Origin of the sequence: Paraburkholderia sp. MM6662-R1 (genome assembly GCF_050436245.1) — a bacterium.
In the GTDB taxonomy this organism is placed as follows: Bacteria; Pseudomonadota; Gammaproteobacteria; order Burkholderiales; family Burkholderiaceae; genus Paraburkholderia; species Paraburkholderia tuberum.
On sequence record NZ_JBNDLV010000004.1, the window covers coordinates 918,767 to 974,572 of the forward strand.

The window sequence follows — 55,806 nt, forward strand, 5'->3', positions numbered from 1 at the left end:
GCCGCCTGCGCAATCCTGACAGACGGTCCGCATTCCACCGCCTTCCTTCCCTGGCGTTCATGGCAACAAGGAGCCCTCCATGTCGAAGCTGATCGAAACGATGTCGAGCGCGATCGACGCGCTGCTGCCTGAACTCGAAGCGATCTACAAAGACCTGCACGCGCACCCCGAACTGTCGATGCAGGAGGTGCGCACCGCGGGCATCGTCGCGGACTACGTGGAAAAGCTCGGTTACGAGGTGACGCGCAAGGTCGGCGTGACGGGCGTCGTTGCGTTGCTGCGCAACGGCGACGGTCCCACCGTGATGCTGCGCGCCGACATGGACGCGCTGCCGATGGCCGAAGCGACCGGCCTGCCCTATGCGAGCACGGTGAGGGCGAAAGACGAAGACGGGCTCGAAGTCGGCGTCGCGCATTCGTGCGGCCACGACATGCACGTCACGTGGCTGCTCGGCGTCGCGCGTCTGATGGCAGGGCATCGCGACGCATGGCGCGGCACGCTGATGGCCGTGTTCCAGCCCGGTGAGGAAGTCGGCCGCGGCGCACGCAGCATGCTCGACGACGGCATGACCACGCGCTTTCCGAAGCCCGACGTGATTCTCGGCCAGCACGTGATGGTCGGCGCGGCGTGCTCGGTCGGCTATCGCAGCGGCACGATCCTGTCGGCCGGCGACAGCATCAAGATCAAGCTGTTCGGGCGCGGCGCGCACGGCTCGCAGCCGCAGACGTCGATCGATCCCGTGATCATGGCAGCGTCGACGACCTTGCGTCTGCAAACCATCGTGTCGCGCGAAATCGCGCCGAGCGACAGCGCCGTGCTGACCATCGGTTCGCTGCAAGCCGGCACGAAAGAGAACATCATCCCCGACGACGCGACGCTGAAGCTCAACATGCGCACTTACGACGATGACGTGCGCGAGTACATGCTCGGCGCGATCCGCCGCATCTGCTGCGCCGAATGCGTGGCGTCGAACGCGCCGCGCGAGCCAGAATTCACGACACTATCGAGCTACCCGCTGACGATCAACGACGCGGCCACGACCGAGCGTGTGCGCAACGCGTTCGAGGCGCAGTTCGGCGAGCGCGCGTACGAATCGCCGCCGGCCGCCGCAAGCGAAGACTTCAGCGTGTTCGGCCGCGAATGGAACGTGCCGTACTCGTTCTGGTTCGTCGGCGGCACCGAGCCCGAAGTGTTCCGCCAGGCGCTCGCCGCGAAAAAACTCAACGAAATTCCGAGCAATCACTCGCCGAAATTCGCACCTGTGCTCGACCCGACCCTGCGCACGGGCCTCGAAGCCATGCTGTGCGCGGCCGGTGCCTGGCTCGATCAACACGAAACCACTCAGTGAATTCACACGCTGTCTACACCATTCTCGACCTGATCGGCACCTTCGTGTTCGCGATCAGCGGCGCGGTGGCCGCGCGTCAACGACGGCTCGACCTGCTCGGCATCGTCGTGATCGCCTTCATGGTCGCGTGCGGCGGCGGCATCGTGCGCGACCTGTGCATCGGCGCGATCCCGCCTGCGGGGCTGTCGAACTGGCGCTATCTGGCGACCGCGCTCGCCGCGTCGGCCGTGACGATTCTCGCGTATCCGCAGGTGCGCCGGCTGCGCCAGCCGGTGCTGTTCTTCGATGCGATCGGGCTCGGTCTGTTCGCGGTGTCGGGCGCGCAGAAAGCGCTCACGTATGGCCACAATGCCGAACTCGCGATTCTGCTCGGCATCGTCAGCGCGGTCGGTGGCGGCGTGATGCGCGACGTCGTGCTCTCGCGCGTACCCGCGATTCTCGAACGCGAGATCTATGCGTCGGCCGCGCTGTTAGGCGCGGCGGTGCAAGTCGGTTTTTCGTACGCGGGTTGGACGGACTGGTGGACGCCGTGGTTCGCGACATTGGCTTGCGTGTTGGCGCGGCTCGCGTCACTGCGCTATGGCTGGCGGCTGCCGATCTTCCAAGGCAGACGCACGGCCGAGACACGCGACAACTCATAACGAGCCCTTCGCGCTTCAGCTCGCGGTTTGCGGAATCAGCACCGCCGCCGCGCCACGTTGTCTCGTGCGTTCCACCGGCTCTCTCCGTTCATTCCCCATGTCGATCCGCTCGCGACGAAGTGCGTGGTCATGTGCCACCCGCCATGCTCGGCGGCAGATCGCGATAGATATGAATCATCGCGGGCCCCATCAGCACGACGAACAGCGCCGGAAAAATGCAGAACATCAACGGAAACAGCAACTTCAGCGCGATCTTCGCGGCCCGCTCCTCGGCGCGCATCCGGCGGCGCGCGCGCAGCGTATCGGACAGCTTGCGGGCGGGCCGCCCGCGCTCGGCATCGCGCTAGTCGTCTGCGTGGTGCCGCCGCTCACGTTCGTCGCGCATCGGTGCTGGACGTATCGCTGAATACGAAGCACGCATAAAGCGACTCACGCCGCGCGCAACGCCTTCTGACACGCCGCGAGTACCGCGCCGGCCGCCAGCAGCAGCGCCGAATACACGAGCCCGCGCGCGAGCCCGGCGCCATCCGACACCCAGCCGATCACGACCGGCCCGACGATCTGCCCGAACGCGAACACAATCGTGAAGGCGCTGATGCCCTTCGCCCAGTGGCTCGCGGGCAGATTGTGGCGCACGAACGCGGTCGTCGACGCGACCGCCGACAGGAACGTCGCGCCGAACAGCGCGCCCGAAACGAACGCGACCCACGGCTGCGTGAAGAGCGCGGGCAGCAGCGTCGCGATCGCCAGCAGCGCGTTGAGCAGGGCGAGCGCCTGGCCCCCGCGCATGCGATCGAGCAGCGTCGACCAGATCCGCGCCGACACCACGGTCGCCGCGCCGAGCAGTAGATAGAAACCGGTGACGACCGCCGCGCTCATGCCGGCGTTGCGCAGCAGCGCGACGATGAACGTCATGTAGCCGATATAGCCGACGCCGAACAGTCCGTAGCCCGCGAGCGCGGCCGCGAAGTGCGGCCAGCCCGGGGCGGGGGTGGCGCCGGCCGCATGCGCCGCAGCCGCCGCGATCGAGTACGCGCGCTCGATCCTGCGCGACGCGCCGATCGCGACCGCGGAGAACAGCGCGCAGGCCGCCGCGAGCGCGAACCACGCGAATTGCCAGCCGTGGGCGGCATCAAGGATCGTCACCGGCACCAGCACCGACGACGCGACGATCCCCCAGCCGGTGCCGCCGTAATACAGACCGAGCACGAGCCCCGCGTCGCGCGGTCGCGCCGACGCGAGCCGCGCCGCAAGCACGCCGCCGCCGATGAAGATCGCCGCGCTGCTCGCACCGGTGATCACGCGCAGCGTCAGCAGCGCATCCGTGCTGGCGGTGAGGCCGCTGCCGGCCATCAGCAGCGCGGTCAGCACGCAACCGGCCGCGAACAGCGCGCCGGCCGACCAGCGGCGCGCGAGGCGCGGAAACACGAGCGCGCCGAGCAGATAGCCGAGCGCGTTGGCGGTGTTCATCGCGCCGGCCTGCGCGAAGCTCCAGCCGAGGTCGAGTTTCATCGACGGCAACAGCAGCGCGTACGCGAAGCGCGCGAAGCCGAGCGCTGACGCGCTGCCGAGCGATAGCGCGGCGGCCAGCAGCAGGGTCGGCACACGTTCGGCGGTGGTCGTTGATGGGGCGTGCGATGCGGTGTCGGCGGAACGGGAGGACATGGGCGGACGGACGTAAACGGGGAACGCTGCGAGCCGATTCTACCTGGAGCGACGACGAAAGTCGCGGAATGTGCGCGGCTTACCCGCCCGCCCCTTCCGGCTCATGCGGCATGAGCCGCGCCTTCGCGTGGCGCATCTTTTCCAGCGTCTCGGGCCCGGCCTTCAGCGCGACGCCGATCGCGAGCGCATCCATGATGCACAGATGCACGAGCCGCGACACGCCCGGCGTGTTCGGATCGATCGGGCTCGCCACGCGCAGCAGCAGCGGAATATCGGCGAGCCATGCGAGTCGCGAGCCGACGTTGGTCAGCGCGATCGTCGTCGCGCCGCGCTCCTTCGCGATCTGGATGCTTTCATTCACTTCGACGCTGCGCCCCGAATGCGAGATCGCAAACGCGACGTCGCCCGGCTCCATCAGACCCGCGTATAGACGCTGCAAATGACCATCGGTAAACGCGGCCGCCGCGATGTCGATGCGCAAAAAACGCAGCGCCGCGTCCTGCGCGACGAGCCCCGAGCCTGAGCCCACGCCGAAGAAAAACACGCGCCGGGCGCTCGAAAGCGCCGCGATCGCGCTTTCGACCACGGCAGGATCGAGCGCGCCGCGCGCATGCGTGATGCCGTCGATCGCCGCTTCGCCGACCTTGTCCATCAAGGTCTGCACGTCGTCGTCGCGCGCGACCGCGGTCGATGCATACGGCAGCCCGCCCGCGACGCTCTGCGCGAGCTGCATCTTGAAGTCGCGCAGACCGTGCGCACCGATCGCGCGGCAAAAACGCGTGACGGAAGGCTCGGACACGTCGGCGCGCTGCGCGAGTTCGGTGATGCTCGCGCGCATCGCGAAGTCGACGTCGGCGAGCACCATGTCGGCGACCTTGCGCTCGGCGGGCCGCAGACTCGCGAGTGCGTTGCGGATGTGGGGAATCAAGTTCGGTGCGGACACCCGGTGTTCCTTAGGGGCTGTTTCATATGGATCCGCGTCGCTCGCAGCTTGTTCGGCTTCAATCGGCCTGATCAAAGTTCAAGCCGCACGCGGTTCAGACCAGCCTGCGTCCACTCTCCGTATCGAACAGATGGATGTGTTCGGCCGGCAGACGCAGCGCGACACGCTGACCGGGCTCGATCTTCGAGCGCTCGCGCGTGGTCACGCACCACGAGGCGCCGCCTATTTTCCCGTACAGGTGCGTTTCGGCGCCAGTTGGCTCGATCACTTCGACGTCGAGCGCGGCATCCGGTATCTGCGTCGTGATCTCGACGTGCTCGGGCCGCACGCCGAGCGTGGCCTTCGCACCGACCACGGCCGACGCAGGCGTGCGTTCGAGCGCGACCTCGCTGCCGTCCGCGAGCTTCAACGCGAGGCCCGCACCCTGCGTGCGATTGACGATCACGCCCTCGGCGAAATTCATCGACGGCGAGCCGAGGAAGCTCGCGACGAACAGATTCGCCGGCCGGTCATAGAGTTCGAGCGGACGGCCGATCTGCTCGATACGTCCCGCGTTCATCACGACGATGCGATCGGCCATCGTCATCGCTTCGATCTGATCGTGGGTGACGTAGATCACGGTGTTCTTCAAGCGCTGATGCAGGGCCTTGATTTCGGTGCGCATCTGCACTCGCAGCTTTGCGTCGAGATTCGACAGCGGTTCGTCGAACAGGAACAGCGACGGCTCGCGCACCACCGCGCGGCCCATCGCCACGCGTTGCCGCTGACCGCCCGACAATGCGCGCGGCAAGCGGTCCAGATAGTCACCGAGGTTCAGCATCTTCGCGGCCGCATCGATGCGCGGCTTGAATTTCTCCGAGGATTCCTTGCGGATTCTCGGACCGAACGCGATGTTTTCATACACCGACAGATGCGGATACAGCGCGTAGCTCTGGAACACCATCGAGATGTTGCGCTGCTGCGGCGCGAGCGTATTCGCGCGCGTGCCGCCGATCATCAGATCGCCGCCGCTGATTTCCTCGAGCCCGGCCACCATCCGCATCAGCGTGCTCTTGCCGCAGCCCGACGGACCGACCAGCACGACGAACTCGCCGTCGTCGATGTCGAGATCGATGCCGTGCACGACCTGGGTGTCGCCATAGCGTTTGAAGATGCCGCTCAGTTGCACTGCTGCCATGCTGTCCTCATTGTCTTGCTGTGTGTTGTATTGCCGATGTTGTATTGCCGGTGCCGTAGTGCACGCGCCGCGCGCGGCTCAGAACGACTCGAGCGTCAGCTCCTGCGCCATCAGGCGGTTGCCCGCCATCAAGCCGCCGTCGACCGGCAACGCGACGCCGGTGATCACGCGCGCTTGCGGCGATGCGAGGAACAGCACCGCATCGGCGATGTCGTCGGGCGTCGCGAAGTCGCGCAACGGGTACCACTTCTTCAGTTCCTCGAACACCTGAGGATTCTTGTCGACACGCGCCTGCCACGCCTGCGTCTTCACAGTGCCCGGACAGACGATGTTCGCGCGAATGCCAAAGCGGCCCAGTTCGATCGCGAGCGCCTTCGTATAGCTGATCAGGCCGGCCTTCGCGGCGCTATATGCCGGATGACCGAGCGCGGCGAGACCGTTCACCGAGCCGATCAGCACGAGCGCGCCGCGCTGCCGTTCGATCATCGACGCGCGCACCGCCTCCACCGTGTGATACGTGCCGTTCAGATTCAGATGGATGTCGCGCTGCCAGCTTGCGGCGTCGGTGCTCGCGAGCGACGCGCCGAGCGCCGCGCCCGCGTTCGCGACCAGCACGTCGACCGGTCCACGCTGCGCGACCGCCGCAGACACCGCGTGCTGCACCGCAGCGGCGTCGCCGAGATCGACCGCGACCGGCACGACCTGGTCCGCGCCCTGTTGCGCGCCCCGTTGCGCGCCGAGTCGCGCGCTCAACGATTGCAGCGCGGTCGCGTCGATGTCGAGCGCGAGCACGGTGTCACCCGCCTCGACGAAGCGCTCGCATAACACGCTGCCAATACCGCCGCATGCGCCCGTTACCAATACGACACGATCCATGTGTTCCTCGCTCGTTGGCCTGGCCGTTTCGGCCGTCTTGCCGGCGCCGTCCGCCACCCGGCTCGCGCTACGCGCAACGCTGTAAATTTCCTACATATCCCACCCGCGACGACTGCCGGCCATCCCGAAGAGTGGGTTTCCATCCCCGTCGCGCCGTGCAGAATACCCCATGCTTTACAGCATCTTATGCACAAAACAGCCCGAGAAAAAATATCGCAGACCCTACGTGACAAGCTATTTTGCGTCATGTAGGATTTTTTCAAACAATTTACCCAAGGCGGCCGGCGACGGCAGCAAACCACCCACAGGAGAGAGAAAAATGTCGTTGCATGCCCGTGCTTCCCTCGCGCTCGGCAAAGTCGCCGTGGCGCTCGCGTTTGCAGGTATCGCCGTCTCGGCCCATGCCGAGACGGTCCGCGTGACGGTCGCTCACTACAGCGACGCGACCGCGCCGTACTTCGAGAAAATGGCCCGCAACTTTGAGAAGGCCAATCCCGGCACGACCATCAAGATCGAAGACGTGAACTGGGACACGCTGCAACAGAAGCTGCAAACGGACATCTCCGGCGGCGCCAACGCGGACCTCGCGATCGTCGGCACGCGCTGGCTCCTCGACTTCGTGAAGGACGACGTTGCCGAGCCGCTCGACGGCTATATGGACGCGAACTTCAAGGCACGCTTCATCGGTCCGTTCCTGGCTCCCGGCCAGATCAACGGCAAGACCTACGGCCTGCCGATCGCCGCTTCCGCGCGCGCGCTGTACTACAACAAGGATCTGCTCGCGAAGGTCGGCTACCCCGACGGCCCGAAGACCTGGAATGAAGTGATCGATGCATCGAAGAAGCTGAAGGCGCAAGGCATCGCCGGCTTCGGTCTGCAAGGCAAGGAAATCGAAACCGACGTCTACTTTTACTACGCGCTGTGGACGATGGGCGGCGACGTGGTCGGCAAGGACGGCAAGGCCGCGTTCAATTCGCCGGCGGGCGTGAAGGCCGCGACGATGTACAAGCAGATGATCGACCAGGGACTCACGCAACCGGGCGTCACCGGCTATAGCCGCGAGGACGTGCAGAACCTGTTCAAGCAGGGCCGCGTCGCGATGGTGATCTCCGCGCCGTTCCTCGCCAAGCAGATCAAGAAGGAAGCGCCGAACCTGAAGTACGGCATCGATCCGGTGCCGATGGGCACGACGCACGCCACCTACGCGGTCACCGACTCGATCGTGATGTTCAAGAACTCGAAGGTGAAGAAGACCGCGTGGAAGTTCCTCGACTATCTGTTCACGAAGGAACCGCGCGTCGAGTTCACGACGACCGAAGGCTTCCTGCCGACCACGAAGGCCGAAGCGGCGGACCCGGCGTTCAACGATCCGGACATCAAGGCATTCGTCGCGCTGCTGCCCACGGCTCACTTCGCGCCGACCGTGACCGGCTGGGAAGACACCGCGAAGGCCGTGACCGACGCGATGCAGGCGATCTACCTGAACAAGGCGCAACCGGCGGAAGCGTTGAATGCGGCCGCTGCGCAGGCGAACAAGTCGCTCGGTCACTGATACGCGGCTTTTGACAGTAACGAGACGAACAGGGGACGCGCGGCGCCGTAGCTAAAGCGCCGCGCGTTGCGCCGCGCCACTCCCACATTCGAGCCTATGCAGCACGATGCACCCTCCGGCCCATTCCGTCGTGCCCGCCGCCAGAGAGCGGGCGCGTCTTACGATCGAGCACGCATGAGCCGTTCCGTTTCTTCGCGCGCGCAGGCGCCCTGGTTGCTGATTGCGCCGAGCCTCGTGCTCGCGCTGTTCATCATCAGCTATCCGATTTTCAACATCGTGTGGCAATCGCTGCATGAGGTATCGCGCTTCGGCGCGATCCGCGACTTCACCGGCGCGCAGAACTTCATCAACGTGTTTCAGGACCCGGTGTTTCTCGATTCGGTACGCCGTACGATCATCTGGACCGTGTGCGTGGTGGGCGGCACGGTGCTGATCTCGGTACCTGTCGCACTGATTCTGAATCAGGACTTTCACGGCCGCGGCGTGGCGCGCACGATCGTGATGCTGCCGTGGTCCGTCTCTTTGACGATGACCGCCGTCGTCTGGCGCTGGGCCTTCAACGACGACTACGGCATGGTCAATGTCACGCTGCAGCGGCTCGGCCTGATCGGCGGGCCGATTCACTGGCTCGCGACGCCCGAGTTCGCGTTCCCCGTCGAAATCGCGGTCGGCATTCTGGTGTCGATTCCGTTTACGGTGACGATTTTTCTTGGCGGCCTGTCTTCGGTGCCAAGCGATATCTACGAAGCCGCGCGTATCGACGGCGCGAGCGCCTGGCAGCAGTTCCGTCAATTGACGATGCCGCTGCTGCGCCCGTTCATCAACATGGCGATCCTGCTGAACGTGATCTACGTGTTCAACTCGTTTCCGATCATCTGGGTGATGACGCAAGGCGGCCCCGACAACAGCACGCACATCCTCGTCACTTACCTGTACGAACTCGGCTTCCGGCTCGGACGTCCCGGCGAAGCGGCCGCCGTTTCGCTGATCATGCTCGTGATGCTGTTCGTGTTCTCGATCGCTTATCTACGTCTGCAACGCGCGAAAGAAGGAGTGCCATCATGACTCTGAGCGCGAAGACGAAACGCTCGCTGTGGTGCTGGATCGCACTGACGCCGCTCGTGATCGTCATACTGTTTCCGTTCGCGGTGATGTTCTTCACCGCGGTCAAACCGGCCTCGGAGATCTTCGTCTATCCGGCGCGCTGGCTGCCGGTGCAGTGGCAGTGGCGCAATTTCATCGACATGTGGGACGCGGCCAACTTCGGCGTCGCGCTGCGCAACAGCACGATCATCAGTTTCCTGTCCACCGCGCTCGCACTCGCGGTGTGCCTGCCCGCCGCTTACGCGCTCGCGCGCTTCCCATTTCGCGGACGCGGCCTGTATCGGCAGTTCCTGCTCGTCACGCAGATGCTGTCGCCGATCCTGCTGGTGGTCGGCCTATTCCGGCTCGCGGCGATGATTCCGTGGGGCGACGGCAACCTGGTCGATTCGAGGATCGGCGTGATCGTGTCGTACGCGGCGTTCAATATCGCGTTCGCGGTGTGGATGCTGTCGTCGTACTTTCAGACCGTGCCGCAGGATCTCGAGGAATCCGCGTGGCTCGAAGGCTGCAGCCGCACGCGCGCGGTGTTCAAGGTGTTTCTGCCGCTCGCGGTGCCGGCGATCGTCGTGACCGCCATCTTCACGTTCATCAATGCGTGGAACGAGTTCGCGGTCGTCTATACGCTGATCCGCTCGCCGGAAAACAAGACGCTGACCGTGCAGGTGACCGATATGGTCGCGGGCAAGTACGTGGTCGAATGGCATCTGGTGATGGCCGCGACCTTGTGCGCGACGTTGCCGGTTTCGATCGTGTTTGCGTGGTTGCAGCGTTATATGGTGAAGGGGCTCGCGCTCGGCGCGGTGAAGTGAGTGACTGCGCGGCGCGTGCCGCGCAGTGTTCGCTTGCGGGTCGCGCGTCAGTCGGTGCCGCGCACGATGCGCAGATCGCGTTCGACGCCATCGCCCAATGCGGCCAGCGCTTTCTTGTACTCCTCGCTTTCGTAAGCGGCGACGGCCGCCTCGTACGTCGGGAACTCGATCACGACCGTGCGCTCCTTGAGGCCCTGCTCGCGCGCCTCGTCCGCCACGCCTCGCACGAGGAACTTGCCGCCCGCCGCCGCCACCGCGGCTGGGGCCAGTTGCGCGTACGCGGCCAGTTTCTGCGGATCGTTCGTCTTGCGGTACGACGATACCCAATAACCTTTGCTCATTCGAATCTCCTTGTGTGATGGACCAACGCGGGACTAAAGCGGACCTAAGCAGTCGCGGTCTTACATAGTAGCAAAGCGGGCTGGCTCGCGACGCCGAGCGGTACCGCGCCGCCGCGCGCCGCGACCTGGACAGCATCTGCCACCACCAGCACGTGATCGCGCATAACGGGAAGTGTCTCTTTCAGCATCGCCAAAACGATTTAGCCATTAAACGTTTTGTGCACTAGGCTTGCCTTTGCACACTTCAAGCGATGGACCAAAGGAGACAACGAATGAGCGAGCGATACGAGTCGTTTTGTGCATGCTGCGGCGGTCCCGACCACCGGGCGATGAGCCGTCGGACTTTCATGAGCCTGCTTGCGGGTAGCGCCGCCGGACTCGCCATGCCGCCGGCGTTCGCCGCGGACACACCCGCCGTGCCCACGATTGCTTATGACTCGATTGCCAACCCCGTACGTTTGCCCAACGACAGGTACTTCGGTGAATGCTCGGGCGTCGCGCTCAATTCGCATGGCCATATCTTCGTGCTGTCGCGCGGCAACACCAGCGGCCCCGCATATGGCGCGGCCGCCGCGCAACTGCTCGAGTTCGCGCCCGATGGACGCTTCGTGCGCGAGATCGGCCACAACCTGTATGCGTGGTCGTTCGCGCACACGGCGAAGGTGGACCGGCACGACAACATCTGGGTCACCGACAAGGGCTCGGACATGGTGATCAAGTTTACGCCGGAAGGACGCGTCGCGATGGTGTTCGGCCGCAAGCAGGAAGCATCGGACGAGGAAACCGCGCCGCTCAAGCATCCGAATCCGCCGCTGCCGTCCGAACCCGGACGCTTTCGCCAGGTGACCGACGTCGCGTGGGACAAGGCGGGCAACACCTATATCAGCGACGGATACATCAACTCGCGCGTCGCGAAGGTCGATCGCGACGGCAACTGGCTGAAGTCATGGGGCGATCGCGGCACGGGACCGGGGCAGTTCCATACGCCGCATAGCATCGCGGTCGATGCGCACGACCACGTTTATGTGGCCGATCGCAGCAACCGGCGCATCCAGGTGTTCGATACCGAGGGCACGTTCCTGCGCCAGTTCACGATCGACGTACCGGTGCCGCCGGACGCGCCCCCCGCGATCGGCAACATGCCGAGTGAAGCGGACCTCGCCGCGGGCACGTTCGCGCCGGGCTCGCCCTGGGCGATCTGCATCTCGCCGGGACCGAATCAGGTGCTCTATAGCGCCGACGCGTTTCCGGGCCGCATCTACAAGATGACGCTCGACGGCAAAGTGCTCGGCGTACTAGGCAAAGCGGGCAAACAGCCGAAGCAGTTCGGCTGGATTCACGAGATGGCGTGTCCTTCGGAAAACATATTATTCGTTGCCGAGTTGCTGAACTGGCGTATTCAGAAACTAGTTTTGCATGCGTGATGGACGAGGGCCACCGCATTCGTCTGTGATGCGGACGCGGACCGGCCCTGTCGATGTCAAGCCGTCTCAGTCGTAACGACGATGCTTGTGATGGTGCTTGCCCGATTGGTGGCCGCGGGAGTAGTCGTTGGCATACGAGTTCGAGCGCGAGATGTTGCCGCCGAGCGCCGAACCCGCGCCGCCGCCGAGCGCGGCGCCGACCAGGCCGCCGGTGCGGCCGCCCATCGCGTTGCCGGCCGCGGTGCCCGCCCCGCCACCGAGCGCGCCGCCAATGATCGCGCCGGTACGTTCACGACGATTCGACGTGACCGCGCCGCCCGCCCCGCCGCCCACCGCGCCGCCGATCACCGCGCCGGTGCTGCCGCCCACCGCGCCGCCGACTGCCGCGCCAGCGACGCCACCGAGCGCGCCACCGAGCATGTTGTTCATATCACCGGCGAGTGCCGGCAACGACGCCGCGGCGCTCAATGCAGCCACGGCAACCATCTGAATGATTTTCTTCGACATATCGGGTCTTTGTTTTAGTGAGACGGCGCCGAGTATAGCGGGGCTTTCGAAAGGCCCTTGTAACCACGACAGTCCGTGGCGGTAAGACGTGTAACAAAATGAATGGGGCATTGTTCTTTGCGGTGACCGTGAAAAAACAATGGCCGCTCGTGATGAGCGGCCCCTGAAAATTGAATGCCGATCAGTCAATCAAATCTATCCTTCTACCCGCGCCGCTTCTTCTTCAATTCGATCGTCTCGAACAGATCGTATTCCGGTGTCGGCGTCTGATCCGCGCCCGGCGCATGGTAGTAGTTCATCGTGATCGTGGTGTCGCCGCCGCGCTGCCCCGGATCGTAATCGAACACCGCGATGCCGTAGCCGGTGCCGGTGTCGCGTTGGGCGGACCAGGTCGCGTCTTCGACCGCGTCGGCGCTCGCGCGCACGAACGTGCCCGAGGTCGTCGACGGCACCGGCCGATTCGGCTTCGTGAAGATGCGCGCCTGCGGCAGGCCTGTGCCAGCATCGACGCCATACACGTCGAGCGGCGCGCTCGTGCCGCCGCCGCCGAGAATCAGGTGGATCGTGCCGTGGCTCGTATCGAACGTCGATGCACCCGCCGATACCGCCGACATGATCGGCTTGGGCTGCAACGTATCGACCGGGTGCCCCGTCGCGATGTCGGTGCCCTTGTTGTGATTGCAACCGCGCACCGGATAGCTGCGCTCGTAGTCGTGATCGTGACCGCACAGCACGAGATCCACACCATAGCGATCGAACAGCGGCAGCCACGCTTCGCGAATGCCCTTGTCGGAACCGTTGCCGGTCTTCGACGAACTGAGCGCGTCCTGATGCATCTGCACGATGATCCAGTCCACGTCGTTATCGTGCGATGCATGCCGCAGCACTTTTTCGAGCCAGCGTGTCTGCTCGCCATTGCTATAGCCGCGCACGTACAGCGACGTGCCCGCCGGAATCGGCGGATTGCCGGTACTCGCGACCGGCGTCAGCGGCGCGGGCCCGGCGACGAAAGCGGCGGCATCCTGATAGACGACGTCGTCCGCATCGAGCGAAATGAACAGCACCGAGCCGACGCGGAAGCTGTACCAATGGCCCGGAAAACGCGTGTGATTATCGGGCAGCACGTAGCGCGACAGATACGACGCAAGGCCCTGCTCGCCGTTGTTGAATTCGAGCTCGTGATTGCCGGGACACGGCATCCACGGCCGGTTCGACGCCGACGTCTGCGCGTTGTTGCCGAAGTCGCGCCACACCTCGGGCTGCTGCGTCGGATTCAGATTCGCATAGCAGAGGTCACCGTTCAGCAGATGGAAGAGCGGCTGAAAGCGCTCGACGGCCGCCACCGCGAAGCGGCTTTGCGGCGACGACAGCACCCAGTTCGTATTCGGCGTCGCGAGATCGCCGTAGCTCGTCCAGCGAAACGGCGCGCGGCCGCGCGGCGCGGTACGAAAACTCGCGGTGAAGGGTTGCGCTGCATTGCCGTCGTTATCGGCCGTCACTTCGTACTGATAGCTCGTGTCGGCCTTCAACTCGCGCACGCGCGCGTGATAGTTGAATACGACCTCGCCGTTGATGCCGTCGGTGTACGTGCTTTGCACCGCGTGCACCGTATGTTTCGCGTGGTCCCCGTTATTGGCGCCGCTTATGCGCACCTGCGGATTGACCGCGGGCGCGAGCGACGACCACGACACGGTAATTTCGCTCGTCGGGTCGCTGCCCCAGGTCAGATGGATCTGCTCGGGCGTGCCATCGGGTGTGCCGCTATTGGCGCCGCGCGCGGTCGATGCGAGCACGCCCGCCGCCGTCGCGAGACTCGATGCGCCGGCGAACTTCAGAAAGCCGCGACGCGAGACGATCGATGCGCCGTGCTCATCGGCAGGCGTTGTCTTGACGATTTTTCTGTTCGACATGTCCGGTATGGTTGTTCAGGTGGAAGAATGCCAGCGCAAAACAACGCCCCGCGGGGCGAGCGCGGACGGAAAGTGACGGACGATCGTAGCCGGACGGCGATGACAGCCCGATGAAAGATCGGGCGAATAGCGGAAGGAGGGTTCGATATCGAAAGGTCTATAAAAACAGATTGCCGGTGCAGCGCGTGATTCGATCGCGCGCATGCAACCGGCAATCCGCTTGACGTCCGTTCAGGTCTGGGAACTTGTATCGTCCGCGGCCTGAGCGTTGTCGGCGTCGTCCTGCTTCTCTTCTTCTTTCTTTTCCACCAGCGATTCCAGCTTTCCAGCGCCTTCGAAACCGGCGATAGCGGCCACGCCTTTGGTCAGCAGACCCGCTTGTGGATCGACTTTCTCCGCGGCTTCAACGGCGGCAACCGCACCGGCAATCTTGCCCACTTCGTCGAGAAGTCCCATGTCGCGCTCCCACAAAAATAAGTGAAGCTGCATCGTCTCACGAACTTTATGGCATGTCGTCAAATGTTACATCGCTTAACGACGAAGCTTTCGGAGTGAAATTTAAACGGCTGCCTCACACGCGCGCGGGCGGCTGCGGATTGTTTCCGGGATTCGTGTCGTACCGTGACACGCGAACAATACCGTTCGCGTCGATCAGCTTCGACAAGCCGGCCTCGAGGGCATCGGCGACGTCCTTGTCATACACTTCGTCGCCATTCACGTGGAGCGTGAACGACTGCAGGTACTTCGCTTTCTTCTCCGGGTTCTCGATGGTTTGCCGTGTCCATTGATAAAGCGGGTAGTTCCCGATGCCCATTTTCTGCGCTTCGCTTACGTAGTCGGCGAATGCATCGAACTGGCATTTGAGCGTTGCGTGATGCGTTTGCAAAATGGCACGTAGCGCTGGATGCGCGGCGCACGAAGGGTCCGCGCGCAGCGAGTTGGCAAGTTCCATCGACGCGGTGATTCGCAGTTGAAATTGCAAGGGAGACGACATCACGACCTCGATCGCATCGGTAACGGATATCAAAAGTCCGCAGGCGCGGCCTTGTCGGCGACACGCGCGTCGAGCACCGCTTCGCACTGCTCGATTTCTTGGTTGCACATCGGCTTGCCGAGCAGATAACCCTGCGCATGCGTGCAACCGCATACGCGCACGAAATTGAGCTGCTCCTGGGTTTCGATGCCCTCGGCCGTGGTCGGCATGCCGATCTCGCGCGCCAGCGCGACGATGCCGCGCACCACGGCCGCCGATTCGCGCCGATGCACGGACTCGCGGACGAACGAACTGTCGATCTTCAGCTTGTCGAACGAGAAGCGCACGAGCGTGGACATCGTCGAAAAGCCGGTGCCGAAGTCGTCGAGCGCCAGCCCGATACCCAATGCGCGCAATCTGGTGATATTGCGGCGAGTCACTTCGTCGTCGTTCAGCAGTGCCGTTTCCGTGACCTCGAGGTTGAGCCGCGTCGGCGGCAGCCTCGTTTTCCGAAGTATTGCCGTCACCGTCGATGCGAACGATTCCTCGCGCAATTGCACCGGCGATACATTGACCGCGACGATCACCTTGTCGCGCCACGCCGACGCCGCCATGCACGATTGCAGCAGCACCCATTCACCCAACGCGAGGACCAGGCCGGTGCGCTCGGCGGTCGGAATGAACGCGGACGGCGACAACTCGCCGCGCGTCGGATGGGCCCAGCGAATCAGCGCCTCGCGGCCCGCTACCGCGCCGGTATGCAGATCGATGATCGGCTGATACTCCATGCGCAAACCATTGAACGACTTCAGCGCGCCTTCGAGGTCGCTGCGCAGCAGGCTCAGGCTTTCGTCGGATACGTGCTTCTCGGCATCGAAAATCGCGAACGCGCTTTTGCCGCTGCGCTTGACGCCGTACAACGCGCGGTCCGCGCAGATCAGCAATTGCGGACCCGTTTTCGCATGTTCGGGATAGAGCGCGATGCCGACGCTCGCGCCGATATGCACGAGCGCTTCGCTCAACACGAACGGCCGCGCCAGCGTTCTGACGATGCGATCGGCCAGCACGCGCACGTCGCGAAGCTGCCCGGCGTCGTCCGAAATCGCGACGAACTCGTCGCCCGCCAGGCGGCCAACGTGGTCGCCGCTCGGCAGCAGATCGCGCAAACGGGAGGCCGCTTCCTGCAGAATCTGGTCGCCGGCGGCATGACCGAGACTGTCGTTGATCGCCTTGAAGCCGTCGAGGTCGATCAGCAGCACCGCGAACGCCTCGCCCTGCCGCGTCGAACTCTCGCCGGTGCGTTCGATCAGCAGCTCGTTGATACGCGCGCGATTCGGCAAACCGGTCAGGCTATCCTGGCGCGCGAGGCGATGACTGTTTTCCCGCGCGAGCAGCAACGCAACGGTGTCGCGATTACTGCGCAGCGCAACCGTGAAGAAGCCGGCCGCGCAAAACGGAGCCTGAAATAGCAGCACGAGCTTGCCATTGCCCGGCGACATCGCCGCGCCGACACTCAGAAAGCCGAGAATAAAAACGATCTGCAATAACGCAAGCCGCGGCGTGCCCGCATTGCGTCCGGACAATCCGCCGATCACACCGACCGCACAGACGTTTCCAAGCAGAAAAAGCGTGGGACTTCCGCTGATATTGCACAGGAATGTGCCAAACCCGAATAACGCGCTCCACAACAGACTCGCGAAAATAAACGCGGAAGTCGGCGTGGGCAGCCCAAGGGCTGCCCGGGTGCGGCATAACCAGATCAGCGTGAGCCGCGCGATCAGCAATGCGACGACCGCAATACCCCACGCGGCATATAGAGGAATCGGATAAAGATAATACGCGGTTGCGCATACGCTGATTTCGCAAATCGACGCGAAAACGATCGATGCGGTTCGCGTGAACAGGTTGGCAAGCAGAATCTGCCGGTTGTCCGGACTCAGGTTCTGGGCCGAGGATACGACCCACCTGGAAAATGGAGACCTTGGTTCGGTAAAAGCCATGACCTGCGCATTCGACGGTGGGTGGGTCCGAATCGGCATGCGAATGGACGGCTCGTGCAGCGATTACATAAACATAAAGTATCAGATTAATGCATGCAATGGCGTGAAATGACCGGCAGCCGTGGATCAAAAGCACTGCATGAGCGCGAATCACGACTTGCTCGACGGAGTACGAGCGTTCGGATTACATGTTGTTGCGGCGCAACGGACCGCTCGATATAGCGCGATTCCGAAGTTGCGGAACGGCAATAAAAAAGAGGAAGATCGTGGCTCTCCCTCTTTGAGGATTGCCGCAGCCTCGGCTTGCCGAGTCGCGATCGCCGGCCTCGCTTAGTCGTACAGCACGGCTGCGATCTTCGGATCGTTCATGTTGGTCTTGTCGTACCAGTAAAAACCGGTGTCGATCTTCTTCGGCAGCTTCTCGCCGTGCAGCGCCTTGACCGCCGAGTCGACCGTGCATTTGCCGATACCGACCGGATTCTGCGTAATCGCGCCGGCCATCAAGCCCGACATGATGTTCTCCTTCTGCTCCTTGCCGGAGTCGAAGCCGATCAGCACGAGTTTCTTGCCCGATTCCTTGACGCCGATCGCCGCGCCTTCCGCGGAACCTTCGTTTGCACCGAAGATACCCTTCAGGTTCGGATTCGCCTGGATCATGGTCTTGGCGATTTCCGCGGACTTCAGGTGATCGCCGGCGCCGTATTGCACGGACACGATCTTGATGTTCGGATGCTTCGACTTGATCTGATTGACGAAACCGTCGCGGCGATCGACACCGGTGCGGCTCGTCTGGTCATGCACGATCACGCCGACTTCGCCGGAATTGCCGATCAGCGCGGCCATCTTGTCGGCGGCGAGCGCGGCGGCGGCGACGTTGTCCGTCGAGCAGGTCGTCAACGGAATATCGCTGTCGACGCCCGAGTCGAATGCAATCACCGGAATCTTTTCGTTCTGGGCGCGCTTGAGCAAGGGGATGGCCGCCTTACTGTCGAGCGCCGCGATGCCGAGCGCCTGCGGCTTCTTCGCGAGCGCGGCCGACAGCATGTCGATCTGCTTATCGACCATCGCTTCCGTTTCCGGTCCCTCGAACGTGATCCTGACGTTGTTCGCTTTCGCGGACTGCTCGGCGCCCGATTTGACGGCTTGCCAGAACTGATGCTGGAAGCCTTTCGAAATAAGCGGAATATACGGCTCGTCCGCGTACGCGAGACTACTTCCGCCGACGAGCGCACCGACACCGACCACGATACCGATCAGTCTTCTCTTCAACATGGGGCCTCCTCCAATGGTTGGGCTATCAAGCCGCTATCGAGCTTTCGAGGGAGCCTTCACGTGCCCTCTCTCTCCTGCTCCTGCGTTCCCTGCTTATTTGCTGCTTCCTTGCTCCTGCGTCAACTTCTCCGGCTGCGCCGCAGGATGTCCGCATACACCGCCAGAATGATGATCAAACCGGTCACGACGATCTGCCACTCCTGCGCGACCGACATGATGCGCAGTCCGTTGGTCAGCACGCTCATGATGAAAGCGCCGATGATGGTGCCGAGTATCGTTCCCGAACCGCCGCTCAACGACGTGCCGCCGATCACGACCGCCGCGATCGCATCGAGCTCGTAGCCTTGACCGAGCGCCGGCTGCGCCGAATTGAGCCGCGACGCGATCAGCAGACCCGCGATGCCGCAGATCGCGCCGCCCACGCCGTAAATCGCGATCTTCCAGCGATCGACATTGACGCCCGAGAGCCGCACCGCTTCCTCATTGCTGCCGAGTGCGAACGTATAGCGGCCGAGCGCGGTGCGATTGAGCGTAATAGAACTGACGATCGCGAGAAAGAACAGGATCAGTACCGCATTCGGAATCGGCACGCCCGGCAGGAAATAGCCGATCAGCGAATCCTGGGAAATACGGTAGAAGTTCTCGGTATCGGTGAAATAGATCGGCTTGTCCGCCGACACGACGAGTGAAAGACCTTTGAGCAGCATCATCATGCCGAGCGTCGCGATGAATGGCGGGATCTTCATTTTGGCGGTCAGCGTACCCGATACCGTGCCGCACACCGCGCCCGTCGCGAGTGCCGCGAGCACGCCCGTCCACATCGGCAGATGCCAGTACGTGAGAAATACTCCGCAAATCACGGCGGTAAATGTCATCAACGTACCGACCGACAGATCGATGCCGCCCGTAATGATCACGAACGTGGCGGCAATCGCCAGCACGCCGTTCACAGCTGTCGCCTGAAAAATGCCGAGAATGTTGTCAATCTGCATGAAGGCCGGCGATGCGAAGCTGAAGAACACCAGCAACAGGATAAGGCTCGCGAACGCGAGCATCTTTTGCACGGCGGTCGGCGCGAAAATTCGGCCTTTCAGCCTGGAAGTGCGCCTTTCGTTGTCCAGCGCCGCGGTATCCGTTCGCAATGTCATGTCGTAGACCTCTTCAGGCTTGTACCGTTTTCAGGGTTTCGCGCAGCGTCGCGAGATGCATGATGCGCTCCTGCGTCGCTTCGCCGGCGGACAGCTCGCCGGTAATGCGGCCTTCGCACATCACGACGATGCGGTCGCTCATGCGCAGAACTTCCGGCAGCTCGGAGGAGATCATCACGATCGCCTTGCCTTGCGCCGCCAGCGAGCGCAGCAGCTTGTAGATTTCGCTTTTCGCGCCGACGTCGATGCCGCGCGTCGGTTCATCGAAGAACAGTACGTCGCAATCGCGCTCGAGCCATTTCGCGATCACGATCTTCTGTTGATTGCCGCCCGACAGGAGCCGCACCTGCTGCGTCGCCGAAGGCGTGCGAATCGCAAGCAGCTTGATGAAGTGCTGCGCTCTTTTGCGAATCTGCCCGCGGCGCAGAAACATATTGATCGACAGGAACTTGCCGAGATCGGCCATCACGATGTTCGATTCGACATCCATTCCCGTAGCGAGACCGAAGCGCTTGCGATCTTCGGACAGGTAGCCGATGCCGCGCTTGACCGCATCACTGGGCCTCTTGATCGACGCCTTCACGCCTTTCACGAGTATCTCGCCCGATTCGACCGGATCGGCACCGAACACCGCGCGCGCGACCTCCGTGCGCCCCGCGCCCATCAAGCCTGCGAAACCGAGTATTTCGCCCTTGCGCAATTCGAAACTGACGTCGCGCACGAGCGGACCTGCGACGAGATTTCTCACTTCGAGCGCGAGTTCGCCTTTCACCGGCGCGCTCTCGACCGGCGTCACGTCGCCCAGCGTGCGTCCGACCATCATGCCGATGATCGTCTCGACGGCGGTGCCCTCGGTCGGCACGGTGGCCACATACTCGCCGTCGCGCATCACGGTCACGCGATCGGTGATCTGCTTCAACTCGTCCATCTTGTGCGAGATATAGACGACGCCGACGCCGCGCTCTCTCAATTGACGGATGATCCGGAACAGCTCGGCGATCTCGGCATCGTTGAGCGCGGACGTGGGTTCGTCCATGATCAGCACGCGCGAATCGAAAGACAGTGCTTTCGCGATCTCGACCATCTGCTGACTCGCGACGGTCAGCGTGCCGACCATCGTGCGCGGATCGAGTTTCACGTGCATGCGGGCGAGGATCTCGCTTGCCTGCGCATTCAGTTTGTCTTCATCGAGGAACAGACCCAGACCCTTGCGCGGCTCACGGCCGATAAAGATGTTCTGCGCGATGCTCAGATGATTCATCAGTTGCAGTTCCTGATGAATGATGCCGATGCCGACAGCTTGCGCGTCGCGCGGACCTTGAAAATCGACGGGCTTGCCGTCGAAGAGAATTTCGCCGGAATCGCGCGTATAGACGCCGGCAAGAATTTTCATCAGCGTCGACTTGCCCGCGCCGTTCTCGCCCATCAGCGCATGGACCTCGCCGGCCATGAGTTCGAACCGGACGTCATGAAGCGCTCTTACGCCCGGAAAGCTCTTGCAAAGATTGTTGACGGAAATGAGTGGGTTCATGTGCGGGTCTGTCGACGGCTGCCTATATCACCAACGTTTTTACGGTGGAGCTTTTTACGGCTTGAACAACGGCTTTCATTCCAGCTTTCATTCAAGGCGCGAACAGGTCGGGCCGCTCTTTTGCGGACCGGTGCAATTCGGCGACGACCTGGTCGAGATGATCGTGCATCGCTTTCGCGGCCGCATCGCCGTCGCCGGCGCAAAGGGCCTTGAAGATGCTCTCGTGCTCTTCCAGCGTATGCGTGAGCCGTTCTGGACTCGCGAGCAATTGTCTCGCGCGGTCCAGCGCATTGCGCGACACCGCGACGATCTCCTTCACGCGCGGCAGCTTCACCGCGTCGAGCAGGATTTCATGGAAAGCAAGATCGAGCGCGTGAAACGCCAGACGTTCGCCACTTCCAGCCAGACTGCGCTGCTGATCGAGATTGCTTGCCAATGCGTCGAGCGTCGCCCTGTCGTGCATCAGCGCGACCCCACGCACCGTCTCGACTTCCAGTGCGCTGCGGATGAACAGATGCTGGCGGATGTCGTCGAGCGCGATCGGTTTGACGCGCGTGCCGCGTTGCGGCAAAACCTCGACGAGACCCGCATGCGCAAGCCTCGCCAACGCGGATGACACCGGAAAGCGCGACACCCCCATGCGTTCGCACACGGCCATCTTGTCGATCATCATGCCGGGTTCCAACGCCAACGTAACAATCGCGTCTCGCAACGCCGCCTCGACCGCGTCGGTCAAGCTGCCGCGCTCGCCGCCGCCGACTTTTTGCAGTGCGACATACGGGTCCCCGGCGGCATTCTCAAGTTCGGTCGAGGAATTCACGAAGGCCTTGATTTCGAGAAGACATGCTAGCATGCTAGAAAGTGAATGCCGCGTTGTCAACGCGTACAAATGCCTGGAAATACCTAGGGATGCCTGGTATCTGGCAACTCCGGGCTTACCCGTACGCGCAGCAGGAACGCGCGCACAGAGAACGTGCGCACGAAACCGATCCGTCTGCGTCCGCGGACGACAAGCCGAGAGCCACAGCCCCGGAGGGTGCGCAGATGACAACGATCACAATGCTGTCCGTTCGGGACATCCGGTTCCCCACCTCACGTTCGCTGGACGGCTCCGACGCGATGAATGCTGCGCCGGACTACTCCGCCACTTACGTCACGCTCGAAACCGACACGCCGAATCTCACCGGCCACGGCCTCACGTTCACGATTGGCCGCGGCAATGAAATCTGCGTGACCGCCGTGAATGCACTCACGCCGTTGATCGTCGGCAAGAAGCTCGAAGATATCGCTGCGAATATGGGCGCTTTCTGGCGCGCATTTACTTCGGATAGCCAACTGCGCTGGATCGGCCCCGACAAAGGTGCGATTCATCTTGCCACTGCGGCGGTCGTCAACGCGGTGTGGGACCTGTGGGCGAAATCCGTCGGCAAGCCGGTCTGGAAGCTGCTGGTCGACATGAGCCCGGAAGAACTCGTGCGCTGCCTCGACTTTCGCTACGTGACGGATGCAATCACGCCGCACGAAGCACTCGCGATGCTGCATCGTCATGCGAAGACCAAGGGCGAGCGTGAAAAGGAAATGCTCGCGCACGGCTATCCGGCCTATACGACATCGGCGGGCTGGCTCGGTTACGACGACGACAAGATTCGCCGTCTCGCGCGCGAAGGCGTCGCGCAGGGATGGACGCATTTCAAGCAGAAGGTCGGCGGCGATCTGGAGGAAGACGTACGGCGCGCGCGCATTCTGCGCGAAGAGATCGGCGAGAACCGGAAGCTGATGATGGACGCGAACCAGGTGTGGGACGTCGATGAGGCGATCGCGAACATGCGCCGTCTCGCCGAGTTCGACCCGTGGTGGATCGAGGAGCCCACGAGTCCCGACGACATCCTCGGTCATGCGGCGATTCGCCGGCGGCTCGGTTCGATTGGCGTCGCAACCGGCGAGCATTGCCACAATCGCGTGATGTTCAAGCAACTGCTGCAGGCGCAAGCCATCGACTTCTGCCAGATCGACAGTTGCCGGCTCGGCGGACTCAACGAAGTGATCGTCGTACTGCTGATGGCCGGGAAGTTCGGTGTGCCGGTGTGCCCGCATGCGGGTGGTGTCGGCTTGTGCGAGTACGTGCAGCATATTTCTCTGTTCGACTATATCTGCGTGTCGGCGTCGCTCGAGAATCGCGTGCTCGAATACGTCGATCATTTGCACGAGCATTTCGTGGATCCCGTCGCGATCCGCAACGGGCACTATATGCCGCCGCAAAGGGCCGGGTATAGCATCGAGATGCTCGAAGGGACGCTGGACAGGTACTGGTATCCGGAAGGAGAAGCGTGGCAGGAGTGATGCTGGAGGGTAAGGGTTGGTGTCGTCGCGCAGATCGTCGCGGCGACGGGCGACCGGCTCGAGCGTGTTCATCGCGAGCACGCCGGCCGTCATGCGCGCAGCGCGGTGGATGTTGCGTCGCTGCCGGCAGGGGTCGCCGTCGAAGTCGAAGCGGTTGTCGCCTTGAAGAACGTCTGAATTCAACTCATACACTCGGAGCCGCCAATGTCTTCTCCGCTGTCGCCCGCTGTCATCGACGCAATACGTGCCCGCACACCCGGTGTGCGCAGTACCACGCACTTCAATCATGCGGGCGCGTCGCTGCCGTCGGCCGCCACGCTCGAAGCGATTCACGCGCATCTGTTGCGCGAAGCCTCGATGGGACCCATGGAAGCGGGCGCGGCTGCCCGCGAACAGACCGAACGGGCGCGCACGCTCGCCGCGCGACTGCTGAACGCTCAGCCCACCGAGATCGCGTTGACGACTGGCAACTCGCCGGGCTGGGGCGCTGCTTTCGCGGCATTGGGTCCGTGGCGCGAGGGGCAACGCATCCTCGTTGCGCGGCACGAATGGGGCGGCAATCTCGCGACGATGCGTCTTCTGGCGCAGCGCGCGGGCGCATCGATAGAGACGATTCCTTCCGATGAGAGCGGCAGGGTCGATCCTCGCGCGCTCGAAGCAATGCTCGACGACCGGGTCCGACTGATTGCGCTGACGTGGCTGCCGGCCAATGGCGGACTGATCAATCCGGCCGCCGCGATTGGGCGGATAGCACGCCGTCACGGCATTCCGTATTTCATCGATGCGGCGCAGGCCGTCGGACAGCTTCCGATCGACGTCGTCGAAGTCGGCTGCGATGTGCTGGCCGGCGCGGGCCGCAAGGCACTGCGTGGACCGCGCGGCACCGGGCTGCTATACGTCCGACGGGATTTTCTGCCCCGCTTGACGCCGGCCTTCGTCGACACGTATTCCGCGCCGCTCGACGTCAATGGCGACCCTGTACTGCGCGACGATGCCGTGCGTTTCGAATCGTCGGAAGCGTCGCTTGCACTGCATTGCGGATTGGCGAATGCATTGGACGAAGCGCTGGAAATCGGCATCGACAACATCCGCGCGCAGATCGATCGGACCGCGCAGACATTGCGCGAGAGGTTGGCCGCGATGGAGGGCGTGCGGGTGCTCGACCAGGGTGTCGAACGATCAGGTCTGGTGTCGTTCAATGTCGCCGGACTCGATGCCATGTCGGTGCGACGCGCGTTGGCGGCACAGGCCATCACGATCGGCTCGAATGGCGTCGCGTACACGCCGTTCGATATGACTAGCAGAGGGCTGACACAGATCGCGCGCGCATCGGTCAGCTATCTGACCACCGACGCCGAAGTTGATAAATTACTGGCTGGGATACGGACGTTGACGCATTGAGCACTCGAGTCAAAGAGAACTTTGCGTCAGTCAAATGAATGGAAACGTCTCTTTCAACTCAATTGACCGCACACGACCATGAACTCCGCCTCATCGCACCGCCTCGATTTATCAAAGTTTCCGCGCCACGCGCTTCTCGAAGGCCCGACGCCAATTCAGCACCTTGCGCGTCTGAGCGCTCGCCTCGGCGGGGCGGACATCTACGTCAAAAGAGAAGATCTGACGGGACTAGGTGGCGGCGGCAACAAGTTGCGCAAGCTCGAATTCCTGATTGGCGAAGCGCTCGCGCGCGGCGCGGACACCATCGTTACCGTCGGCGCGCGGCAATCGAATCATGCGCGCCTCACGGCGGCCGCGGCGGCTCGCGTCGGACTTCGATGCGAGCTGGTGCTGACGAGAACCGTGCCACGTTTCGACCACGACTACATGGAGAACGGCAACGTGCTGCTCGATGCGCTATTCGATGCGCGCGTGCATGATCTTCCCGGCACGGCCAACGCATTGCAATTCGCCGAGGAACGCGCGAACGAGTTGCGAGCGCAGGGCCGTAACGTCTATGTGTGTCCGTTGGGCGGTTCGAGCCCGGTCGGTTGTCTCGGCTACGCGGACTGCGCAGCTGAACTCGTCGCGCAATCGCAAGCGCAAAACGTGGCCTTCGATCGCGTCGTGGTGCCGAATGGAAGCGGCGGCATGCATGCGGGGCTGGTCGCGGGTTTGGTTGCGCTGGGCCTGGATCCGTCGCGTGTTGCCGCATTCACGGTGTATGGGAATGCTGGCCACGCGCGCACGGTTACTTTGGATAAGGCGAATCAGACGGTCCGGCTGATCGACCCGGGCCTAAGCGTGAGTGATGACGCCATCTCGATCGACGAAGCGCAGCTCGGACCCGGCTATGGCATTCCAACCGATAACATGCGCGCGGCTGTTCGGCTGATGGCATCGACGGAAGGTCTGTTGCTCGATCCCGTGTATAGCGGCAAAGCATTTGCGGGTCTTGTGGAAAACGTGAGCAACGGGAAGTACAGTGCCGGACAGAAAATTCTATTCGTGATGAGCGGCGGGCTTCCGGGGCTATTTGCCTATCGGAACGAGTTCTGAGCGCAGAAGCGGAGACAACGCGATGGTCTGATATGGCCGCCGTTGTCTGAAGAAAGCGCGAAGCGCTTGAAGATTCGAATCGACGATTCGAAATGGTGCCCAGGGCGGGATTTGAACCCACACGCCTTTCGGCGCTACCCCCTCAAGATAGTGCGTCTACCAATTTCGCCACCTGGGCAGAGGGGCGCCATTGTATCAGCTCGATTATTTTTTTGAAGCCCCTCGCGCGATATTGTTCTGAAGTTGCAATACCGGTCGAAAAACCGACGAGGCGTTCACCCCGTATTGCTGCCCGGCGAACAATTCGAGCGCGGCCCGGCGCCTCGCAAGAGCTGGTAAGGTCTGACGCTTGTGGGCCGCTAACCCGGGTGAATGCGACAAATGGCGGACCGCTATGCTCGTAAGCTGATGCGCTGAAAGAGCGCCCGCCACGGCACACCTATCATGTCACCACGACACACATCTTCTTCGCGACTTCGGTATCGTCTTTCTCTCGCGTCGCTGCTGACGTCGATAACGCTGCTGCAGGGTTGCGCAACGACGGCGGAGAACCTTGCCGTAGGGTTTGGTCTCGGCGCGGTCGGCGCCGTGTCGGCGTTAGGCTGCCTGCTCGCCTGCGAGATGGCCAATCCGCACTGGTGAAAGGCTGCATGGCGCGCGACGAGCAGCTAGTATTCGAAGCTCAACATCGATGACTAACGAAAACGGAGCCCCTGTGGCACACCCGCCCTTCCACCTCTACACCGACGCCCAATTCGCCAGCCCCTACGCGATGTCCGTCTTCGTCACGCTTCGCGAGAAGCGCTTGCCGTTCGACCTTTCGACCGTCGATCTCGCGAACAAGGCGAATCACGCCACCGACTATGCGGCCCGCTCATTGACGCGGCGCGTGCCGACCCTGATACACGAAGACGGTCGATAGAAGTAACAAAGACCAGCAAAATAGCTGAATACGAAAGTCTTAAAGATGCGGTAAAAGCGAATATTACATTCGCGTTTTATCAGAGCTTCGCTGCTCCGCCATGGCCCGATTCCGCGCCCGCTCCCTTTGTTTCCTCGCGCGTACGATGCTGACAACGATCAGCACGATCGCAAGCAATGTCAATTCGATCATTGCGGGAATTCGGATGGGATCATGAAACATGGCGGGCCTCCGTCACATGATTTCATCATAGTACGCCGGGCAGGTCAGCCTGAAGTATTGCGCCGCACCATTGCAATCTTACCGCCGCCATTACACCGGCTTTTATCCAGCCGGCAAAAGCCTCGAGTGACAAATTGAAAACATTCTGTCACGCAAAAACTTACAGGATTCAGATAGCCGTCCCTAAACAGTTTATTTGCGCTAGAGTACGTGAGCGATCAGTTGGATCGTGAGCCGTCCCGACAATTCGAAGGCGTTATCTGTCACGCGTTTGCTTGCGTGTACTAAGAAGCACCTGGACTCGTTGAAGACATCGCCCATGCCATATTTTCCTGTCGCCTACTGTGGTCCCGCGGCTGTCCCTGAAAGCTTGTGGCTGCGCTGGAATACGGATCCGCCATTGCTCGTCGCGCTCGCGGCGCTCGCATGGCTCGTGGCCAGCAACCGCTCGGCGAATGCACGGGCGGGATGGGGCGCCGTCGCATTGATGGCCCTCGTGTTCGTGTCGCCGCTCTGCGCGTTGTCCTCGGCATTGTTCTCCGCACGCGTCACTCATCACGTCATTTTGATCGCTGCAGTAGCTCCATTGCTCGCCCTCGCGTTTCCGCTGCCGCGCCTCGCGCATCCGCCGCTCGTGCCGGTGGTCGCCGCTCATGCGGTGATCATCTGGCTGTGGCATGCGCCTGGGCCTTATGCGTGGGGACTCGCGACGGTACCCGGCTACTGGCTGATGCAGATTACTTTGCTTGGCAGTGCATGGCTCATGTGGCGCAGCATCTTCTCGCCGTCGCTGCCGACCGGCCCCGCGCTGATGGCGCTCGTCGCGACGATCGGCCATATGGGTTTGCTCGGCGCGTTGATCGTGTTCGCGCCGGTGCCGCTCTACGTCGCGCACTTCGCGACCACCGCCGCGTGGGGGCTCACCCCGCTCGCCGACCAGCAACTCGCCGGACTGTTGATGTGGGTACTGGCGATGATCCCTTATCTCGCGGCAGGACTTTCGCTCGTCTGGTCAAGCCTGCGCGTCAGAGAGCCCGCGCTGTGACGACCCTGCTGAAGTTCATTCATCTGGCCGCGATCGCCGTCTGGTCGGGCGGTTTGATCGTGCTGCCGTATCTGTTCTGGCAGCGCCGCGGGCTCGTGGCGGGCACCGAACTCAACCGGCTGCACCGCATCACGCGTCTCGTGTTCGTGGAGTTGACCTCGCCCGCCGCTTTCGTCGCGATTGCGAGCGGCACCGCGCTGATTTTTCTGCAGGCCACCTTCGTCGAATGGTTCACCGCGAAGATGGTATTCGTCGGCATCATGGCGATGCTGCATGTGCTGGCCGGCCTCGTACTGCACGATCTGTATCTGCCCGACGGCAGGTTCAGCCGTGCCTCGGCGATCGCGCTGACCACCGCTTATCTGATCGTGATCGCCGCGATCATCTGGATCGTGCTGGCCAAGCCTCACATCGACTCGAACCTGCTGGCCCCGCATCTGTTCGAGCCCGGTGGACTTGGCCGCTGGCTGCATCACTCCTTCGGCGAAACGAGAATTCCGACGCCATGATCGAACACGAGCTTGCCCCCATGCCAGCCGGCGAAGCCCGTCATCACGGAGCTGAGCACCGACAGCACGAGCCCATGCGGCAGGATCTCATCGGGGTAATGAAGGCGCACGCCCCAGTTCGCACCCGCGAGCGCGACGAGCGTCATTGCGGCGACCGCATGCGACCAGCTCGCTTCCTTCAGGCGGATACCTCGCACCAGCAGCAGCTCGGCGGTACCGACCCCGCTCGCAGCCACCCCGCTCCAGAACGCGAAGCCGGCGGCCCACAAGCCGGCGCGAATCCAGAACGGGTCGCCCGTCCACCAGTAGATTACGTCGACGCCCAACGTCGCGACGACGAACGCGATCGGGAAATGCACCATCATCACGTGAATCGGATGACCGACGAGCGCCACCACCGACCCCTTGTCGAGCCGCAACAGCTCGAGCATCACTTCGCTTCGCGTCTCGTTTCCAGCATTGCCTTTGTTTGCCATGATGATGTGTCCTCGCATCGGGTGCCTGGTGGTGCAAACCATCATAGCTGCTTGCGCCTGGCCGTCCAAGCCGGATCGCTCGCCGCGTTGTCCGGCTGCACCGGGCCGCTCTCGACGCTCGAGCCATCGGGTCCGGCCGCCGCATCGATCGCCGGGCTGTGGTGGGTGATGCTGGCGGGCGCCGCGATCCTCTTCGCGATGGTGCTCGTACTGTTTCTGATGACGGTCTTCCGGCCCGGCTGGGGCTCGCACGTGTCGCCCGCGCGCTGGATCGTGCTCGGCGGTCTCGTGCTGCCGGCAGTGATCCTGATCCCGTTGATCTGCTACGCGCTGTACGCGGGCGAGCTGCTGCTGCCGCTGCGCGCGCATGCGCCCGCGCGCATCGAGGCGATCGCGCAGCAATGGCGCTGGACCTTCCGCTATCCGGAGCTCGGCAACGTCGAAACCGAGAACGTGCTGCATCTGCCCGCGGGCACGCCGGTCGACATCGTCGTGACCAGCATGGACGTCGTGCACGCATTCTGGATTCCGCGCTTCGCGGGCAAGATCGACGCGGTCCCTGGCCACCACAACCTGCTGCGTATCCAGGCCGATCAGCCCGGCCAGTACGCCGGCCAATGCAACCAGTTTTGCGGCATCGGTCACGCGGGGATGCACTTCACCGTGATCGTCGATCGTCCGGAAGATTTTCCGGCTGCTGTCAAAAACGCCGCCGCCAACGGGGAGGTGAAGAAATGAGTGTGCCCGTCGAGCCGCCATCACAGGGCATCACCGCGCTGCGGCTGCATCGCCAGCTTGCCGCGATCTGGGCCACCGGGCCAGGCGTGCAGAGACTTACCTCGGTCAACCATACCGTCCTCGGCTTGCGCATCATGATCACGTCGTTCGTGTTCTTCGCGATCGCGGGGATTCTCGGCATGCTCACGCGCGTGCAGCTCGCGACGCCGCATGCGGCCTTCATGGATGTTGAGACCTATAACCAGGTCTTCACGATGCATGGATCGATGATGCTGTTCCTGTTTGCGATCCCGATGGTGGAAAGCTTCGCGGTCTACCTGGTGCCGAAGTTTCTCGGCGCGCGCGACCTCGCGTTTCCACGGCTGACCGCTTACGGCTACTGGTGCTATCTGTTCGGCGGCACGATCCTGACCGTGTCGCTGATCCTGCACTCCGCGCCGGACGGCGGCTGGTTCATGTACACGCCGCTCAGCTCGAACGTGTACACGCCCGGACTGAACGCCGACGTGTGGCTGCTTGGTATCACGTTCGTCGAGATTTCAGCGCTTTCGCTCGCGGTGGAACTCACCGTCTCGATCCTCAAGATACGCGCGCCGGGCATGTCGATCGATCGCATGCCGATCTTCGCGTGGTACATCCTCGTCACCGCGATGATGATGATCGTCGCGTTTCCGCCGCTGATTCTCGGCTCGATCCTGCTCGAGGTGGAGCGCGCGTTCAACCTGCCGTTCTTCGATCCGACGCGCGGCGGCGATCCGCTGCTGTGGCAGCATCTGTTCTGGCTGTTCGGCCACCCGGACGTGTACATCATCTTCCTGCCGATGGCCGGCGTGCTCTCGACGATGATCCCCGTGTTCGCGCGCCGCCGCCTGATCGGATATCGCACGATCGTCGTCGCGATCATCGCGCTCGCGTTCCTGAGCTTCGGCATCTGGGTGCACCACATGTTTACGGTGGGCATTCCACATCTGGCGCTCGCGTTCTTCTCGGCGGGCTCGGCGATCGTCGCGGTGCCCACCGCGATCCAGTTCTTCGCGTGGCTCGCCACGCTGTCGCATGGCCGCCCGCGCTGGGACGTGCCGATGCTGTACATCTTCGGCTTCTTCTTCGTGTTCACGTGCGGCGGGCTGACCGGCGTGATGCTCGCGATCGTGCCGTTCGACTGGCAGGCGCACGACACCTACTTCGTCGTCGCGCACCTGCACTACGTGGTGGCCGGCGCGCTCGCGTTTCCGATGCTCGCGGCGTTCTATTACTGGTTGCCGCTGCTGACCGGGCGCACCGCCGTGCATAACCTTTCGGTGCCGGCGTTCTGGCTCGTGTTCATCGGCTTCAACATGACGTTCTTCCTGATGCACCTGACCGGCCTGCTAGGCATGCCGCGGCGCGTCTTCACCTATAGCGGCGACGAAGGCTGGAACTGGCTCAATCTGCTGTCGTCGGTGGGCAGCTTCGTGATGACGATCGGCTTCGCTCTCGTCGTGATCGACATCGTCGTGCAATTGCGTTTCGGCCAACGCGTGCGACGTAACCCGTGGCAATCGACCACGCTCGAATGGGCGATGCCGATTCCGCCCGCGCCGTACGCATTCGCGTCGATCCCGCACATGGACGCCGAAACCGAAAAGGTGCCCCCGGGCCAGCTAGCGACCTCTCTGGCGCGCGGCGAGGGTTACCTCGGTTTCACGCGCAACGGCTGGCAGGAGACGCTAGGCGTGCATATGACGTCGGGCGAGCCCGAACAGCTGATCGTGCTGCCGAACTCGACCTATCTGCCGCTCGTCACCGCGCTCATGACCGCCGCCGCGGTGCTCGCGATGCTGTTCAAGTTCTATCTGCTGTCGGTCGCGTTCGCATTCGTGACGTTTGGCCTCTTCATCTACGCGGGCCAGAGCGCGGGGCACGCGCGCGATTACGGCGCGCTGCCGGTCGGCCGAGGCGTCAGCGTGCCGCCGCATACCGAGGTCGTCGGTTCGCCGTCATGGCTTTCGATGATCTGCGCGCTGATCGCGAACAGCACGCTGTTCACCTCGCTGATCTTCGGCACGTTCTACCTGTGGATTGCCGCGCCGAACTGGCCGGCAGCCGTGACGCCGCATCCGAACCGCGGGCTCGCGCTCGTCGCGGCCGTCGCGCTCGCGGTGGCCGCAGCCGCCACGCGTGGCTCGTTGCGCGCGGCCGCCGCCGAGCGCAAACCGCACGGCACGATCGGGCTGAGCGCGATCGCGCTGATCGTCGCGCTCATCGCCTGCGTGATGCTGATCAACGGCGTGACACCGAATCCGCGCGAGCATGCGCTCGGCGCGACGGCCGCGGCGCTGCTCACGTACATCGCAGTTCACGCGGGCGTCGGGTTGTTGTTCCTCATCAGCAACGTGCTGCGCGTCGGCGCGGGCTTCGTTTCCGCACGACGCCTGACCGATCTGCGTCTCACCCGCCTGTGGGTCGATTACACGCTGGCGACGGGCATCATCGCGCTTGGACTCGTGCTCGCGCTGCCGAGCCTCGTCGCCGTGCTGGGAGCCAGACCATGAATGCGCGTCCGCTTTCGCCGCGGCGGTTGTGGTGGCTCGCCGTCGGCTTCGCGATCTGGTGTCTCGCGTTCGTGATCCTGTATGCGCTGCACGCGATCGGCTGCGCGTTCGCGTGGCCCACCGGCCCGCTGCGCGCGAGTCTCGCGATCATTCTGCTGCTGCATCTGATCGCGATCGGCTGCCTATGGCGCTATCGCGCCGCGACCCGCGACCCTGGTCCCGAACGCATCAGCTCGTTCATGCATACCGTCGTCGTCTGGACCCTGATCGCGGCGCTTGTCGCGACCGTGATCACGTTCGGGCCCGCGCTGCTGCTCACCACCTGCGTTTGAACGCGGACTGAGCGCGAGCGCGACCGCCGCACCCGGCATGGAGAAGCACCGATGCAGTCTCGAGATCTCGTGCACAAGGCCGTCTGGTCGGTCATCTATCTACTGTTCATTCTCGCGCCGCTGTTTGCGCTGCTGACCGGCACGCTCCCGCCCGCGCGCAACTTCGGCACCGAATTCTCGGTGGCGCTCGGCTATTCCGGACTCGCGATGATGGGCCTGCAATTCGGCCTCACCGCGCGCTTTCGTCACGTGACCGAGCCGTGGGGCGAGGACGTTATCTATCATTTCCATCGACGTGTGTCGCTGCTCGCGGTCAGCCTGGTCGTCGCGCATCCGCTGATCCTGTTCGCGATCCGCTCGGACAAGGTCGCGATGCCCGGCTCGCTGCTCGAGGTACCGTGGGGCGCGTGGTTCGCGTTCCTGTCGATCGGCTCGGTGATCGTGCTGGTGATCACCGCGCTATGGCGCAAGCAATTGAAGATTCGTTACGAGCTGTGGCATTTGTCGCATATCGGGCTCGCGTTAGTCGCGATCTTCGGCGGCGTGCTGCATATGATCGGCTGGGGCTTCTATCTGACCGATCCGTTCAAGCGCACGCTGTGGATCTGCATGACAGCATTCTGGGTGGCGTTGCTGCTGTACGTGCGTCTGTTCAAACCGCTCTTCATGATCAGGCGTCCGTACCGGATCGCGGAAGTGCGCGCCGAACGCGGCGACACGACGACGCTCGTGATGCAGCCCGACGGCCACGCTGGCTTTCGCTTCAAGCCCGGCCAGTTCGGCTGGCTCAACGTGTGGGGCAGCCCGTTCAGGATCACCGGGCACCCCTTTTCGTTCTCGTCGAGCGCCGAGGCCGCGAACGGCCGCGTCGAAATGACGATCCGCAATCTCGGCGATTTCACGAGCCAGGTGAAGACGATCGAAACAGGTCGGCGCGTGTATCTGGACGGACCGTATGGCGCGTTCACGATCGGGCATCCGACCGACATGCACGTGCTGATCGCGGGCGGTATCGGCATCACGCCGATGATGAGCATGATCCGCTCGCTTGCCGATCGCGGCGACCAACGTCCGCTCGTGCTACTGTACAGCGGCAAGACCTGGGACTCGCTGACTTTCCGCGAGGAGCTCGATGCGCTGAAAGCGCGGCTCGATCTGCGCATCGTCTATGTGCTGTCGGACCCGCCCGAAGGCTGGAGCGGGGAAGTCGGGCGCATCGACGCCGCGATGTTCCGGCGACATCTCCCGCCCGAGTTCGCCGATCACGAGTATTTCATCTGCGGCCCGGACTCCATGATGGATGCGATCGAAACGGCGCTCGGCGAAATGAAAGTGCCGCGCATCCGCTACCATTCCGAACGCTACAGTTTCGTCTAGGAGACTTGCGATGCGCCGACTGTTGGCCAACCGTCTCGTCGTTGCCACCGGCGTGATCGTCGTGGCGTTGTCGCTTCTATTCGCGTATCTGCGGGTCGGTTCGCTGCATTAGGGCCCGGTTACGCCAAAGACGGGCTCGCGGCGCGCTTTTTCCTCATGCTCGAAGGTTGAATCGATATGCCCTACTTTTTTGGAATTGGTCTTCACGTTTTCATCGCGATCTTTTTCGCCGTCCACGCGATGCGCAATAACCAGGGCATCTACTGGCTATTCATTCTGTTTGCTTTTCCGCTGCTCGGCAGTGTCGTGTACTTCTTCGCAATCTATCTGCCGGGTCTGCGCCACTCGCGCGGCGCGCGCGTGGCCACGCAGGCGATCACCCAATTCGTCGATCCGAATCGCGCGCTGCGTGAAGCGCGCGCCGCTTTCGACCGCGCGCCGACCGTGCAGCATCGGATGCGGCTCGGCGAGGCCTTGCTCGCGGCCGGCAATCCGCGCGAAGCGCTCGAACATTTCCAGACCGCGGCGAACGGCCCATTTGCAAACGATCCCGCGCTGCTGCTCGGTCTCGCGCGCTCGCAGTTCGCGCTCGGCGACTACACGGCCGCGGATGCGACGTTGGCGGATCTGTTCTCGGTCAATCCGCGGGCACGCAACCAGGGCGAGCCGGCGCTGCTGAACGCGCGCACGCTGGCCGCGCGGAATGCGCCGGGCGCACGCGCGGCATTCGAACAGGCGCTGACCTGCGCGACCGACGTCGCGCCGCGCTGCCTGTTCGCCGACTGGCTCGCCGCGCAACCGGAAGATGCGGACCGCCGCCGCGCCGGCGCGCTCTATGCCGAAATCGTGCATGACGCCAAACATTGGCCGCGCCACGCGCGCGAGCACAATCGCGAGTGGCTGCAACGGGCGCAGGCCGCGTTGGCGGCCGGCGCGGCTCGAACGTGAGCAAGCCGAGGAGAACTTCGATGCGACGCACGACCCGGTCTTTTGCTTCGGCGCTGTGCGCCGCGCTTGCGGCGATTGCATTCGGTGCCGCCGGCGCTTCGACTTCCGCGCAGGCTGCTGGCATGGACAAGCAGTTCGAATGGCCCGCGTCGTTCGTCGTGCTCGGCGATGGCTATCCGCACTCGGGCGATGCATGCCGGCGGCTCCGCGAATCGGCCGCGACCGTGAACTATCTCGACCATATGGCGATGCTGGTCGGCTGTCCGGGCTCGCGCGACAGCGCCGCCGTGCGCGCGATCGTCGGGCATCAGCGGCACGCGCGCGTGGTCGGCGAAGCGGAAGGCGTGACGCTGATTTCGATTTCGACTGAAAGCGCTCAGGCCGGCTCGCAGAACGGCCACGGGCCCGTGAAGGAATCGCCTATCAGCGCGAGCGGCACGTTGCCGTGCGAGCGCGGCAACGGACAGACCAAAACGATGTGCAAGTTCGGCGTCGTGCATCACAGCGATCGATCGACTACGGTCGTGGTCTACTGGCCCGACGGCACGACGCGGGCGATTTTCTTCGGCGTCAACGGCCGGGTAGTCGGCACGGCCGCGTCCGCGAGCGATCGGCCGATGCCCGGCGACACGCTGACGCGCAAGCATGCCGGCATCAATCTGATTTCAGTTGGCAATGAGCGCTACGAAGTCGAGGACACGGTTCTGTCCGGCAGTTGAATTGCGTTGAAGCACATCGGCGCAAGCCATCCGCGGTCGAACGCCTGATTCGACGCACGCCACGTTCATTTCTATCCCCAGTAACGATGACGCTGACGGCACCGGCGGGATCGAACAACGCGCAGGTATTCATCGATCCGCCGACCTCGAGCAGCGCAGGCGTGCGCTCGCAGCAGGCCGCGTATCTGAGCGCGACGCACTACTGCCCGAGCCTCGCGATCCTGAGCGGCGCGAAGTCGTAAGCGGTCAGCGCGACGCAGTTATCGATGATTCGTTGACGCGTCGCGCAATCGAAGGCACACTCGCTCACTATGCAAGCCCTCACGTACCGCCCGACTGCAAAGCATCATCATGCGCATGCCCGCGTGGGACTGCCTGTGGGGACTCGCATACGCATACGCCGCTAGACATCATTCGCTGCGACATGCGCCAGAAAGCCCCGCCGGCAACGACGGGGCTTTTTGTTTTCCGCGACCTTATCCGCTCATCGAACGAAGGATTGCCGCCATGACACAGGAAGCACAGACGCCTGCCGTATCGAAGACCTTTGCGGCGCCCATCGATCTATACCGCGTCCTTGCACGCGTATGGGCCGGCGATACGTCGAGCCCCACGCACGCGTGGTCGTCGACGAATCCCGCGCAGAATCATTGCAGCGTTACGTCTCTGATCATGCAGGACTATTTCGGTGGCGAGATTCTGACGACGCGTACGTCGGGGGGCACGCACTTCTACAACCTGATCGACGGCAGCAGATGGGATCTGACGGTCAGCCAGTTTGCCGAGCCGATTCCATTCGACGATACGCGTTCGAGTCGTGAGGCGGCGTTCGCTGATACGTCGCGGGAGAAATACGAACTGCTGAAGTCGAGGCTCGCGCAAAGCCAGCTGAAATAAACGCTCAATCAAACACGCGTGGCCGAACTGCATCGATACGCGGTTGGCCACGCCATGTCACTTCAACCAATCACTTCCTGCTTCCCCGGAATGCCTTGCCCGCGCAACGAACACCCGCGCGTTTCAGGCACGTAGATCAACGCAATCGCCCCCACCACGCACGCGGCCATCATGTAATAAGCGGGCACCAGCGCATTGCCCGTATGCGCGACCAGCCATTCGTTCGCCATCGGCGCCGTGCCGCCGAAAATCGACGTCGACACGTTATACGCAATCGCCATCCCCGCGTAACGGACCTGGGTCGGAAACATCGCGGGGAACATCGCCGAGATGCTGGCCAGTTGCGGCACGTACAACAGCCCGAGCACCGCAAAGCCGATGAACGCGCCCGCCACGCCGAGCTTCATCAGCAGGAACATTGGAATCGCCGCGACGAACAGGCCAATCAGCGAAAACCACCAGACGTTCTTGCGTCCCACGCGATCCGAGAACGTGCCCGCGAACGGCAGAAACACCATCATCGCGAGCATGCCGATCAGCGGCACGAGCAGGGACATGTTGTCGCTCATGCCAAGCTGCTTCTGCATGAAAGTCGGCATATAGGCGAGCAGCACGTAGTTGACGACATTCAAAGCAACCACGAGTCCACCGAGTTGGATCAGCGGTTTCCAATAGTCGCGCAGCAATGCCTTCAGCGTGACGCAGCTATGCTGCTCCTTGTGCATCGTTTGTTCGAGCTCGCGAAAGACCGGCGTGTCTTCGAGCCTGGAGCGCAGATAGAAACCGATCAGGCCGAGCGGCGCTGCAATCAGAAACGGCAGACGCCATCCCCACGCATGCATTGCCGTGTTGCCGAGCACGACGGAGCAACCGAGCATCAGAAACGCGCCGAGCGAGAAGCCCGACAGCGTCGCGAATTCGAGGAAGCTGCCACAAAAGCCGCGCTTATTGTCCGGCGCGTATTCGGCCATGAAAGTCGCCGCGCCGCCATATTCGCCGCCCGTCGAAAAGCCCTGGATCATCCGCAGAACGACGAGGATAACCGGTGCCCACCAGCCGATGCTCGCGTATGTCGGCACGAGTCCGACCAGCAGCGTTGCGACCGACATTAGGATGATCGTCAACGCGAGTACGTGCTTGCGGCCGAGGCGATCGCCCAGCGGCCCCCAGAACAGGCCGCCAAGCGGACGCACCAGAAACGAAATGGCGAACGTCGCGAGCGCGAACAACGTGGCCTGCGCGGTGCTGCCGGGAAACAACGCGGCCGAAATATAGCTCAGGCCGTAGGCGTAAATACCGTAGTCGAACCACTCGGTCGCGTTTCCGAGTGCCGACGCCGCGATTGCGCGTCGCAGCAAGCTGCGCGCCTGCGGTTGCGCGCTCTGCGCGTTCCATGAATGTACGTAGTGCATGTCTTCTCCTGGGGGTGTCTCTATGCGACTCAGGCAACGTCGCCCGAATCCACGATACCGGCGACCCGCGCCTGCAACGATGTTCTAGGACGATGCAGGCATCGGGGTTTTCCATAAAGCCCGCAACGGCTGCGGTAATCCGTACGCGTGCGTCGGCATGCGTCGCACGCGTTCGGGAAAAACAACATGATTGGCGTCGCGCAGTGCTCTCAGCGCATCAGCAACGGCAGCGTCATCAAACGACCCCGCTGTGGCCTCGCCTCGTTCTCGCCGCAAAGGCGCAAACACATCCACGCGGTCGCGAGGTTGCTGCTCCACCTCGTCGAACAGCATGATCCGCGGTGCGAGCGCGAGCGCCCGCGCGATCGCCACGCGCTGTTTCTGCCCGCCCGACAGTTGCGCGGGAAGGCTCTTCGCCTTATCGGCCATGCCGACCATGTCGAGCAGTTCGAGCGCGCTCCTCTGCGCCGACTCACGGCTCTCGCCCTTCGTCAGCCCGATCCCGACGGACCGATCAGCGCGAGCTTCTCGCCGGGCATCACGTCGAGCGACAGTTCGTCGAGAACGGTCAGCGCGCCATATCGTTTCGTGATCCGGTCGAGCCGGATCAATGGCTTGCTCGCCGGGCTTTCGTCTCGGCGCGCCGGTGTGCTTGCGGAGGCGACCGCGCGCTCTTCGGAGAAAAGACTTGCCGGGGCGATGCCTGAAGCGCTCAACAGATCGGTAACTCGCGCGGTGTTCATATCGATTCGATCCCGTTCGTCGTACGTTTAATGCGAACCAGAATACGCAGCCATATTTGCGATCCAGATTGCTCTAGAACAATTCTTTTCTACACGCGGGCAAGGGCGGCGCAGCGTGCACTGCAACGAACACGCAGCGTCCGTCGATAACGTCGTGAACATTGAACTAGCACATTCAGCGGCGTTTTTTCGCGGCATTAGACTGCGGCGAGAGATACCCGTGGACGCCCCGTTCACTTGCACCGGGCGCCACTTTCCGCAACGACGTCACGCTCATAGAGAGGGGAAGATGTTAGATACGACGCAACACGAATCGCGAATCGCGGCGCCCGTCGTGCGCCTGCCGTTCGAACGCGACGAGTACGCCGCGCGTCTTGCCAAGACGCGCAAGGCCATGCAGGCGGCCGGCATCGAACTATTGATCGTGTCGGACCCGACCAATATGGCCTGGCTCACCGGCTATGACGGCTGGTCGTTTTACGTGCATCAGTGCGTGCTGCTCGCGCTGGATGGCGAGCCGGTCTGGTTCGGCCGCGGTCAGGACGCGAACGGTGCCAAGCGCACCGTCTTCATGCAGCACGATCAGATCGTCGGCTATCAGGATCATTACGTGCAATCCACCGCGCGTCATCCGATGGACTACCTCGCGCGCGACGTGATCGCCGCACGCGGCTGGGCCAACGCGAAGATCGGCGTCGAAATGGACAACTACTATTTCAGCGCCGCCGCTTATCGCTCGCTCGTCGCGCATTTGCCGGACGCGAAATGGCAGGACGCAACCGGCCTCGTCAATTGGCAACGCGCGGTCAAATCCGCGCGCGAGATCGAGTACATGCGCGTGGCCGCGCGCATCGTCGAGAAGATGCACGCGCATATCGTCGAGCGAATCGAACCGGGTATGCGCAAGAACGACCTCGTCGCGGAGATCTACTCGGCAGGCATTACCGGCATCGATGGTTATGGAGGCGACTATCCGGCGATCGTGCCGCTGCTGCCGACCGGCGCCGACGCGGCCGCCCCGCATTTGACCTGGGACGACACGCCGTTCGCGAAGGACGCCGGCACGTTCTTCGAAATTGCCGGCTGCTTCAAGCGTTATCACTGCCCGCAGTCGCGCACCGTGTACCTCGGCAAGCCGCCGAAGCATTTCATCGAGGGCGAGCGTGCGGTGGTCGAAGGGATCGAGGCCGGGCTCGCCGCGGCGAAACCCGGCAATACCTGCGAGGACATCGCCAATGCGTTTTTCGCGGTGCTGCATAAATACGGCATCGAGAAGAACAGCCGCTGCGGCTATCCGATCGGCGCGAGCTATCCGCCGGACTGGGGCGAGCGCACGATGAGCCTGCGCCCTGGGGACAAGACGGTCCTCGAACCCGGCATGACGTTTCACTTCATGCCGGGCCTGTGGCTCGACGACTGGGGCCTCGAAATCACCGAGAGCATTCTGATTACGCGGACCGGCGTCGAGACCTTTTGCAGGACGCCACGCAAGCTGTTCGTCAAACCGTGATTGCGCGGGCGTCGTGCCCGCGTGAACTCGCGAAGCACGACGCCCGTTTCAACGAAAGGGGAAACATGCTTCCGAAAACGATGAAGGCCGTCGTGCTGACCGCGCACGGTGGCCTCGACAAACTGGTCTATCGCGACGACGTGCCGGTGCCCTCGTGCGCGACTGGCGAGGTACTGATCGACGTCACCGCATGCGGTCTCAACAATACCGACGTGTGGGTCCGCCAGGGCGCCTACGGCACCGAGGACGATCCGCAAGCGGTGTCGACGTGGCGACGCGGCCGCTCGACGCTGACGTTTCCGCGCATTCAGGGCGCGGATATCGTCGGACGCGTGGTCGCGGTGGGTCGCGGCGTCAGCGACGCGCGTATCGGCGAGCGCGTGATCGTCGACGCGTCGATCTACAACCGCGACGACGACAGCCTCGCCGATATCGACTACATCGGCCACGGCCGCGACGGCGGCTACGCCGAATACACGGCCGTGCCCGCGGAAAACGCGCATCGGGTCGACTCCAGCTATTCCGACGCCGAACTTGCCACGTTTTGGTGCGCTTATCACACCGGCGAGCAAATGATCGAACGCGCGGCCGTCAAGCACGGCGAAACGGTGCTGATTACCGGCGCGTCCGGCGGCGTCGGCTCGGCCATCATCCAGCTGTGCCGCGCGCGCGGCGCGATTCCGTATGCGGTGGTCAGCAAGGGTAAGGAAGAGGCCGTGATAGCGCTCGGCGCGCAAGGGGTGATGCTGCGCGATAGTAGCGATTTCGTCGGGGACGTCGAACGGATGACCGAGGGGCGGGCCGTCGATGTAGTCGCCGATCTTGTCGGCGGGGCGCTGTTCGGCAAGCTGCTGAACGTACTGCGGCCCGAGGGGCGATATACGACCGCGGGCGCGATCGCAGGTCCGGTCGTGCAGCTCGATCTGCGCACGATGTATCTGAAGCAGTTGCAGTTGAATGGATCGTCGCAGGGCACGCGCGGTGCGTTCAAACGCGTGCTCGACTATATTCAGAACGGGACGATCCGGCCGGTTCTCGCGGCGAGTTATCCGTTGTCGAAGTTTCATGATGCGCAGACGCGGTTCATGGAAAAGCGCTTTGTTGGCAATATCGTCGTGATTCCGGATCGGCATTATGGCGACTCGGTCGCACGCTGACGCTCGATGCAATAAAGCCGCCGGCCGCTGCAATTAATCCTCGACGGCGAACCAGGCACACTGCGAGCCCGCCCTTCAAGGCGGGCTTTTTTTCGCGCCTAGCGATCGTTAATTGTTGTCAATTTACATTTTTCTTTGCCTTGAATCACTGTCCGGTCGTCCATCATTAGGGGCAGCGTAGCGAAGGCGCCGCTCAGACACATAGCGTTATACATAAGTCCTTAGCCGAGCCCGTCGCGGAGCGCGCGTAGCGTGTCAGCGGCAGCGAGTACCTGATCGAGCCCTCGCCAGATGGTCTTGGCACCCGGTTCACCGTCGCTCTTTCGGCCGAGGAAACCACCGATTTGCGCAATCAGCCGCACGACCTCATTCACAGTGGGCGGCGGCGTCGGCATCTTCTTTTTGGCCAGCAGGTGGGCGCCACGAATTTCGTCCGGATCGAAGAACAAGGCGGCATCCAGATCCGGACAGGTCCGGCCTTTGCGCATCAGATACGTCACACGCCATGCCACTACCAGGAACAAGGCCAGCGCACGCTCGATCCGGTCGACAGCGGCCAATTGCAGGGTCTCGACTTCGCAGCCGTTCTTGAGCACATGGAAATAGATTTCGATTTCCCATCGGGCCCGGTACCAATTGATCAGTTCGACCGCGTCTTCCTGGGTTGCGACGGCTCGGTTGGTCAGCAAACGCCACTCAATCGGCTTGATGCCAGCGGGCGCCCCCACTTCGCGTGCGATTACGCAGTGAACCTTGAGCTTGCCGCGTTCGCCGTCCACTATCTCGACTTCGCGAGCCCACAGTTGCTGGCGTACGGTGCGGCTCTTCTGAGTCTCGCGGGCGCCGGTCATGAAGGTGATTTCACCCAAGGGCTCAGCGCTGGTTGTACTCGCCCACAGCCTGGCGCCGTCACCGCCGGGCAGGCAGCGGTCATGTTGGGCGCGCACCAGCCAGTCCGCTGGCGTGCCCAGTTCGTGCGCCCGGCGCATCATTTCCACCATGTCCGCCTCGCGGTCGGCCACGTACACCAGTCGCGTGTGCGGCATGTCCGGCGCCATTTCCGCCACGCGCTCGTAGCCTTCGATCCAGCGCGTGCTTTCTTTCGGCCCAGGACGGACACCATCGGCGTCAAGCTCCTCGCGCGCCCACATCCATGCATCGAGCACGCCCAGCGGTTCGCGTTCGGTCGTCACCGCATAGGTCGGGTGCAAGTACAGCCCGCGCCTTGCTTCGTAGTTCAACGGCCCCAGACCGTCGATGTCCTGGCCGTTAAAATCAAGCTCGGTGGTGTCCTGGATGCACAGCACGACCGACTGGCTGCGCATGCGTTCCTGCGTGCTCGCCCAATGCGGCTCCAGGATGGCTTCCCAGGCCACATCCGTATTGCGCAAAAATCGGTACGCCGCGCACGTCTCGCTCCAGCTATCGCACGCCTGGGGGATACTGGCCGTCGGATTGGCCGCAAGTCGTTCCATCAATTTCTTTGCCCTCCTGTCCAGGCGGGCGTCGCCAAGGTCCAGCCCCGCAAATTCCTGCTCGATCCACTGCTGTGCCGCCTTCGTCACCGCGTCCGCCCAAATTACGAGAGTAGACGCGATCCGGCCAAAGTTTACAAGCACGGCTTTCAAGTCATTGAATGTAAACGGCTTGCTGGCGCGGGCGGCTGCCGCAGCGAGATGTGTATAACGCTATGGCTCAGACAAGGTGCGCCTTTCCCGAAAATCAACGCTGCTTTCAATCAAAGAAGCATTTACTCAGCATGGGCATTCCCGCACATATGTGGCTAAAGGATGATGGCGGTGCAGATATCAAGGGTTCGTCAACCGTTCAGGATCGAGAAGGAAGTATTGAACTCATCAGTTTCGGTCACGGCGTTAAACTGCCGGTCGATAACGCCAACGGGAGAATTACCGGCGCACGCACGCACTCCCCGGTTTCGTTTGAAAAAGAGTTTGATGCAACAACGCCCTATCTTTACAAGGCCGTGGCGAAGGGGCAAACGCCTGACGTCTGCGGAGATCAAGTGGTATCGCATCAACGATGCAGGAAAAGAAGAAGTCTATTTTGTGATGACGCTCGAAGGCGGGAAAGTGTGCGGCATCAGCCCCGGCATGGCCAATACCAAGCTGGCGCAGGCGTCCGCACTCAATCACGTTGAGTCGGTCTCCATGATGTATGACCGTATCACGTGGCATTACCTTGATGGCAACATCAAATACACAGACTCGTGGAATGAGCGCGAATAAGGGGCTTGAAAAATGGCTTATATGGGAAAGTTTTTAGTGAATAACGAACCTCTGTCACCGCTAACCATTTTCTGGATTGGAACATTCAACGCCTTTTCTGGTAATGACCAATACCTGAATCGGGGCGGATGCACGGCGGTGCCGAATAACGGCCCGATACCTGCCGGAAAATACTGGATCGTAGACCGGCCCACGGGCGGCATCGGCTCTCGGCTTTACGCGCAGGCGAAAGACAGCCTGAATACAATTGTCGGCCGTCCGTCCCATCACGAAGAGTGGTTCGCGTTGTACCGGGATGATGGCAGCGTTGACGACATAACCTGGGTTAATGGAATTAAGCGCGGGCAGTTCCGGTTGCATCCGGCAGGCGGCCGCGGTATTTCACTTGGCTGCATCACACTGCCGAGCTATAGCGATTTCATGAGAATCCGCAACGCGCTTCTGCATACTGTCACCATCCCCGCGCGCAGTTCGGGCCTGCGGGCATACGGAACTATTGAGGTCATCACGTATGGCAACACTTGTCCGTAGACTTTTCAAGGTCGTGCTGTTTTGCGGCCTGTTCCGTCTTTTCCTGCCTTACGTTCACACGTACCCCATACCGATGCCCAGAAGCCAGGAGCTTGCATGGCTACATGTCGCCAACCGGCTTGGTATCCGCGATCCCGATGACCTATTTTTCGCGGTGACGGTCGCGATGAATCTTATCGCGGCGACTCTAGCTTACGTGGCGATCATGAAGCTATGGCGGCACCATCGACGAACAAGGCGCACAGTGAGAGATAACGAATGACAGTCATCGAGGTCATCACGTATGGCAACACTTGTCCGTAGACTATTCAAGGTCGCGCTGTTCATCGGGTTGTTTTTTATATCAGCTCGTTATCCCACTATCCAATGAGTGGACAGAAGGCGAAGCGCATGCATGGTGGCGTGTTTCGGATTGGCTCGGTACTCGCGATCCCGAGGATTTGTATCTCGTAGTGTGGACGATTATTGAATTGATCGTGGCAGCGCTTGCCTATGTGGCCATCATGAAGCTATGGCGCCACTACCGCACGAAGTAAATGAAAGCCCCGACCATGAACCGCATCGCAGCGGCCGAGGCTCTCGTTCACCTCACTTGATCAAAGCGAAGCAGCCGGCGCAAACACCTGCGACGCCACCTCATCCACCGCCTCGCGCGTCAGCTTCACGATCTCGTCCACGTCGCCGCGCGACGTCACCAGCGGCGGCGCAAAGCCGAGAATGTCGCCGTGCGGCATCGCCCGCGCGATCAGTCCGCGCTGCATCGCGGCAGCCGACACACGCGGCCCGACCTTCAGCGCCGCATCGAACGGCGTGCGGACATCCTTGTCGGCCATGAACTCCAGCGCGGCCAGCATGCCCACGCCGCGCACTTCGCCGACGAGCGGATGCGAGTCGAACGCCGCATGCAATTGCTCCAGCAGATAAGCGCCGATTTGCGCCGCATTCTGCATCAGGTTCTCGCGTTCGAGAATCTCGAGGTTGGCGAGCGCCGCCGCCGCGCAGATCGGATGGCCCGAATAGGTCCAGCCATGCCCCAACGCACCCGATTCCTGCGATGCCTTATCGATCACGTCCCATACGCCTTCGCTGACGATCACGCCGGACAGCGGCGCGTAAGCACTCGTCAAACCCTTGGCGACAGTGATCAGATCGGGTTGAATGCCGTAGTGCTGCGCACCCATCTTCGAGCCAAGCCGGCCGAAACCGCACACCACTTCGTCGCAGATCAACAGGATGTCGTGCTTCTTCAGCACCTGCTGGATCGCGGGCCAGTAACCGGCCGGCGGCGGTACGATGCCGCCCGTGCCCATCACCGGTTCGCCGATGAAGGCCGCGATCGTATCGGCGCCTTCGCGCGCGATCAGTTTTTCGAGTTCGTCGACGCAGTACGCGACGAACTGCGTTTCATTCATACCGGCCGGCGCGCGACGATACCAGTGCGGACACACGGTATGCTTGACGCGCTCGATCGGCAGATCGAAGAACTGGTGGAAGCTCGGCAATCCCGTGAGACTGCCGGTGACGATGCCCGAGCCGTGATAGCCGCGCTCGCGCGAAATGATCTTCTTCTTGTTCGGGCGGCCCTTCACATTGTTGTAGTACCAGACGAGCTTGATCTGCGTTTCGTTCGCGTCCGAACCGGACATGCCGTAGTACACCTTCTTCATGCCCTGCGGCGACCAGTCGATGATGCGCGACGACAGCTCGATGATCGTATCGGTCGAGTGGCCGACATACGTGTGGTAATACGCGAGCTTCTTCGCCTGCTCGTAAATCGCTTCGGCCACTTCGGTGCGGCCGTAGCCGATGTTCACGCAATAAAGGCCGGCAAATGCATCGATAAAAGTCTTGCCTTGATGGTCCTCGATGCGGATACCTTTCGCGCCGGTCACGATCCGGCCCGGCAGCGCGCCGCTCGCGTGATCGTGCGCGTGCGTCGACGGATGCATGAAGTGCGCGCGATCGGCGCTCAGAAGTTGATCGAATTGAGTCATGGGTCGCTCCTTCGTGTGATGTCTGGATGAATGAATCGGTAGGTTCAGGCCATTGCGTCCGTCGCCATCGCATGTGCAGCGGCACGAGCGGGGGCGCTGTCGCTGACCGGCAAGCCAAGCTGGCCAAGGCAGAAATAACGTGTCTCGACAAACGGCTCGAAGCCTTCGACGCCGCCTTCGCGTCCAAGCCCCGACGACTTGATGCCGCCGAACGGAATCGGTGCGCCGGTGAACTTCGCGCCGTTGATGGACACCATCGCGAAGTCGAGTCGGCGGATCAGTTGAAACACGGTGTTCAGATCTTTCGCGCACACGTAGGCGGCGAGTCCGTACTCGGTGTCGTTCGCGCGTTCGACCACTTCGTCGAGCGAATCGAACGGCGTGACCGCCGAGATCGGCGCGAAATTTTCTTCGTCGTAAATGCGCATGCCGGGCGCCGCATCGGCGACCACGGTCGGCTCGAAGAACCAGCCGCCGCGCTCGTGCGCCGCACCGCCTACCGTGACGCGCGCACCCTTCTCACGCGCGTCGGCGACGCGCTGCACGGTCGTATTGAACGCGGCCTGGTGCATCAGCGGGCCGACGTCCACGTTCGGGTCGAATGCGCCGCCCACTTTCAACGCCTTCACGGCATCGCTATATCGCGCGACGAACGCTTCATACAACGAACGCGCGACGAAGATCCGGTTCGCCGCGCAGCAGTCCTGGCCCGAGGTCTGGAACTTCGCCGCGACCGCGACGCGCACGGCCTGCTCGAGGTCCGCATCTTCGGTCACGATGAAAGGCGCGTTGCCGCCCAGTTCGAGCGCGGTCTTCTTGATGCCTGCCCGCGCGGCCGTTTGCATCACTAGCGCGCCGACACGCGTCGAGCCGGTGAAGCTGACCGAGCGCACGCGGCTATCTGAAACCAGCGTTTCCATCGCCATTTGCGGCTCGCCGAGCACGACGTTGAACACGCCGGCCGGAAAACCCGCTTCTTCGGCGAGTTGCGCGAGCGCGAGCGCGGAGAACGGCGTCTCGTGCGCGGGCTTCGCGACCACCGTGCAACCGGCGGCGAGCGCGGCGGCGGCCTTGCGGGTGAGCATCGCGCACGGGAAATTCCACGGCGTGATCAGCGCGGCCACGCCGACCGGCTCGATGATCGTGCCCAGATGAGCGCCATCGATATGGGTCGGAATCGTGCGCCCATTCAGGCGCCGCACCTCATGCGCGAACCATTCGACGAAGCTCGCGCCATACGCAATTTCGCCGCGCGCTTCAGCAAGCGGCTTGCCCTGTTCGAGCGACAGAATCGCGGCGAGATCCTGCTGATGACGCAGAATCAGTTCATGCCAGCGCAACAGCAGCGCCGAACGTTTGGCGACCGGCACCCAGCGCCACGTGTCGAACGCGCGCTGCGCGGCATCGACCGCGGCGGTGATCTGCGCCGCGTCGAGCATTGGCACATGGCCGAGCACTTCCTGATTCGCGGGATTCTGCACCGCGACGCTCGCGGCGCTCGCGCTATGAACCCAGCGTCCATCCACGTAGCACAGCGATTTGAATAAGACCGGATGACCCAGCAACATGACGACCTCCTGTGTGCGATGTCTGCTATCACTGTAGGTCCGGCGACACTGCGGTTTTTTTTGTTGTCGCTTCTCGAAGGCTACGTTTTTTCTGCAATTCGCCGCATGGTTATCGGTTTTTCGGGTGGGGCTTTTCGTCGTACTTCGACCGCAAGTAGCGCGCCACTCAGCCGTTCTCGCCAATCGATTGTTCCGCCCATTCGGGCAAGCCTTCGGCCCCGCTTTTCACCACCTTCGTGACGATATAGGTGAAGTACTTTTCGATGCCCAATTCGTCGGTCAGCAACGTATCGATGAAGCGCTGATAGTGGTCGATATCGCGCGACAGCACCTGCATCACATAGTCGACACCGCCACCCGTCGCGAGGCATTGCACGACTTCGGGCGCGGCCGCGATGCGCTCCTCGAAGCGCCGCATGTCCGGCGCGGTATGACGCGCGAGCGTGACCTCGACCACCACGCGGCTGCCTTTGAACGCGCGCACCCAATCGATATCCGCGCGATACCCGCGAATCACGCCCTCTTCTTCGAGGCGCTTCACGCGCTCCCATGCCGGCGAAATCGACAGATTGATTTCTTCGGCGAGGCGCGACTTCGTGATGCGTCCATCGCTCGCGAGAATGCGCAAAATCGCGAGATCGTAGCGGTCGAATTTCATCGCGCGTTCAGACCGTTACCGGTATGCCTCGTTCGAGCACGTCGGCGACCACCGCAACCGTGTCGCCAATCCGCACGAGCCCCGGAAAATGCCGCGCGGCCAGCATGCCGCCGCGTCGCGCGCGATACTCGATCGGCACGGCGCCGGTGCGCTTCGCGTCGTAAATCCGCGCGATCACCTCGCCGCCGTCGACCATGTCGCCGAGGTCCTTGCACAATTCGAGCAGGCCGTCGTGCTCGCTCGTCGTGTAGCAGGTGCCGTCGGGCATATCGAGCAGCGTCGTCGTGCGCGGCGCGCTCCTGCTCGCGCTCGAGTGACCCATTGCTTCATCTCGCCTGATGATTCCCGCATGCTGCAGAAAGCCGCGCACACCACGCTCCGTAATCGCCACGCTCTGCACGGTCGCCGTGCCACCACCCCCGAGTTCGGTCGACACGAACACCTTGCCCGCTTCCTCGACGGCCGTGTCGTAAAGGCCGACGCTATCGAGTTCTAGCATCCGCATCGAGTACGGCGCGCCGAATGCGCGCATCGCTGCCTCGCAGCGCGCCTGCTGCGTCGTGTCGGGCAGCACGTGAATCGCGGCGAACGGCACGAAGTCGAGCGTGCGGCCACCCGCGTGCAGATCGAGCACATAGTCGGCGAGCGGCAGCAGATAGCGCTGAAAATAATCGGCGATCTTCTCGGTCACGGTGCCGTCCGGCTTGCCCGGAAAGCTGCGATTCAGATTGCCGTGATCGATCGGCGACGTGCGCGTGCCCGCGCGAAACGCCGGAAAATTCATGAACGGCACGATGATCACGCGCCCGCGTACGTCACTCGCCTTCAACGTGGCGGCGAGCTTCGACAGCGCAATCGGCCCTTCGTATTCGTCCCCGTGATTGCCGCCCGTTAGCAGCGCGGTCGGTCCCTCGCCGTTGCTGATCACGGTGATGGGGATCATCTCCGCGCCCCATGCGGAGACGTCGTGCGAATGAGGCAGCTTCAGGAAACCATGCTGTTCGCCGTCGGCATTGAAATCGACCGTCGGTTGAATCGGGGATGCCCGCATCTGTACTACTCCTTCGTGAGCCGCTTGCGCGGCGTATTGCCGTTCATCGCGCGTCATTTAAGCGGCGCGTCGTTGCCGAATGTCGTTCCCGCCTTCGCGGCACGCGCGCGCTGCAATGCGAGCGCGGCGATAGCGGTGTCCTGCGCGCCGGTTCCGGTCAGATCGCAGATCGTCACGTCGGCGTCGCTCGTGCGGCCCGCGGCCTGTTTCGCGATCACCTGGCCCAATTCGACGATCGCCGCATCGTCACGCATCGTGCCCGCGGCGAGCGCGTGATGCAGTTCGCCGAGCACGCGCGTTTGCTGCGCGCGGTCGCACACGTAGCGCGCCGCCGCCAGCGCGGCCGGCGCGATTTCGTTCTTGTGCTCGGCGTCCGAACCCATCGCGGTGACGTGCAGGCCCGGATGCAGATCGGCGGCTTCGATCAGCGGCGTGCGGCTCGGCGTGGTGGTAATCGCGACGTCCGCTTCGGCGAGCGCGTCATGAACGCTGGCCGCGACGTCGCATCGCACGCCGAGCGTGTCGTTCACTTCCGCGGAGAAACGCAGCGCGCTCGCCGCGTCGCGCGCCCATACGCGTACATGTTCGACGCGGCGCACCAGCATCAAGGCCCGCAGTTGCAGACGTGCCTGCTCGCCCGCGCCGATCACTGCGACCTGCGGCGTGTGCGCTTTCGCGAGCCAGCGCGCCGCGACCGCGCCGGCGGCCGCCGTGCGTATCGCGGTCAGATAGCCGTTGTCGAGCAGCACCGCTTCGGTCAGTCCGGTCTTCGCCGACAACACCAGCATCAGACCATTCAGGCTCGGCAGACCGAGCGACGGGTTGTCGAAGAAGCCTGGACTGACCTTGATCGCGAAGCTGTCGAGGCGCGGCAGCCACGCGGTCTTCACGTCGACTTCGCCGTTATGCGCGGGCAGATCGAGCCGCAGGATCGGCGGCATCGCGACCGCCTCGGTCGCGAGCGCGACAAAAGCGGCTTCGATCTGATCGATGGCCGCGAGATCGAGCGGCACGAGTTTGCGAAGCTCGGCTTCGCCAAGGAGCGTGATCGAGGTCATGATGGGGTGTGTTAGTTCGGTGACGGCGCGGCTTGCGAGGATTCGTTGCCGATGATCCGCCGATGCAGATTCATATCGATGTTCGCGCCCGTCACGACGAGCACGAGCGGCCCGCGCGCGATGCGTTCAGTGGGCAGCGCGTGATCGAGCACCGCGGCAATCCCCACCGCCGCCGCGCCTTCGACGACGAGCCGTTCCTGCCGATACGCATGCGCGATGCCGCGCGCGATCGACGCCTCGTCGAGCAGCACCGTCTCGTCGATCAGATCGCGCGTCAGCGCATATGTATAGCGGTTTTCGAGTCCGATGCCACCGCCGAGCGAATCGGCGAGCGTGTCGACTTCCTCGACCAGCACCGGCTGACCGGCGGCGAGACTCGCATGCATCGCGGCGCCGCGCGCCATCGTGACGCCGGTCAAGCCAATCGTGGGATTGGTGCTTTTCGCCGCGAGCGCGATGCCGGCAAACAGCCCGCCGCCCGACAACGGCACGACGATGTTCGCGACATCGGGCAAGCCCTCAACGATTTCGAGCCCGATCGTGCCCTGTCCGGCGATCACGCGCGGATCGTCGAATGGCGGCACGTACGCATAGCCTTCTTCGCGCGCGAGCCGCAATGCTTCGTGCTCGGCCTCGTCCTGACTTTGGCCGGTAATGCGCACGTGCGCGCCGAGCGCCCGTACCGCGTCGACCTTGTTGGCGGGCACGAGGCGCGACAGACACACGGTCGCGTCCATACCGAGCGCGCGCGCCGCATGCGCGAGCGCGCGGCCATGATTACCGGTCGATGCGGTCACCACGCGAGTGCAGCCCTGCTCGGCCAACTGCGCGAGCGCATTGGTCGCGCCGCGCAGCTTGAAGCTGCCGGTCGGCTGCACGGTTTCGAGCTTCAGATAAACCGGCGTGCCCGCGTGCGCCGACAGGCTCGGCGATTCGACGAGCGGCGTACGGCATACGCGACCGTCGATACGGCTGCGCGCGCGGTAAATGTCGGCTAACAAAAGATTGGTTGACGATGGAACGGACATGCACCAGGCCCTGCATCAAAGAGGTCGATTCGCTATTCGATGCGGGCACGGCTATCGCAGATAAACGCAGTGACTCGCGACCGCATCGCTTTCCATGCAGCCCAGTCTAGTGTTCTAAAAAAGGATTTTTATTGTCCTAGTTCATTTCGGTCAGCGCGTTACGCAATTCGCGCACCGGCGCGATCAGGTGAAATCGTGCACCTGCGGGTACTGCTCGAACACGTCGCGCATCGTTTCGAGCGCGGCTTTATAGGCGTCTTCGCTGACCTCGGCGCCGACGCAAACCCGCACCGCGTTGGGCCGGTCGGCGTCGCGCACGAGAAACGGATCGGGCGACGTGACTGCGATGTCGCGGTTGCGCAGTTCGCGCACCAGCCGATCGGTGCGCCAGTGATCGGGCACCCGCAGCCACGCCGAAAGCGCCTGCGGATGCGCGCCCAGGACATATTTACCGAGCGTCTGCTGCAATTGCGACTGACGCCGCCCGAGCCGCTCGCGCTGAATTTCGACGAGCCGCGCGGCCGTGCCGTCGACAACCCAGCGCGTGGCGATCTCGGCCATCGGCGGCGTCGCCATCCAACTGCTCACGCGCAGTACGCTCTCGGCGCGCAGCGCAAGCCGGCGCGGCGTCGTCATATAACCGATGCGCAAGCCGGCCATCACCGACTTCGTAAAACTCGTGCAGTAGAACGAAAGATCTGGAATCAGGCTCGAAATGGGCGTGGAATGTTTGGCCGGCAACGGCCCGTACACGTCGTCCTCGATCACGTATACGCCATAGCGTTCGGCGATTTTCGCAATCGCGCGACGCCGCGAATCGGGCATCAACGCGACGGTCGGATTGTTCAGCGTCGGTGTGCAGACGAGCGCCGAGATGCGCTCGCTGTCGCACATCTCCTCGAAATGCTCGGGGTGAATGCCGTACTCGTCGATCTCGAGGCCCTTCAGCGTGAAGCCGAGCACGTTGGCCGAACCTATCACGCCGTGATCCGTCAGGCTTTCGCACAGCACGGTGTCGCCCGGCCCCACCAGCGAAGCGAGCGCGAGAAAAATGCCGTGGGCGGCGCCGTTCGTGACGAGCAGCGTATCGGCCGAAGCCGGCATGCCGAGCGACGCGAGCCATGCAATACCCGCCTGACGATGATGCTCGAAGCCCGCGATCGGCCGGAACGCGCGAATCCACGGCTGATCGTCGAGCGTCGACAGCGTCGCGCAGACCTTGCGCCACATCGCGTCATGCTCGGACGTGTGAATGATGCGCGCGATCGAAAAGTCGACCACCGAACGCTCGGCCGTATCGAGCATGTAGCTCGACATCGTTTCGGTGACGCGCGCCGCGACGAAGCTGCCGCGCCCGACCTCGCAGCGGATCAGGCCTTGCCGCTCCAGTTCCTTGTACGCGTTGGTCACGGTCTGCACGCTGATCGCGAGTTCGGCGGCGACGTCGCGCTGCGGCGGCAGGCGCGCGCCCGGCGGCAGCGACGTGTTCTCGATGTCGCCGGCAATCGCCTTGACCAGTCGCTTGTATTTCGATTCCACGCCGTGCACCGCGCGCACGGCCTCGCGCCACTGCTCGATCACCGCTGCTCCTCCGTTGTGGCGGGCGCTGGCTCCATATGGAGTCGCGTCGTCTTGCTCGATCTCCATAGTGAGGCCAAAACGAGGCGGAAAAATATTGTCCTAGAGCAATTCGCGGAAGATTCCGCTGATAGGAGTGCTTCGAAGTCATTCCCCGCGTCCCGCGTTGAACGGAGTCGATCCCGCCTGACATGCTTACCGTCGAGACAGCGTTCGCAACACGCCTACTTACATCTCCTGAGCATTTGTGTCGCACTCGGACTGAAAAACAGCACTCTTTTTCTTGTCGAGTGCCCGCAACGGCATTTTGTTCCGATCGGCGTCGCGCATGGGTCCGTTGCAATGCCTGGCGTTTCGATACATCAGGACGGCACTGTAAGGGTGGTGACATGACCGCGTGGACGCGCCGGGAGATGTTGCACGCAACCGCTCTAGCCGTGGCGGCGGCGGTATCGGCGAAAGTTCATGCTCAGCATGGAAACATGGGGCCGGTCAGACCGCCCGTTCGCCTCACCGATGTTTCGGTAGTCGACCAGACTGGCACGACCCGAACGCTCGAAGCGTTGTTGCGTGAAGGCATCACTGCGGTGCAGACGATTTACACGGGTTGCAGTTCGGTTTGCCCCCTACAGGGAGCGCTATTCAGCGCCGTTCAAGACCGGATGCTACAAGCCCGTACACGCTATCCCATCCGCTTGCTCTCGATTGGAATCGACCCATTTGGCGATGTACCGTCCGCGTTGCGCGAATGGCTCCTGCGTTTCAATGCCGGTCCGCGATGGAATGCGGTCACGCTGGCGCCAGATGACGTCGACCGAACACGAACTGAGTTGGCGGGGCGCGCATCGCTGCCACGCAATGTCGCCGATCATTCGACCCATGTCTATTGCTTCGATCACGACGCGTTGTTGCGCTGGCGCAGCGCTGATCTTCCACGAGTCGAAGAAGTTTGTGATGTTCTCGGTGTACTGGGAGTTTGAATACGTTCGAAGTGATTTGCCTGACCAAAGTTGCCGATCACACCAGCCATACATGTAACCCGAAAAAGGGGGCATCGCGATGAAAGGAAATCTGTTTCCAGCAAGTCAAATACCACCGGCAAAGCCGGTGGCTTGAGATTGTGAGCGCCTCAAAGGCGCCCATAAAACCGTGAGCCGCCCGAGGCGGCTTACTCCATGGCCAGCTTCATCTGGTCATACCGCTCGCCCTCTTCTTCCTGATTGCGGATGTACGCTCGCACCATGTGCTCGTCCAACCCCACAGTGGAAACGAAGTAGCCTCGGGCCCAAAAATGCTCGCCCGTGAAATTTCGTTGCCGGGCTCCGTACTTTCGCGCTATCTGAATCGCGCTCTTGCCCTTGATGTAGCCGACCACATTCGATACCGCATACTTCGGCGGAATGCTCAGACACATGTGAACGTGATCCCCCATCAGGTGCCCTTCGACAATCTTCGATTCCTTGTGGGACGCCAGCTCATGAAACATTTCCCCAAGCTGCCGCCGCAACGCCCCGAAAATCCGTTTCTTCCGGCGCTTCGGGATAAACACCACGTGGTACTTGCAGTCCCATCGCGTATGGCTCAGGCTTTGATACTCTTTCATCGTGAATCTCCTTCTCTTGGCAGAGGTAGGAAATTCGCGCTGACCGTCGTAAAGGTCAAACCTTGGTGAGTCCCCCGGCAAAGCCGGGGGCTTACCTCACTGAGTTATCCAAAGTCGTCAGTAACGGACAAAAAAACGTTGACCCTGATAGTCCTCGGGTCGATGTTGATTGCGACGTGCGAGGATGTAGCAGCGCAGACCGCGCCGCCGTCGCAGTGGTCTGCACCGATTTCTTTGCCACTAGTGCCGGTGGCAGCAGCTAATCTGCCGAATGGAAAGGTGCTGGTCTGGTCAACTGCCAGCTCGCGGTGACGAACGCCTGCGGCACGAGCAGCAGCGCGGAGACGGCGAGGCAGCCGACGATCACGTTCCAGTGCCCGACGCGATCGGCGAACTTACCCAGCCATGACGACGAGATCATGCTGCCGAGCGCCGCGCCCGACATCACGAAGCCCGCGACCATCGTCACGCTTTGCGGCTTCGTGAGCTGCGCGACGTAGACGGTGATGATCGGCTCGATCGACATGTTCGCGACCATCAGCAGCAGACCCGTGGCAAGCATCGCGATGGCCGGCCCCTTGTCGTCCACCGAGGCCCACGCGCCCTGCTTCGGCGCGCTGTCCGCGCGCTTGCGAACCGGCATTTCCCGAATCAGGAACGCCGTCGCGAGAAAGGCGACGAAGATCGCCGCGCCCGAGGCCCAAAAGGTCGCGCGGATGCCGATCAACGGCGGCAGGAAGCCGCCGATCAGCGGGCCGACCAGATTGCCCGCCATGATCCCCGACGACAGCACGCCGAGCGCCCAGCCCGAACGCGCCTTCGGCGTCTGCGTCGCGACGAGGATCATCGAGCCCGACGCATAGCCGCCCAGCAGCCCCGCGAGCAGCCGC

General features: G+C 62.8%; 53 protein-coding genes, 1 tRNA gene and 7 pseudogenes (2 of these 61 only partly in view). 31 read left to right on the forward strand and 30 right to left on the reverse strand.

The window, feature by feature from the left end:
- The 3 genes in view from OKW39_RS34070 to OKW39_RS34080 are tightly spaced (at most 60 nt apart) and all read left to right on the forward strand, a layout consistent with a single transcriptional unit that may run on beyond the window.
- Positions 1 to 19, forward strand: partial view of a MarR family winged helix-turn-helix transcriptional regulator gene (locus tag OKW39_RS34070; RefSeq protein WP_184024455.1) — the 3' portion only. The gene continues 437 nt to the left of window position 1, outside the view; 19 of the gene's 456 nt are visible here — the last part of the coding sequence; its start codon lies off the left edge, out of view; the stop codon is at positions 17 to 19.
- A gap of 60 nt (positions 20 to 79) precedes the next feature.
- A complete protein-coding gene (locus tag OKW39_RS34075) occupies positions 80 to 1,348 on the forward strand; it encodes a M20 family metallopeptidase (protein ID WP_429564638.1) in 1,269 nt (422 codons plus the stop codon).
- Positions 1,345 to 1,989: a trimeric intracellular cation channel family protein gene (locus OKW39_RS34080; RefSeq protein ID WP_090807629.1), complete on the forward strand. Its 645-nt coding sequence runs from the start codon at positions 1,345 to 1,347 to the stop codon at positions 1,987 to 1,989. The genes OKW39_RS34075 and OKW39_RS34080 overlap by 4 nt, the downstream gene beginning before the upstream one ends.
- Before the next feature lie 127 nt (positions 1,990 to 2,116).
- Here OKW39_RS34080 and OKW39_RS34085 read toward each other — a convergent pair.
- The 5 genes and pseudogenes from OKW39_RS34085 to OKW39_RS34105 all read right to left on the reverse strand — a co-directional run.
- A pseudogene (locus tag OKW39_RS34085) lies at positions 2,117 to 2,317 on the reverse strand (type II secretion system F family protein); the annotation flags it as partial.
- 101 nt (positions 2,318 to 2,418) lie between these two features.
- Complete coding sequence (locus tag OKW39_RS34090; RefSeq protein ID WP_429564639.1) at positions 2,419 to 3,654, reverse strand: YbfB/YjiJ family MFS transporter; 1,236 nt, start codon at positions 3,652 to 3,654, stop codon at positions 2,419 to 2,421.
- Positions 3,655 to 3,733: 79 nt separating this feature from the next.
- Positions 3,734 to 4,597: a MurR/RpiR family transcriptional regulator gene (locus OKW39_RS34095; RefSeq protein ID WP_429564640.1), complete on the reverse strand. Its 864-nt coding sequence runs from the start codon at positions 4,595 to 4,597 to the stop codon at positions 3,734 to 3,736.
- Positions 4,598 to 4,691: 94 nt separating this feature from the next.
- Positions 4,692 to 5,774 (reverse strand): ABC transporter ATP-binding protein, encoded by a 1,083-nt coding sequence (locus OKW39_RS34100; protein WP_090807635.1) that lies wholly within the window; start codon positions 5,772 to 5,774, stop codon positions 4,692 to 4,694.
- Between the two features lie 78 nt (positions 5,775 to 5,852).
- Positions 5,853 to 6,650: an SDR family oxidoreductase gene (locus OKW39_RS34105; RefSeq protein ID WP_429564641.1), complete on the reverse strand. Its 798-nt coding sequence runs from the start codon at positions 6,648 to 6,650 to the stop codon at positions 5,853 to 5,855.
- A gap of 319 nt (positions 6,651 to 6,969) precedes the next feature.
- Here OKW39_RS34105 and OKW39_RS34110 point away from each other — a divergent pair, with 319 nt between their 5' ends.
- From OKW39_RS34110 to OKW39_RS34120, 3 genes are all read left to right on the forward strand, one after another.
- On the forward strand, positions 6,970 to 8,202 hold the full coding sequence (locus OKW39_RS34110; protein ID WP_090807637.1) for an ABC transporter substrate-binding protein: 1,233 nt from the start codon (positions 6,970 to 6,972) through the stop codon (positions 8,200 to 8,202).
- Between the two features lie 174 nt (positions 8,203 to 8,376).
- Positions 8,377 to 9,267, forward strand: a complete 891-nt coding sequence (locus OKW39_RS34115; RefSeq protein WP_090807639.1) for a carbohydrate ABC transporter permease — start codon at positions 8,377 to 8,379, stop codon at positions 9,265 to 9,267.
- Positions 9,264 to 10,115, forward strand: a complete 852-nt coding sequence (locus tag OKW39_RS34120) for a carbohydrate ABC transporter permease (RefSeq protein ID WP_429564642.1) — start codon at positions 9,264 to 9,266, stop codon at positions 10,113 to 10,115. The genes OKW39_RS34115 and OKW39_RS34120 overlap by 4 nt, the downstream gene beginning before the upstream one ends.
- Before the next feature lie 47 nt (positions 10,116 to 10,162).
- Here the strand turns inward: OKW39_RS34120 and OKW39_RS34125 are convergent, their stop codons facing one another.
- A complete protein-coding gene (locus tag OKW39_RS34125; RefSeq protein WP_018423759.1) occupies positions 10,163 to 10,456 on the reverse strand; it encodes a DUF1330 domain-containing protein in 294 nt (97 codons plus the stop codon).
- A 272-nt stretch (positions 10,457 to 10,728) separates the two neighbouring features.
- Between OKW39_RS34125 and OKW39_RS34130 the strand changes: the two genes are divergently transcribed.
- Positions 10,729 to 11,880: a peptidyl-alpha-hydroxyglycine alpha-amidating lyase family protein gene (locus OKW39_RS34130; RefSeq protein WP_429564643.1), complete on the forward strand. Its 1,152-nt coding sequence runs from the start codon at positions 10,729 to 10,731 to the stop codon at positions 11,878 to 11,880.
- A gap of 66 nt (positions 11,881 to 11,946) precedes the next feature.
- On the opposite strand, the gene OKW39_RS34135 is transcribed toward OKW39_RS34130, so the two are convergent.
- The 9 genes from OKW39_RS34135 to OKW39_RS34175 form a co-directional block, all read right to left on the reverse strand.
- Positions 11,947 to 12,387, reverse strand: a complete 441-nt coding sequence (locus OKW39_RS34135; protein WP_090807646.1) for a hypothetical protein — start codon at positions 12,385 to 12,387, stop codon at positions 11,947 to 11,949.
- A gap of 203 nt (positions 12,388 to 12,590) precedes the next feature.
- Positions 12,591 to 14,297, reverse strand: coding sequence for a purple acid phosphatase family protein (locus OKW39_RS34140; protein ID WP_429564644.1), 1,707 nt, complete (start codon positions 14,295 to 14,297; stop codon positions 12,591 to 12,593).
- Positions 14,298 to 14,528: 231 nt separating this feature from the next.
- Positions 14,529 to 14,753, reverse strand: a complete 225-nt coding sequence (locus OKW39_RS34145) for a hypothetical protein (protein ID WP_090807650.1) — start codon at positions 14,751 to 14,753, stop codon at positions 14,529 to 14,531.
- A gap of 115 nt (positions 14,754 to 14,868) precedes the next feature.
- The gene (locus OKW39_RS34150; RefSeq protein WP_429333327.1) at positions 14,869 to 15,291 is read right to left on the reverse strand and encodes a hypothetical protein; all 423 of its coding nucleotides are present in this window, start codon (positions 15,289 to 15,291) and stop codon (positions 14,869 to 14,871) included.
- Between the two features lie 29 nt (positions 15,292 to 15,320).
- Positions 15,321 to 17,270 carry a putative bifunctional diguanylate cyclase/phosphodiesterase gene (locus OKW39_RS34155; RefSeq protein WP_429564645.1) on the reverse strand — a complete coding sequence of 650 codons (1,950 nt, stop codon included), beginning with the start codon at positions 17,268 to 17,270 and terminating at the stop codon, positions 15,321 to 15,323.
- 330 nt (positions 17,271 to 17,600) lie between these two features.
- On the reverse strand, positions 17,601 to 18,542 hold the full coding sequence (locus tag OKW39_RS34160) for an ABC transporter substrate-binding protein (RefSeq protein WP_090807654.1): 942 nt from the start codon (positions 18,540 to 18,542) through the stop codon (positions 17,601 to 17,603).
- Positions 18,543 to 18,661: 119 nt separating this feature from the next.
- Complete coding sequence (locus tag OKW39_RS34165) at positions 18,662 to 19,690, reverse strand: ABC transporter permease (RefSeq protein WP_429564646.1); 1,029 nt, start codon at positions 19,688 to 19,690, stop codon at positions 18,662 to 18,664.
- A gap of 13 nt (positions 19,691 to 19,703) precedes the next feature.
- A complete protein-coding gene (locus OKW39_RS34170) occupies positions 19,704 to 21,221 on the reverse strand; it encodes a sugar ABC transporter ATP-binding protein (RefSeq protein ID WP_429333325.1) in 1,518 nt (505 codons plus the stop codon).
- A gap of 91 nt (positions 21,222 to 21,312) precedes the next feature.
- Positions 21,313 to 22,074 carry a GntR family transcriptional regulator gene (locus OKW39_RS34175; protein WP_090807659.1) on the reverse strand — a complete coding sequence of 254 codons (762 nt, stop codon included), beginning with the start codon at positions 22,072 to 22,074 and terminating at the stop codon, positions 21,313 to 21,315.
- A 191-nt stretch (positions 22,075 to 22,265) separates the two neighbouring features.
- Here OKW39_RS34175 and OKW39_RS34180 point away from each other — a divergent pair, with 191 nt between their 5' ends.
- From OKW39_RS34180 to OKW39_RS34195, 4 genes and pseudogenes are all read left to right on the forward strand, one after another.
- Positions 22,266 to 23,561, forward strand: coding sequence for an L-fuconate dehydratase (locus OKW39_RS34180; protein ID WP_429564647.1), 1,296 nt, complete (start codon positions 22,266 to 22,268; stop codon positions 23,559 to 23,561).
- 15 nt (positions 23,562 to 23,576) lie between these two features.
- Positions 23,577 to 23,738, forward strand: a pseudogene (locus tag OKW39_RS34185) (RidA family protein); the annotation flags it as partial.
- 27 nt (positions 23,739 to 23,765) lie between these two features.
- Positions 23,766 to 24,962 (forward strand): aminotransferase class V-fold PLP-dependent enzyme, encoded by a 1,197-nt coding sequence (locus OKW39_RS34190; protein WP_429564648.1) that lies wholly within the window; start codon positions 23,766 to 23,768, stop codon positions 24,960 to 24,962.
- Between the two features lie 78 nt (positions 24,963 to 25,040).
- The gene (locus OKW39_RS34195) at positions 25,041 to 26,060 is read left to right on the forward strand and encodes a D-cysteine desulfhydrase family protein (RefSeq protein WP_429564649.1); all 1,020 of its coding nucleotides are present in this window, start codon (positions 25,041 to 25,043) and stop codon (positions 26,058 to 26,060) included.
- A 93-nt stretch (positions 26,061 to 26,153) separates the two neighbouring features.
- On the opposite strand, the gene OKW39_RS34200 is transcribed toward OKW39_RS34195, so the two are convergent.
- Positions 26,154 to 26,238: transfer RNA gene (locus tag OKW39_RS34200), tRNA-Leu, on the reverse strand.
- A gap of 266 nt (positions 26,239 to 26,504) precedes the next feature.
- Between OKW39_RS34200 and OKW39_RS34205 the strand changes: the two genes are divergently transcribed.
- The 4 genes and pseudogenes from OKW39_RS34205 to OKW39_RS34220 all read left to right on the forward strand — a co-directional run bounded on the left by OKW39_RS34205 (position 26,505) and on the right by OKW39_RS34220 (position 28,758).
- Complete coding sequence (locus OKW39_RS34205) at positions 26,505 to 26,702, forward strand: hypothetical protein (RefSeq protein WP_429564650.1); 198 nt, start codon at positions 26,505 to 26,507, stop codon at positions 26,700 to 26,702.
- A gap of 49 nt (positions 26,703 to 26,751) precedes the next feature.
- A pseudogene (locus OKW39_RS34210) lies at positions 26,752 to 26,973 on the forward strand (glutathione S-transferase N-terminal domain-containing protein); the annotation flags it as partial.
- Between the two features lie 550 nt (positions 26,974 to 27,523).
- A complete protein-coding gene (locus tag OKW39_RS34215; RefSeq protein ID WP_244144895.1) occupies positions 27,524 to 28,249 on the forward strand; it encodes a cytochrome c oxidase assembly protein in 726 nt (241 codons plus the stop codon).
- A complete protein-coding gene (locus OKW39_RS34220) occupies positions 28,246 to 28,758 on the forward strand; it encodes a CopD family protein (RefSeq protein ID WP_429564651.1) in 513 nt (170 codons plus the stop codon). The genes OKW39_RS34215 and OKW39_RS34220 overlap by 4 nt, the downstream gene beginning before the upstream one ends.
- On the opposite strand, the gene OKW39_RS34225 is transcribed toward OKW39_RS34220, so the two are convergent.
- The gene (locus OKW39_RS34225; protein ID WP_429564652.1) at positions 28,722 to 29,234 is read right to left on the reverse strand and encodes a DUF2231 domain-containing protein; all 513 of its coding nucleotides are present in this window, start codon (positions 29,232 to 29,234) and stop codon (positions 28,722 to 28,724) included. The genes OKW39_RS34220 and OKW39_RS34225 overlap by 37 nt on opposite strands.
- A 51-nt stretch (positions 29,235 to 29,285) precedes the next feature.
- Between OKW39_RS34225 and coxB the strand changes: the two genes are divergently transcribed.
- The 8 genes from coxB to OKW39_RS34265 all read left to right on the forward strand — a co-directional run bounded on the left by coxB (position 29,286) and on the right by OKW39_RS34265 (position 36,779).
- A complete protein-coding gene (gene coxB, locus OKW39_RS34230) occupies positions 29,286 to 29,972 on the forward strand; it encodes a cytochrome c oxidase subunit II (protein ID WP_090807672.1) in 687 nt (228 codons plus the stop codon).
- On the forward strand, positions 29,969 to 32,506 hold the full coding sequence (gene ctaD, locus OKW39_RS34235) for a cytochrome c oxidase subunit I (RefSeq protein ID WP_429564653.1): 2,538 nt from the start codon (positions 29,969 to 29,971) through the stop codon (positions 32,504 to 32,506). Before coxB ends, ctaD begins: the two co-directional genes overlap by 4 nt.
- Positions 32,503 to 32,838 carry a hypothetical protein gene (locus OKW39_RS34240; protein WP_429564654.1) on the forward strand — a complete coding sequence of 112 codons (336 nt, stop codon included), beginning with the start codon at positions 32,503 to 32,505 and terminating at the stop codon, positions 32,836 to 32,838. Before ctaD ends, OKW39_RS34240 begins: the two co-directional genes overlap by 4 nt.
- A gap of 51 nt (positions 32,839 to 32,889) precedes the next feature.
- Positions 32,890 to 34,215, forward strand: a complete 1,326-nt coding sequence (locus tag OKW39_RS34245) for a ferredoxin reductase family protein (protein ID WP_429564655.1) — start codon at positions 32,890 to 32,892, stop codon at positions 34,213 to 34,215.
- A gap of 177 nt (positions 34,216 to 34,392) precedes the next feature.
- Positions 34,393 to 35,163 (forward strand): tetratricopeptide repeat protein, encoded by a 771-nt coding sequence (locus OKW39_RS34250; RefSeq protein ID WP_090807679.1) that lies wholly within the window; start codon positions 34,393 to 34,395, stop codon positions 35,161 to 35,163.
- A gap of 20 nt (positions 35,164 to 35,183) precedes the next feature.
- A complete protein-coding gene (locus OKW39_RS34255) occupies positions 35,184 to 35,882 on the forward strand; it encodes a hypothetical protein (protein WP_429564656.1) in 699 nt (232 codons plus the stop codon).
- An 86-nt stretch (positions 35,883 to 35,968) separates the two neighbouring features.
- Positions 35,969 to 36,124, forward strand: coding sequence for a hypothetical protein (locus tag OKW39_RS34260; protein WP_167368682.1), 156 nt, complete (start codon positions 35,969 to 35,971; stop codon positions 36,122 to 36,124).
- Positions 36,125 to 36,389: 265 nt separating this feature from the next.
- Positions 36,390 to 36,779, forward strand: a complete 390-nt coding sequence (locus OKW39_RS34265; protein WP_090807683.1) for a YunG family protein — start codon at positions 36,390 to 36,392, stop codon at positions 36,777 to 36,779.
- 62 nt (positions 36,780 to 36,841) lie between these two features.
- Here OKW39_RS34265 and OKW39_RS34270 read toward each other — a convergent pair whose 3' ends face one another.
- The 3 genes and pseudogenes from OKW39_RS34270 to OKW39_RS34280 form a co-directional block, all read right to left on the reverse strand.
- Positions 36,842 to 38,191, reverse strand: coding sequence for an MFS transporter (locus tag OKW39_RS34270; RefSeq protein WP_184072726.1), 1,350 nt, complete (start codon positions 38,189 to 38,191; stop codon positions 36,842 to 36,844).
- Between the two features lie 318 nt (positions 38,192 to 38,509).
- Positions 38,510 to 38,677: pseudogene (locus OKW39_RS34275) on the reverse strand (ATP-binding cassette domain-containing protein); the annotation flags it as partial.
- Between the two features lie 5 nt (positions 38,678 to 38,682).
- Positions 38,683 to 38,934: a hypothetical protein gene (locus OKW39_RS34280; protein ID WP_429564657.1), complete on the reverse strand. Its 252-nt coding sequence runs from the start codon at positions 38,932 to 38,934 to the stop codon at positions 38,683 to 38,685.
- 289 nt (positions 38,935 to 39,223) lie between these two features.
- On the opposite strand from OKW39_RS34280, the gene doeA reads away from it, so the two are divergent.
- The gene (gene doeA, locus OKW39_RS34285; RefSeq protein WP_429364512.1) at positions 39,224 to 40,444 is read left to right on the forward strand and encodes an ectoine hydrolase DoeA; all 1,221 of its coding nucleotides are present in this window, start codon (positions 39,224 to 39,226) and stop codon (positions 40,442 to 40,444) included.
- 65 nt (positions 40,445 to 40,509) lie between these two features.
- Complete coding sequence (locus OKW39_RS34290; protein WP_429564658.1) at positions 40,510 to 41,601, forward strand: alcohol dehydrogenase family protein; 1,092 nt, start codon at positions 40,510 to 40,512, stop codon at positions 41,599 to 41,601.
- Positions 41,602 to 41,822: 221 nt separating this feature from the next.
- Here the strand turns inward: OKW39_RS34290 and OKW39_RS34295 are convergent, their stop codons facing one another.
- Positions 41,823 to 43,166, reverse strand: coding sequence for an IS4 family transposase (locus OKW39_RS34295; protein WP_425199403.1), 1,344 nt, complete (start codon positions 43,164 to 43,166; stop codon positions 41,823 to 41,825).
- Positions 43,167 to 43,378: 212 nt separating this feature from the next.
- On the opposite strand from OKW39_RS34295, the pseudogene OKW39_RS34300 reads away from it, so the two are divergent.
- The 5 genes and pseudogenes from OKW39_RS34300 to OKW39_RS34320 all read left to right on the forward strand — a co-directional run.
- Positions 43,379 to 43,477: pseudogene (locus OKW39_RS34300) on the forward strand (type VI secretion system tube protein Hcp); the annotation flags it as partial.
- 79 nt (positions 43,478 to 43,556) lie between these two features.
- Positions 43,557 to 43,847 carry a type VI secretion system tube protein TssD gene (gene tssD / locus OKW39_RS34305; RefSeq protein WP_429564659.1) on the forward strand — a complete coding sequence of 97 codons (291 nt, stop codon included), beginning with the start codon at positions 43,557 to 43,559 and terminating at the stop codon, positions 43,845 to 43,847.
- A 12-nt stretch (positions 43,848 to 43,859) separates the two neighbouring features.
- Positions 43,860 to 44,378 carry a DUF2778 domain-containing protein gene (locus OKW39_RS34310; protein ID WP_429564660.1) on the forward strand — a complete coding sequence of 173 codons (519 nt, stop codon included), beginning with the start codon at positions 43,860 to 43,862 and terminating at the stop codon, positions 44,376 to 44,378.
- On the forward strand, positions 44,359 to 44,640 hold the full coding sequence (locus OKW39_RS34315; protein ID WP_429564661.1) for a hypothetical protein: 282 nt from the start codon (positions 44,359 to 44,361) through the stop codon (positions 44,638 to 44,640). The genes OKW39_RS34310 and OKW39_RS34315 overlap by 20 nt, the downstream gene beginning before the upstream one ends.
- A 21-nt stretch (positions 44,641 to 44,661) precedes the next feature.
- Positions 44,662 to 44,914: pseudogene (locus tag OKW39_RS34320) on the forward strand (hypothetical protein).
- Between the two features lie 60 nt (positions 44,915 to 44,974).
- Here the strand turns inward: OKW39_RS34320 and OKW39_RS34325 are convergent.
- The 7 genes from OKW39_RS34325 to OKW39_RS34355 form a co-directional block, all read right to left on the reverse strand.
- Positions 44,975 to 46,372 carry an aspartate aminotransferase family protein gene (locus OKW39_RS34325; RefSeq protein ID WP_429564662.1) on the reverse strand — a complete coding sequence of 466 codons (1,398 nt, stop codon included), beginning with the start codon at positions 46,370 to 46,372 and terminating at the stop codon, positions 44,975 to 44,977.
- 44 nt (positions 46,373 to 46,416) lie between these two features.
- Positions 46,417 to 47,940 (reverse strand): NAD-dependent succinate-semialdehyde dehydrogenase, encoded by a 1,524-nt coding sequence (locus OKW39_RS34330; RefSeq protein WP_429333312.1) that lies wholly within the window; start codon positions 47,938 to 47,940, stop codon positions 46,417 to 46,419.
- A gap of 166 nt (positions 47,941 to 48,106) precedes the next feature.
- Complete coding sequence (locus OKW39_RS34335) at positions 48,107 to 48,598, reverse strand: Lrp/AsnC family transcriptional regulator (protein WP_187610663.1); 492 nt, start codon at positions 48,596 to 48,598, stop codon at positions 48,107 to 48,109.
- A 7-nt stretch (positions 48,599 to 48,605) separates the two neighbouring features.
- Entirely contained in the window at positions 48,606 to 49,649 is a 1,044-nt protein-coding gene (gene doeB / locus OKW39_RS34340) for a N(2)-acetyl-L-2,4-diaminobutanoate deacetylase DoeB (RefSeq protein ID WP_429564663.1), read from the reverse strand.
- 53 nt (positions 49,650 to 49,702) lie between these two features.
- The gene (locus tag OKW39_RS34345; RefSeq protein ID WP_429564664.1) at positions 49,703 to 50,707 is read right to left on the reverse strand and encodes a cyclodeaminase; all 1,005 of its coding nucleotides are present in this window, start codon (positions 50,705 to 50,707) and stop codon (positions 49,703 to 49,705) included.
- Between the two features lie 11 nt (positions 50,708 to 50,718).
- A complete protein-coding gene (eutB, locus tag OKW39_RS34350; RefSeq protein ID WP_429564665.1) occupies positions 50,719 to 51,735 on the reverse strand; it encodes a hydroxyectoine utilization dehydratase EutB in 1,017 nt (338 codons plus the stop codon).
- Positions 51,736 to 51,918: 183 nt separating this feature from the next.
- A complete protein-coding gene (locus OKW39_RS34355; protein ID WP_429564666.1) occupies positions 51,919 to 53,316 on the reverse strand; it encodes a PLP-dependent aminotransferase family protein in 1,398 nt (465 codons plus the stop codon).
- Between the two features lie 410 nt (positions 53,317 to 53,726).
- Between OKW39_RS34355 and OKW39_RS34360 the strand changes: the two genes are divergently transcribed.
- Complete coding sequence (locus tag OKW39_RS34360; RefSeq protein WP_429364530.1) at positions 53,727 to 54,293, forward strand: SCO family protein; 567 nt, start codon at positions 53,727 to 53,729, stop codon at positions 54,291 to 54,293.
- Between the two features lie 188 nt (positions 54,294 to 54,481).
- On the opposite strand, the gene tnpA is transcribed toward OKW39_RS34360, so the two are convergent.
- Together tnpA and OKW39_RS34370 are read right to left on the reverse strand one after the other, a co-directional pair.
- Positions 54,482 to 54,916 carry an IS200/IS605 family transposase gene (gene tnpA / locus OKW39_RS34365; RefSeq protein ID WP_429364532.1) on the reverse strand — a complete coding sequence of 145 codons (435 nt, stop codon included), beginning with the start codon at positions 54,914 to 54,916 and terminating at the stop codon, positions 54,482 to 54,484.
- A gap of 292 nt (positions 54,917 to 55,208) precedes the next feature.
- Positions 55,209 to 55,806, reverse strand: a pseudogene (locus OKW39_RS34370) (MFS transporter) (its annotated part continues 389 nt past the right edge of the window); the annotation flags it as partial.

Excerpts from the sequence above, each read along its gene's own strand:
- OKW39_RS34075 (WP_429564638.1), top strand. The coding sequence starts at position 80 with ATGTCGAAGCTGATCGAAACGATGTCGAGCGCGATCGACGCGCTGCTG.
- OKW39_RS34090 (WP_429564639.1), bottom strand. The coding sequence starts at position 3,654 with ATGTCCTCCCGTTCCGCCGACACCGCATCGCACGCCCCATCAACGACC.
- OKW39_RS34100 (WP_090807635.1), bottom strand. The coding sequence starts at position 5,774 with ATGGCAGCAGTGCAACTGAGCGGCATCTTCAAACGCTATGGCGACACC.
- OKW39_RS34105 (WP_429564641.1), bottom strand. The coding sequence starts at position 6,650 with ATGGATCGTGTCGTATTGGTAACGGGCGCATGCGGCGGTATTGGCAGC.
- OKW39_RS34110 (WP_090807637.1), top strand. The coding sequence starts at position 6,970 with ATGTCGTTGCATGCCCGTGCTTCCCTCGCGCTCGGCAAAGTCGCCGTG.
- OKW39_RS34115 (WP_090807639.1), top strand. The coding sequence starts at position 8,377 with ATGAGCCGTTCCGTTTCTTCGCGCGCGCAGGCGCCCTGGTTGCTGATT.
- OKW39_RS34120 (WP_429564642.1), top strand. The coding sequence starts at position 9,264 with ATGACTCTGAGCGCGAAGACGAAACGCTCGCTGTGGTGCTGGATCGCA.
- OKW39_RS34125 (WP_018423759.1), bottom strand. The coding sequence starts at position 10,456 with ATGAGCAAAGGTTATTGGGTATCGTCGTACCGCAAGACGAACGATCCG.
- OKW39_RS34130 (WP_429564643.1), top strand. The coding sequence starts at position 10,729 with ATGAGCGAGCGATACGAGTCGTTTTGTGCATGCTGCGGCGGTCCCGAC.
- OKW39_RS34135 (WP_090807646.1), bottom strand. The coding sequence starts at position 12,387 with ATGTCGAAGAAAATCATTCAGATGGTTGCCGTGGCTGCATTGAGCGCC.
- OKW39_RS34140 (WP_429564644.1), bottom strand. The coding sequence starts at position 14,297 with ATGTCGAACAGAAAAATCGTCAAGACAACGCCTGCCGATGAGCACGGC.
- OKW39_RS34145 (WP_090807650.1), bottom strand. The coding sequence starts at position 14,753 with ATGGGACTTCTCGACGAAGTGGGCAAGATTGCCGGTGCGGTTGCCGCC.
- OKW39_RS34150 (WP_429333327.1), bottom strand. The coding sequence starts at position 15,291 with ATGTCGTCTCCCTTGCAATTTCAACTGCGAATCACCGCGTCGATGGAA.
- OKW39_RS34155 (WP_429564645.1), bottom strand. The coding sequence starts at position 17,270 with ATGGCTTTTACCGAACCAAGGTCTCCATTTTCCAGGTGGGTCGTATCC.
- OKW39_RS34160 (WP_090807654.1), bottom strand. The coding sequence starts at position 18,542 with ATGTTGAAGAGAAGACTGATCGGTATCGTGGTCGGTGTCGGTGCGCTC.
- OKW39_RS34165 (WP_429564646.1), bottom strand. The coding sequence starts at position 19,690 with ATGACATTGCGAACGGATACCGCGGCGCTGGACAACGAAAGGCGCACT.
- OKW39_RS34170 (WP_429333325.1), bottom strand. The coding sequence starts at position 21,221 with ATGAACCCACTCATTTCCGTCAACAATCTTTGCAAGAGCTTTCCGGGC.
- OKW39_RS34175 (WP_090807659.1), bottom strand. The coding sequence starts at position 22,074 with ATGCTAGCATGTCTTCTCGAAATCAAGGCCTTCGTGAATTCCTCGACC.
- OKW39_RS34180 (WP_429564647.1), top strand. The coding sequence starts at position 22,266 with ATGACAACGATCACAATGCTGTCCGTTCGGGACATCCGGTTCCCCACC.
- OKW39_RS34190 (WP_429564648.1), top strand. The coding sequence starts at position 23,766 with ATGTCTTCTCCGCTGTCGCCCGCTGTCATCGACGCAATACGTGCCCGC.
- OKW39_RS34195 (WP_429564649.1), top strand. The coding sequence starts at position 25,041 with ATGAACTCCGCCTCATCGCACCGCCTCGATTTATCAAAGTTTCCGCGC.
- OKW39_RS34205 (WP_429564650.1), top strand. The coding sequence starts at position 26,505 with ATGTCACCACGACACACATCTTCTTCGCGACTTCGGTATCGTCTTTCT.
- OKW39_RS34215 (WP_244144895.1), top strand. The coding sequence starts at position 27,524 with ATGCCATATTTTCCTGTCGCCTACTGTGGTCCCGCGGCTGTCCCTGAA.
- OKW39_RS34225 (WP_429564652.1), bottom strand. The coding sequence starts at position 29,234 with ATGGCAAACAAAGGCAATGCTGGAAACGAGACGCGAAGCGAAGTGATG.
- ctaD (WP_429564653.1), top strand. The coding sequence starts at position 29,969 with ATGAGTGTGCCCGTCGAGCCGCCATCACAGGGCATCACCGCGCTGCGG.
- OKW39_RS34240 (WP_429564654.1), top strand. The coding sequence starts at position 32,503 with ATGAATGCGCGTCCGCTTTCGCCGCGGCGGTTGTGGTGGCTCGCCGTC.
- OKW39_RS34245 (WP_429564655.1), top strand. The coding sequence starts at position 32,890 with ATGCAGTCTCGAGATCTCGTGCACAAGGCCGTCTGGTCGGTCATCTAT.
- OKW39_RS34250 (WP_090807679.1), top strand. The coding sequence starts at position 34,393 with ATGCCCTACTTTTTTGGAATTGGTCTTCACGTTTTCATCGCGATCTTT.
- OKW39_RS34255 (WP_429564656.1), top strand. The coding sequence starts at position 35,184 with ATGCGACGCACGACCCGGTCTTTTGCTTCGGCGCTGTGCGCCGCGCTT.
- OKW39_RS34260 (WP_167368682.1), top strand. The coding sequence starts at position 35,969 with ATGACGCTGACGGCACCGGCGGGATCGAACAACGCGCAGGTATTCATC.
- OKW39_RS34265 (WP_090807683.1), top strand. The coding sequence starts at position 36,390 with ATGACACAGGAAGCACAGACGCCTGCCGTATCGAAGACCTTTGCGGCG.
- OKW39_RS34270 (WP_184072726.1), bottom strand. The coding sequence starts at position 38,191 with ATGCACTACGTACATTCATGGAACGCGCAGAGCGCGCAACCGCAGGCG.
- OKW39_RS34280 (WP_429564657.1), bottom strand. The coding sequence starts at position 38,934 with ATGAACACCGCGCGAGTTACCGATCTGTTGAGCGCTTCAGGCATCGCC.
- doeA (WP_429364512.1), top strand. The coding sequence starts at position 39,224 with ATGTTAGATACGACGCAACACGAATCGCGAATCGCGGCGCCCGTCGTG.
- OKW39_RS34290 (WP_429564658.1), top strand. The coding sequence starts at position 40,510 with ATGCTTCCGAAAACGATGAAGGCCGTCGTGCTGACCGCGCACGGTGGC.
- tssD (WP_429564659.1), top strand. The coding sequence starts at position 43,557 with ATGCAACAACGCCCTATCTTTACAAGGCCGTGGCGAAGGGGCAAACGC.
- OKW39_RS34310 (WP_429564660.1), top strand. The coding sequence starts at position 43,860 with ATGGCTTATATGGGAAAGTTTTTAGTGAATAACGAACCTCTGTCACCG.
- OKW39_RS34315 (WP_429564661.1), top strand. The coding sequence starts at position 44,359 with ATGGCAACACTTGTCCGTAGACTTTTCAAGGTCGTGCTGTTTTGCGGC.
- OKW39_RS34325 (WP_429564662.1), bottom strand. The coding sequence starts at position 46,372 with ATGACTCAATTCGATCAACTTCTGAGCGCCGATCGCGCGCACTTCATG.
- OKW39_RS34330 (WP_429333312.1), bottom strand. The coding sequence starts at position 47,940 with ATGTTGCTGGGTCATCCGGTCTTATTCAAATCGCTGTGCTACGTGGAT.
- OKW39_RS34335 (WP_187610663.1), bottom strand. The coding sequence starts at position 48,598 with ATGAAATTCGACCGCTACGATCTCGCGATTTTGCGCATTCTCGCGAGC.
- doeB (WP_429564663.1), bottom strand. The coding sequence starts at position 49,649 with ATGCGGGCATCCCCGATTCAACCGACGGTCGATTTCAATGCCGACGGC.
- OKW39_RS34345 (WP_429564664.1), bottom strand. The coding sequence starts at position 50,707 with ATGACCTCGATCACGCTCCTTGGCGAAGCCGAGCTTCGCAAACTCGTG.
- eutB (WP_429564665.1), bottom strand. The coding sequence starts at position 51,735 with ATGTCCGTTCCATCGTCAACCAATCTTTTGTTAGCCGACATTTACCGC.
- OKW39_RS34360 (WP_429364530.1), top strand. The coding sequence starts at position 53,727 with ATGTTGCACGCAACCGCTCTAGCCGTGGCGGCGGCGGTATCGGCGAAA.
- tnpA (WP_429364532.1), bottom strand. The coding sequence starts at position 54,916 with ATGAAAGAGTATCAAAGCCTGAGCCATACGCGATGGGACTGCAAGTAC.